Below are 57,671 nucleotides of genomic sequence, written 5' to 3'. Positions count from 1 at the left end.
TTCGTGATCACCGGGGCGCTCACCGCGATCGGCGCGGTGAGCCCGGCCGCCGTGGCGATCGTCGCGCCGATCGCCCTGAGCTTCGCCGCCCGGTACGGAATCAGCCCGCTCCTGATGGGCGCCATGGTGGTGCACGGAGCGCAGGGCGGCGGTTTCTCGCCCATCAGCATCTACGGCTCCATCGTCAACGGCATCGTGGAGCGCGAGGACCTGCCGGGCAACGAGGTCGCCCTCTTCCTCGCCTCGCTGATCGCCAACGTCATCATCGCCGGGATCGTGTTCGTCCTGTTCGGCGGACTGAAGCTGGGCGGCCGCGATGCGGGCGAGGGGTCCGAGCCGGCCGATCAGGAGGACGCTTCGCGGCTCGATCCGGCCAAGATCGCCACGCTCGCCGCGCTGGTCGCCCTCGTCGTCGCCGTGCTCGGCTTCGACCTCGACGCCGGTCTGAGCGCCATCACGCTGGCCGTGATCCTGAGCGCGTTCTGGCCCGAGTCCAGCCGCAAGGCCGTCGGCGAGATCGCCTGGTCGACCGTGCTCCTGATCTGCGGTGTGCTGACCTACGTCGGCGTCCTGGAGGAGATGGGCACCATCAAGTGGGCCGGTGAGGGCGTCTCCGACATCGGCGTCCCGCTCCTTGCCGCCGTGCTGCTCTGCTACATCGGGGCGATCATCTCCGCGTTCGCCTCCTCCGTCGGCATCATGGGCGCGCTGATTCCGCTCGCCGTGCCGTTCCTGGCCCAGGGCGAGATCGGCGCGGTCGGCATGATCGCGGCGCTGGCCGTCTCCGCCACCGTCGTGGACGTCAGCCCCTTCTCGACCAACGGCGCGCTGGTGCTCGCCGCCGCCCCCGACGTCGACCGGGAGCGCTTCTTCCGCCAGTTGATGGTGTACGGCGGGATCGTGGTGGCCGTGGTGCCCGCGGCGGTGTGGCTCGTCCTGGTGGTGCCAGGATTCGGGTAGGACGAACCAGCACGGGTCCCCGCCGGACCACTTCGCACCGACGCGACAACCTAGGAGATACGCAGCGTGAGCTCTCCCCACCCGCCCCTCTTCCCGGCCCTCGTCGCGGGCTCCGACCTCCCCGCCCTGCGCTTCGGCGAACGCTCGCTGACGTACGCCGAACTCGCCGCCGCGGCGGGGTCCCTGGCCGCCTCCATCGGCTCGGCGCGCCGGGTCGCGCTGTGGGCGACGCCGACGCTCGAAACCGCCGTCGGCGTGGTGGCCGCGCTGCTCGCCGGTGTGCCCGTCGTGCCGCTGAACCCGAAGATCGGTGAGCGCGAACTCGGGCACATCGTCGCCGACAGTGCCCCGTCGGTGGTCCTCGCGGCACCGGGCGACGAACTCCCCGCGCCCTTGCGGGCGCTGGACCGTACGGACATCACGATCACGCCTGCGGCGACACCCCCGCAGACGCCGGCCGAGCCCGGCCCCGAGTCCCCCGCCTTCGTCGTCTACACCTCCGGCACCACCGGCCCGCCCAAGGGCGCGGTGCTGCCCCGGCGGGCCCTCTCCGCCACCCTCGACGCCCTGGAGGACGCCTGGCAGTGGACGTCCGACGACGTGCTGGTGCACGGACTTCCGCTGTTCCATGTGCACGGCCTGATCCTCGGCATCCTGGGTCCGCTGCGCCGGGGCGGTTCGGTGCGGCATCTGGGCCGGTTCTCCGTCGAGGGGGTGCGGCGCGAACTGGCCGACGGGGCCACGATGCTGTTCGGCGTGCCCACCATGTACCACCGCATCGCGGAGGCGCTGCCCGCCGATCCGGCTCTCGCCAAAGCCCTGTCCGGCGCGCGGCTCCTGGTGTCGGGCTCCGCCGCGCTGCCCGTGCACGACCACGAGCGGATCGCGTCGGCGACGGGCCGCCGGGTGATCGAGCGGTACGGCATGACGGAGACCCTGATGAACACGAGCGTGCGGGCCGACGGCGAAGCGCGCGCCGGAACCGTCGGGGTGCCGTTGGGCGGTGTGGAGCTGCGCCTGGTGGACGAGTCGGGTGCCGAGACCTCGGACCGGCAGGAGGTCGGCGAGATCGAGGTGCGCGGCCCGAACCTGTTCACCGAGTATCTGAACCGGCCCGACGCCACCGCGGCTGCCTTCACCGCCGACGGCTGGTTCCGCACCGGCGACATGGCGGTGCGCGACGACGACGGCTATGTGCGCATCGTCGGCCGCAAGGCCACCGACCTGATCAAGAGCGGCGGCTACAAGATCGGCGCCGGCGAGATCGAGAACGCCCTGCTCGAATACCCGGGCGTACGCGAGGCCGCCGTCACCGGCGAACCGGACGACGACCTGGGCGAGCGCATCGTCGCCTGGATCGTGCCGTCGGACGCGGAACAGCTGCCGGGCGAGCGGGAGTTGGCGGACCATGTGGCCGCCCAGCTGGCCCCGCACAAGCGCCCGCGGGTCGTGCACTATCTGGCGGAGCTCCCGCGCAACGACATGGGCAAGATCATGAAGCGGTCCTTGCATGCCTGAGCTCCTGCCTGAGCCCCTGCCCGGCCGGTGGACCGCCCGCGCGGCCGTCGCCGCCGTGACCGATCAGGACACCTTCGACGAACTCCCTTATAGGGAAGCGGAGTTCTCCGAGAGGCGGCCGGACGGTCCGCTCGCCTGGCAGGGGTACGGGGACTCCCGCGCCCGCGCCGAGGAGCGCACCGGCGAGCGGGAGTCGGTGGTCTGCGGCACCGCGGCCGTCGGCGGCACCCGGGCGGTGATCGTCTCCTTCGAGTTCGGTTTCCTGGGCGGCTCCCTCGGCGAGCGCACCGGGGACCGCATCGAGGCCGCGCACCGTCACGCCAGGGATCGCGGGCTGCCCGTCGTCTCGCTGATCGCGACGGGCGGCAGCCGCATGCAGGAGGGCATGCGCGCGCTGGTCCAACTCCAGCGCGTGGCACGGCAGTCCGAGCTCACCGGCGCGGCGGGCCTGGCCCGGATCGCGGTCCTGCGGGATCCGGCCACGGGCGGCGGCTGGGCCACCCTGGGGGCGGGCGCCGACCTGACCCTGGCGCTGCCAGGCAGCCAGATCGGCTTCGCCGGTTCCCGGGTGCGCCCCGCGGACGCGGACCCCACGGCGTACACCGCTGAGGCCCAGCTGGCAGCGGGGGCCATCGACGAGATCGTACGGCCCGCAGAGCTGTGCGCGGCCCTGGCCCTGCGCCTCCGGCTGCTGTCCGCCCCGGATACGTCCACCGGCACGTCCGCCGCCGCTCCCCCGGCGCCCGCCGAACCCCCCGCCGCGCTCGGCCGCACGGATCTGCCCGCCACCGGCTGGGACGCCGTCAGCCGCGCCCGCGCTCCCGAACGCCCGCGCGCCACGGCCTACTTGGACGCCTACTTCACGGAGAGGGCGCCACTGAGCGGCGACCGGTCCGGGGGCACGGACCCGGGGATGCTCTGCGGGTTCGGGATGCACGAGGGGCGGTCGATTGCCTACGCGGCGCAGTGCGGGACGGCGACGATTCCCGCCGGGTACCGCACGGCGGCCCGGCTGGTCCGGCTCGCGGGGCGGCTCGGCATTCCCGTGCTCACGCTCGTCGACACTCCGGGGGCCGCGAACGGGGCCGAGGCCGAACGGGCGGGGGCGGGCGCGGCGATCGCCGATCTCTTCGCCGCCGTCGCCGGCTCACCGGTGCCGGTCACCTCGCTGGTCATCGGCGAGGGGGGTTCCGGCGGCGCGCTCGCCCTCGCGGCACCGGACAACCTCTGGGCGACGCCGGACAGCTATTTCTCGGTGATCGCTCCCGAGCACGCCGCCGCGATCCTCAAGCGGGGACAGGAGGAGATCCGGTCGACGGCGGAGCAGCTTCGCCTGCGTCCGCAGGATCTGGTCGAACTCGGCGTGGCGCGGGGCCTTGTGGGGCGGTGACCGGGCGGCGGGGTCCACGGGCAGTTCTTACCGACCGGTGACGAACCCGCGCCGGTGATCGTGAACGCGGCCCGGCGCCCCTAGCGTGAGCGGCATGCGCGTACTTGTCACCGGCGGCGCCGGGTTCATCGGATCGCACGTGGTCGAAGCCCTCACGGAGCGCGGGCACGAAGCGGTGGTGCTGGACGCACTGCTGCCGTCCGCCCATGCCGCGTCACCCCGGCCGCCCCGGCCGCCCGCCGGGCAGCGGTGGTCCGTCGGCGACGTCCGGGACCGGGACGCCGTGCGGGACGCGCTGCGCGGGGTGGACGCGGTCTGCCACCAGGCGTCGATGGTGGGGCTCGGCAAGGACTTCGCGGACGCTCCCGAGTACGTCGGCTGCAACGATCTGGGCACGGCCGTCCTGCTGGCCGCGATGGCCGAGTGCGGGGTACGGGATCTGGTGCTCGCCGGGTCGATGGTCGTGTACGGGGAGGGGCACTACGAGTGCGCCCGGCACGGGGTCGTACGGCCGGGGCCACGCGCGGCGGCCGATCTGGATGCCGGACGGTTCGAGCCCCGCTGCCCCGACTGCGGGGCCGAGTTGGCCCCCGGCCTGGTGGGTGAGGACGCGCCCGCCGATCCGCGCAACGTGTACGCGTCGACCAAGCTGGCGCAGGAGCATCTGGCCGCCGCGTGGGCGCGGGCGAGCAGCGGCCGCGCGGTGTCGCTGCGCTACCACAACGTGTACGGCCCCGGCATGCCCCGCGACACCCCGTACGCCGGTGTGGCCTCGTTCTTCCGCTCGTCCCTGGAGCGGGGCGAGGCACCCCGCGTGTTCGAGGACGGCCGCCAGCGGCGGGACTTCGTCCACGTACGGGATGTGGCGGCGGCCAATGCGATGGCGCTGGAGGCGGTGCGGGAGCGGGAGGCGGGGGCGTTCGCCGCGTACAACACCGGCAGCGGCGATCCGCACACCGTCGGGGAGATGGCCGGCGAACTGGCGCGGGCGTTCGGTGGCCCGGACCCGGAGGTGACGGGCGAGTACCGGCTCGGCGACGTACGGCACGTCACGGCGGACTCGGGGCGGCTGCGGGCCGAGCTGGGGTGGCGGGCCGAGGTGGGCTTCACGGAGGGAATGGCCGCGTTCGCGAAGGCGCCGCTGCGGGGGTAGGCCGGCCGGGGAGCGGCGGTTACGCCGGTGCCGTCGGCAGTGTGACCTCGAAGCGGCAGCCGCCTGCCACGTTGCGTACGGCCGCCCGGCCCTCGTGGGCCTCGACGATGCCGCGCACGATCGCCAGTCCGAGGCCCGCGCCCGCCGGGGGTGTACGGGACTGGCTGCCGCGCCAGCCGGTGTCGAAGACGCGGGCCAGGTCCTCCTCGGGGATGCCGCCGCAGCCGTCGGTCACGGAGAGGATCACGCCGTCCGGGGAGCGCTCCGCGGCCACCGCGACGGTTCCGTCGGCCGGCGTGCGGCGGATCGCGTTGATCAGGAGGTTGCCGAGGACACGGCTCATCTCCTTGCTGTCGACCTCCACCGGGACGGGCTCGACGCTGTCGCCGACGAGATGCACCCGGTGCTCGCGGGCGAGGGGATCGGCGCCCGCGAGCGCGTCGCCGACCAGGTCGTACACGGAGATCCGGGACGGCGAGAGGGCCAGCGCGCCCGCGTGGATGCGGGAGAGTTCGAAGAGGTCTCCGACCATGGCGTTGAGGCGTTCGACCTCGGTGCGGATCTGGCGGAGATAGCGCTCCGGTTCGGCGGCGACGCCGTCCTCCAGCGCCTCGGACATGGCGCGCAGGCCGGCCAGCGGGGTGCGCAGGTCGTGCGAGATCCAGGCGACCAGTTCGCGCCGGGAGCGTTCCAGGGCCCGCTCGCGCTCCCCGGACTCGGCGAGCTTGGCGCTGGTCGCCTCCAACTCCCTTGTCAGCGCCGCCAGTTCCGCGCTCACGGGCTCGGGCGGGGCCGCGAAGCTGCCGCCGTCACCGAAGGAGCGGGCGGCCAGGGTCAGGGCCTTGCTGCGGGCGACCACCCAGCGGCCGAGCAGCAGCGCGGTGGCGAGGGAGACCACGGCGGCCATCGCCACGACGATGGTGACCACGGTCAGGTCGTGCGGCGACAGGAACATCTCCCAGGCCACCGCGAGCGTCCCGGCCAGCATCGCGAGGACGGCGACGGCCGCCACGACGGTCATCGACACCGTGAGGGAACGGTGCCGCAGCAGGCGCAGCGTCAGGGCGCCGAGCAGCCCGGCGGCGGCCGCCCCCAGGAAGGCGAAAGCGGCGATGACGAGGATGTCCTGCACGGGAGGTCAGCCTTCTGCTCGGGGCGGTACGGGGTCGCCCGCGGGGTCGCCGGGATCGGTTGAGGCGTGCGCGTCGAGGCGGTACCCCACACCCCACACCGTCTGGATGAGCCGCGGCTTGGCCGGGTCGTCCTCGACCTTGCCGCGGAGCCTGCGGATGTGGACCGTGACCGTGGACAGGTCACCGAACTCCCAGCCCCACACCTCTCGCATCAGCCCTTCCCGCCCGAACGCCTGCCCCGGATGCCGGAGCAGGAAGGCGAGCAGGTCGAACTCCCTTACCGTCAGGGCGAGTTCGACGCCGTTCTTCGTCGCCCGGCGCGCCGCCGGGTCCACCCACAGGCCTGCGGCGGCCAGCGTGGGCAGGCCCTCGGGGGCATGTGCGGCGCGGCTGCGGCGCAGCACCGAATCCACCCTCAGGACCAGCTCGCGGGGGCTGAACGGCTTGGTGACGTAGTCGTCCGCCCCCACCTCAAGGCCCAGGATGCGGTCGTCCTCGTCGCCGCGGGCGGTGAGCATGATGACGGGCACCGGCCCCCTGGCACGCAGGCGGCGGCACACCTCCAGACCGTCCATGCCGGGCAGCATCAGGTCCAGGACGACGAGGTCGGGCCGGAACGCCCCGGCGCGCTCCAGCGCTCCGGGGCCGTCCCCGGCGCGGTCGACGGTGTAGCCGCCGCGTTCGAGGTAGCCCGCGACGACCTCGGCGACGGTCGGATCGTCGTCCACGACGAGCACCCGGAGCGGACCGGGCGCGGCGGGCGGGCGATCCTGCGGTGGTGACTGCATACGGCCAGCCTCCCATCTGCGGCGCGGAGTCCGGCGGGTCGCACCTGCTCCCGGCACCCGACGTCCCTGTTTCGTAAGAACCTGAAGTCCAATATGTCGGGTTTATCTTCCTAGGGTGAGTCACATGACCCCCTCTCCCTCCACAGAACCCGACGTACCCGAGCCATACTCCGCTCGCGCCGTGCGGGTCGACGTCGTCCTGCCCTGCCTCGACGAGGCCGCGGCCCTGCCCTGGGTCCTGGAACGCATTCCCGAAGGCTGGCGGGCCGTCGTCGTCGACAACGGCTCCACCGACGGTTCGCCCGACATCGCCCGCGCGCTGGGCGCCACAGTCGTGCGGGAGTCGCAGCGGGGCTTCGGGGCGGCCTGCCACGCGGGCCTCACGGCGTCCGACGCGGACATCGTGTGCTTCTGCGACTGCGACGCCTCCCTCGATCCGGGGCTGCTGCGCGCCTTCGTACGCAGGGTGCAGGACGGGGAGGCCGATCTGGTCGTCGGGCGGAGGCGCCCGCAGGGACGCGGCGCCTGGCCGCCGCACGCGCGCGCGGGCAATCTGGCGCTCGCCCGGATGCTGCGGCGGCGCACCGGCGTGCGCCTGCACGACATCGGCCCGATGCGGGCGGCCCGGCGCGAGACCCTGCTCGGGCTCGGCCTGACCGACCGGCGCAGCGGCTACCCGCTGCAGATGGTCGTGCGGGCGGCTGACTCCGGCTGGCGGATCGAGGAGCGTGACGTGCCGTACCTGCCGCGCGCCGGGAAGTCGAAGGTCACGGGGACGTGGCGCGGGACGTGGCACGCGGTGCGCGACATGCGGGCCGTGCTCGCGGAGCCGCCCCGGCCGGCCCTCACCGGCCGCGCGCGCCAGGCGTCGGGCGGTGCCGCGTGACGGCGTACGGAACGACCGTCCCCGCCACCGCCGGGCACCGCCTGCCCGAACGCGCCACCACCCTCCCCGACCTGCCCCGCACCCCGGGGGCCACCCGCACGACGGCCCCACTCACCCCCACGCCACAGACCACAGGCGGTGCCGCATGACCACATCAACCATCCTCGTCATCGCCAAGGAGCCGCTGCCGGGGCGGGTGAAGACCCGGCTGACTCCGCCCTACTCCCCCGAGGAAGCCGCCGGCCTCGCCGCGGCCTCGCTCGCCGACACCCTCCGCACCGTGCTGGCCGCCCCCGCCTCCCGCAGGGTTCTGGTGCTCGAAGGGCGGCCGGGCCCCTGGCTGCCTTCCGGCATCGAGGTGGTCCCGCAGTCCGGGGGCGGCCTGGACGAGCGGCTCGCGGCGGCGTTCGGCGCCTGTACGGGGCCGGCCCTCCTGGTCGGCATGGACACCCCCCAGATCACCCCCGCCCTGCTCGCCCCCGCCCTCGGCCCCGACGCCTGGCAGGACTGCGACGCCTGGTTCGGCCCCGCCTTCGACGGCGGATTCTGGGCGCTCGGCCTGGCCGAGCCCGATCCGCGGCTGCTGCGCGGCGTCCCCATGTCACGTCCCGACACCGGCGCCCTGCAACGGGCCCGGCTCACCGGCGCCGGGCTGAGAGTGCGCGATCTGCCCTGGCTGCGTGATGTCGACACGGCCGACGACGCCGGTGAGGTCGCGGCAGCGGCGCCGCAAAGCCGGTTCGCCGCCGCGCTCACCCGGCTCGCGACAACGACCGGGCAGCCGGGACGGGGCGAGGGCCGATGAGCGCGGCTCCGCCCGACACCGGGCTCCGCGGGGCGGCCCCCGCGGCCGCTCCCTGGCACGCCGATCCGTACGTCAACGCCCTGCGCAACGGCCACGGCCCGCTGTTCCTGCGCCGCAGCGACGGCTGGCTGCTGCCCCTGGAAGTCGAACGCTGGTGCGCGAGCGCCGACGCGGCGGACCTCTCCGCGTTGCGCCGCTGCGAGGGCAGTGTCCTCGACATCGGCTGCGGTCCGGGCCGCCTGGTGACCGGGGCCGCGGCCCTCGGCCACCGTGTCCTGGGGATCGACGTCAGCAAGGCCGCGGTCGACCACACGGTACGGCTCGGCGGGACCGCGCTGCTGCGGTCCGTCTTCGACGCGCTCCCCGGCGAGGGACGCTGGGGCACGGCCCTGCTCATGGACGGCAACGTGGGCATCGGCGGCGACCCGTCGGCCCTGCTCGCCCGGGTCACCCAACTCCTCGCGCCCGAAGGCCTGTTGATTGCCGAGACGGCGCCGATGGACGTCGACGAACGGGTGGAGGTGCACGTCGACGACGGGCGCGGGGCACCGGGCAAGCCGTTCCCCTGGGCCCGTCTCGGCACCCCCGCCCTGCTGCGCTATGCCCGTCCGCCCGGCTGGAGCCGGGTCGATCAGTGGGCCACCGGGGGGCGTTGCTTCCTGGCGCTGCGCCGCGCGCTCCGCACCTGAAGCACCCGGCACAGAGCGGCTCCCGCGAACAGCACGCCCGTGACGATCAGCCACCGGGTGAGGAAGACTCCGGCCGGGAGCGCGGTGGAGGACTCGTACCCCGCCGCTTGCCCGGTGACGAGCGGGAACCACACCAGCAACAGCAGCCCGGACAGGAAGGCCGGAACCCGTACGAAGTTGATCCACTCCCTGCGCCCCAGCCGCCCCGCGGCGGTCCGCAGGGCCCGGTCGACCAGTGCGTACGCGGGCACGAGCAGCAGGTCGTGCACCAGCGCCGCGCCGGCGAACCAGACGGCGATCATCAGCGGGTCGCCGTCCAGGAGGCGTACCCCGGCATACGCGGCGAGCGCGAACGAGGCCAGCAGCACGAGGAGTTGCAGCGGCCCTTCGCCGTACCACCGCCGGAGTCGGTCCACGGGCCGGGTTCCTCGCGCGAGAGCGCTCATCACAGCTCCCCGAAGGTCAGACGGGACACCCATTTGGTGTTGAGCACGCCGGGCGCGGCCGGCACGATGATCCGCGCCGGAAAGCCGTGGTCCGGCGTCAGGTCCTCCCCGTTGACGTGCAGGGCGAGGAGGGAACGCGGGTCGCGGACCTGGTTGTCGCGCAACGCGGCCTTGCGGAAGGCCCCGTGCCGCTGCAGGGACTCCACGAGCACACCCGGAGGGTCCTCGTCGAACCCGGCGACGGCCGCGAGGTCACGCAGGCGCACGCCGCGCCACCACTGGTCCGACGTCGACCAGCCCTCCACGCAGGCGATCGGCAACGCGGCACTGTACTGGCGGAGCTGGAGCAGATCGCTGCGCGAGAGCTTGACCTCTCCGCGTGGTCCGGCAACGACGAGACGCCACAGCTCGCCGGTGTCCTGTCGCTCGATGCCCACCTTGGCGGCCGTCTTGTTGACCTGGAAGCCGCCCGGCCCGCTTCCCGGATCGCCGCCGCCGTGCGGCGCGAACAACGCGATGCGGCGCAGGGGCCCGTCCACGGTCTGCCCGGCCGTCGTCACGAACAGCAGGGCGGAGCCCGCGCCGACCATGCCCAGCGCCCCCCGCCGCGTCATGCTCGGCTCGGCGGGCCCGGCCGCCACCAGGCCCGCGCCGTCGTCCGGTTCGGGACGCGGGTCCCGCAGCCGTTCGCGCCATCCCTGCTCCCGCAGCACGCGCACGACCTGCGGCACGCGCAGCACCACGTGGGCCGCGAACGCGCCGAAGAACACCCAGGCGCCGTAGAAGTGCAGCGGGTAGAACGACCCGGGGAAGAGGTACTCCAACTGAACGTTGAGGACTCCGGTGACGAACTCGAACAGCGCCCCGCCGACGAGGAGGAGCAGCGAAACCCGTTCGAGGGCGTGCCCCGCCGACCGCGCCGGAGGCAGCGTGAAGAGCTTCGGGATCACCGACCACAGCTTCGCGAGCAGTACCGGGATGAGGGTGATGCCGACCGTGACGTGCAGGCCCTGGTTGAGGCGGTAGAGCCAGTGCGGGTCGGTCGGCCAGTCGAACAGGTAGAAGCCGAGGAGGCCCTTGTCCGGTGTCTTGTCGTTGACGGGCGACAGGTTCGGGTTGTACGCCGCGTAGGACAGCAGGCCGGTCACGAACAGGAGCGTGATGCCGACCAGCAGGACGACGCCGAGAACCGAGGTGAGCCACGGTCCGCGCAGCGGACTGCGCCAGAAACCCGGGGCGGCAGGGGAGGTCACACGTGGTGTGCGGGGCATGGACCGACCGTATGCCGGACCCTGCCGCCGAACGGGCCCCCGACTCATGACGAAACGCTGACGTCACCCCCCGGAGTCCGATCACCGGCTCCTCCTGCGCCTAACGTGCAGACGTGAGCACCACAGAACACACCGGACGCCGCCGTGACCTGGCCGCTGCCGGACTTGCGGCGCTGCTCGTCACCGCGGCCGTCGTCGTCGGCTCCTCCGTCGAGGACAGGGACGGCACCCTGCATCTCAACTGGCCGCCGCTGTACGCCCGCTGGGACCCGCACGTCGGCCCCGGCACCCCCGCCGCGCTCGCGGTCGCCGCCGCGGTGATCGCGTACGCGCCCGCTCTGGCCGCCCGGCTCTCGTGGCGGTCCCTCCTCCTCGGCGCGTGGACCGCTTCCCTGGCCTGGATCTGGTCGCTCGCGCTGGTCGACGGCTGGCACCGCGGCGTGGCGAAGCGGCTCACCACCAAGTACGAGTACCTCCAGGTCATCGACCGCTTCCAGGACATCCCCGCGACGCTGCGGGACTTCACCCGGCACATCCTGATCGACTCCCCCGCCCCCTGGCCCGCCCATACGGCGGGTCATCCGCCCGGCGCCACCCTCACGTTCGTCCTCCTCGACCGCGTCGGCCTCGGCGGCGGCGCCTGGGCCGGGGCCTTCTGCATCACCGCGGGCAGCACCGCCGTGGTGGCCGTCCTGATCACCGTGCGGACACTCGCCGACGAGGCGACCGCTCGCCGGGCGGCGCCCTTCCTCGTCCTGACTCCGGCCGCGATCTGGGTCGGTGCTTCCGCGGACGGCTACTTCGCCGCCGTCACGGCGTGGATGATCGCCCTGCTCGCGGGGGCGGCGACGCGTACGGTCCGCTCCCCCGCCGCGGCGGCCGTCGGCTCGGGCCTGCTGTTCGGCCTGGTCTGCTACCTCTCGTACGGCCTGACTCTGTTCGCCGTCGTCGTGGCCGCCATCCTGCTGGTCACCCGCAGCGCGCGCGTGCTCCCGCTCTTCCTCGCGGGTGCGGCCGTGGCCCCGCTGGTCTTCACCCTGGCGGGCTTCGACTGGTGGGAGGCGTACCGCCTGCTGGTCGAGCGCTACCACCAGGGGGCGGGCGGCATCAGACCGTACGGCTACTTCGTGTGGGCCAACCTCGCCTGCACGGTGCTGGTCATCGGCCCTGCGGCGGTGGCCGCCCTCCGCAGGGCGGCGGCATCCGCACCGGGTGCGGTTAGCCGCCTGCGCACCGGCCGGACCACACCCGCCGACCAGCTGACCGCGCTCGTCCTGGCCGTGCTCCTTGCACTGCTGGCCGCAGACCTGTCCGGCATGAGCAAGGCGGAGACGGAACGCATCTGGCTGCCGTTCACCACGTTCCTGTCTGCGGCGACGGCCCTCCTGCCCGGGGTGTCCCGACGCCACTGGCTCACCGCGCAGGCCGTACTCGCCCTGCTCCTGAACCATCTGCTGCTGACGGGCTGGTGAGTCATCGTGCCGAAGCTCATCGCCGGGCCAGGTGCGATCCTGCGGTCTCCGGAGCGGTCTCCGGGGTGTGGTGCCCGGTGAACGCCCACAGCAGCAGCCCGAGCAGGCTGAACGCGGCGCCCAGTGCGCATACGGCGCCCCAGCCCGCCGACTCGTAGAGCGTCGTCGCGGCGATGGCGCCGGTGGCGCTGCCGATCGAGTAGAAGACCATGTATCCGCCGATCAACCGGCTGCCCGCGTCCGGGTGGAGCGCGTAGATCAGGGTCTGGTTGGTGACATGGACCGCCTGTACGGCGAGATCGAGAAGGATCAGGCCGACGGCCAGGGCCCAGAGTGAGCTGCGGGTGAAGGCCAAGGGCAGCCATGAGACGGCGAGCAGCGCAAGGGCGGTGCCGGTGGTCCGCCGCGCGAGCCCGCGGTCGTTCAGGCGGCCCGCCACGCTCGCCGCCATCGCCCCGGCCACGCCGATCAGACCCAGCGCTCCGATCGCACTGTGGGACAGGAAGTACGGGGCCTCGCTGAGCGGCAGCGCGACGCTGCTCCACAGGGTGCTGAAGGCGGCGAAGACCAGCAGGCCGAACAACGCCCTTACGCGCAGCAGTCGTTCGCGCGCGAACAGGGTGATCGTGGAGCGCAGGAGCTGTCCGTAGCGCAGGGTGGTCGGCGCGGTGCCGCCGTGGCGCGGCAGCACGCGGTACAGGACCAGGGCGAGCAGTGCGGTGAGTGACGCCGATGCGAGGTAGACGGAGCGCCAGCCCGCCAGGTCGGCCATGAGACCGGATGCGGTACGGGCGAGCAGGATGCCGATGACCACGCCGCTGGTGACGAGGCCGACGACCCGTCCGCGTCCGGCGGGGCGGGCCAGTGATGCCGCGAACGCCACCAACGTCTGTGTGACGACCGCGAGGAGCCCCGTGGCGGCCATGCCCGCGAGCAGCAGCACCGCCGTGTGCGCGGTGGCCACCATTGCCAACGCCAGTACGAGAAGCAGCAGTTGGGACACGATGAGCTTTCTGCGGTCGGCCACGTCGCCGAGCGGCACGAGGAAGAAGAGACCGAGGCCGTAGCCGACGTGCGTGAGGGTGACCACGCTGCCGACGAGTGCCGGGCTCATGGCGAGGTCGTGCCCCATGGTCACCAGGAGGGGCTGGGAGAAGTAGACGTTGGCGACCGCGGCACCGCAGGCGACGGCGAAGAGCGTGACGATGCCGCGGGAGAGGACGAACGCGGGGCTCAGCCCGTCTCCGCCACCTTCGCCGCCCCCGCTGCCCCCGCCGCCTTTGTCGTCGCAGCCTTCGTCGCCGTTTGCACTGTTGCCGGGCATCGGCACTCCTCCCCCGATCTGGTTTCAACTTGCTACCACTGGGCGAGAGCGACGCTAACCCCTTTTGGTAGCATGTTGCAACCGTCGCGAGATTGAGGAACCCATGGTGACCAGAACGCGGTTCGACGACAGCGAATGTCCCGTCGCCCGGTCGGTGGACGCGATCGGCGACTGGTGGTCCCTGCTGATCGTGCGGGACGCCTTCGACGGAAGCCGGCGCTTCGGGGAGTTCCAGCGCAGTCTCGGCGTGGCCAAGAACATCCTCACCGCGCGGCTGCGCAGCCTCGTCGCCGGTGGTGTCCTCGAATCCGTGCCCGCCTCGGACGGCAGCGCCTACCGCGAGTACGTGCTGACACCGAAGGGCGAGGCGCTGTTCCCCGTCATCGTGGCGCTGCGGCAGTGGGGCGAGCAGAACTTCTTCGCCCCCGGCGAACCCCACTCGGAGCTGGTCGACCGCCGCCGGGGACAGCAGCTGCGCGCACTCGAAGTGCTGTCCGCGGACGGGCGGCGGCTCGACCCCGGGGACACCGAGGTCCACAAGGTCTCCGGCCCGTGAACTAGCCGCCGGTCGGCGTCGACCGGGCCGCTTCCGCGGGGCGAGGGACGTCCGGCACGGGCGGCACGGGTGGCTCGGGCAGGGTGCGGAACAGCAGCCAGCTCAGTACGGGCATCAGGATCAGGGGCGCCAGGGCGGTCCGCAGGGACGCCGCGTCGGCGATGCCGCCGATCAAGGGACTCACCAGGCCACCGATGCTGACGGTCAGGCCGAGTGTGATGCCGCTTGCGGTGCCGACGCGGGAGGGCAAGTAGTCCTGCCCGAGCGTCACTTGGAGCGAGAACGGGACGTACAGACCGGCCGATGTCAGCGCCACGAACACATACATCGCGGGGCCCGGCACGAAGACAACGCCCGCGACCGACCCGGCCGCGATCAGGTAGGCGCGGCGCGCGACGGTGACCCGGTCCCAGCGGTTGGCCAGCGTGCCGCCGAGCACGGAACCCACCGCACCACCGAGGTACAGCACGAAGAGCGCCGCGGTGCCCGCCGCCGTACTGCCGCCCATGCGCTCCTCGGCGAACAGCGAGAGGAAGGTGCTCAGGCCGACGAAGACGATCGACCGGCACACCACGGCCAGCGACAGTTTCACGAACGACGCCCTGTCGTCCTTGCCCGCCAACACCGGCGTACGGGCTCCGGCGGCCTTCTGCCGCTCCAGCGCACGCAGCACCGGCAGGCACAACACGGCCCCGACGAGCGCCGGAAGCACCAGCAGCGGCGTCAGGCGCAGTCCCCCGGCGGCGATGACCGCGGCGACCAGGAGCGGGGCCGCCGCGAAGCCGAGGTTGCCGCCGAGCGAGAACCAGCCCATCCCGCTGTGGCTGCCCCGGCTCGCGAGCCGGGCGACCCGCGCGGACTCGGGGTGATAGGCGGCGACGCCGAGTCCGGACACCGCCACGAACACGAGGGTCAGCGCGTAGGAGCCGCTCACCCCGCTCAGCGCGATGCCCAGGCCGCCCAGGAGCGTGCTGACGGGGAGCAGCCACGGCATCGCCCAGCGGTCGGTCAGGATGCCGAACACCGGTTGGGCCACGGACGACAGCAGGGAGGCGGCGAGCACGATGCCCGAGACCGCGGCATAGCTGTAGGCGCGCTCGGCGACGAAGAACGGCACCAGGGAGGCCACGGCGCCCTGGTACAGGTCGACGCAAGCGTGCCCGGCGGACAACAGGGTGATGGACGTATTCCTTCGCACCCCGTCATGGTCGGCTCCGGCGGCCGTGTCGCACTTCCGATAATCTGCCAGACAATGACGATCATCCGCCATATGCCGACCGCCCCGACCCGGACCCAGTCACTGGCGTCCGGCGCCGCGATCGACACCCACCGCCACGACGACCACCAGATCGTCTACGCCGGTCGCGGGGTCCTCGCCGTCACGACCAGCGCCGGTTCCTGGGTCGCCCCCGGCACCCGCGCCCTGTGGATCCCCGCCGGTACGGTGCACGCCCATCAGGCCCACGGCGAACTCGAACTGCACCTGGTGGGGCTGCCCGCGACCGAGAACCCGCTCGCCCTAAAGACGCCGACGGTGCTCGCGGTGGGCCCGCTGCTGCGCGAACTGATCGTCGCCTACACGCGCCCGCCGGACTACGACGGCGACGACGGCGAGGGCGGCGAGGGCGGCGAAAAGGGCGGCGAGGGCGGCGACGCGAAAGGCAACGAAAGCCCCGAACGGGCCCGCCTGCGCGCGGTGTTGCTCGACCAGCTGCGGGCCTCGCCCCAAGAACCCCTGCACCTGCCCACCCCGACCGCGCCCCTGCTGCGGACGCTGTGCGACATCCTGCGCGACGACCCGGCGGACAGCCGCACCCTCGCCGAACTGGGCCGCGAGGTGGGCGCGAGCGACCGCACCCTGTCCCGGCTGTTCCGCGGCGATCTCGGCATGACGTTCCCGCAGTGGCGCACCCAATTGCGGCTCCATCACGCGCTGGTCCTGCTGGCCGAGGACACACCCGTCACCGCCGTGGCGCATCTGTGCGGCTGGTCGTCGGCCAGCGCGTTCATCGACGTCTTCCGCCGCACGTTCGGCCACACGCCGGGCGCACATTCCAAGGGGTGAGCTTGCAAAATATATAGACCGGTCTATTCTCAGCTCATGGTCGAAACCAAGGGAGCCAGGACGAGCGCTCGGCTCGCGGAGTCGATGCTGGAGCTGATCCAGCGTCACGGGTACAGCGGTACGGGCCTCAACACGGTGGTGGAGCATGCGGGCGCCCCCAAGGGCTCCTTGTACTTCCACTTCCCCGGAGGCAAGGAGGAGTTGGGAGAGAGGGCCGTCGGACTCGCGGCGGCGCGATTCGGCTCCCTGGTCGCCGACGCGGCGCCGGGCACATCGACGCCGGACGAGCTGATCGGCCGCGTCATCGACGAGCTGGCCCGGATGCTCGACGAGAGCGACTTCCAACTGGGCTGCCCCGTCTCGGTGGTGACCCTGGAGATGGGCGCGCAGAGCGAACGGCTGCGGGACGCGTGCGCCGACGCCTTCGCATCGTGGATCGCACCGGTGACCGAGCTGCTCGCAGCCCACGGCCACCCTCGCGCCACCGCCCGGGCCCTGGCGACAGCCGTGGTCAGCATGGTGGAGGGAGCGGTGATCGTATCGCGCGCCCAGCGGTCCACCGAGCCGCTGTACTGCGCGGGCCGGGCACTCGCCGTACTGCTGAAGCAAGGCACGGAGGCCGCGGCATGAACCCGGAACCCGACATGGAGCACGACGAGTCCGACACCGCGGCCCGTCATGCGCTGGTCTTCGGCGCGAGCGGATTCATCGGACGCCACGTGGTGCTGGCGCTCGGCGGGACAGGAGCACGCGGGGATCGAGGGGACCGAGGTGACCGAGGTGACCGCGGCTTACGAGTGAGCACGGCGGCCCGGAGCGAGGAGTCCTACCTGCGGCTGGCCCGGTGGCTGGCCGAGCACGGGCATGACCGGCCCCCGACCGACCTCAGGGCCGATTTCACCGAAGTACCCCTGATCAATGGCGATTTCGACGACATCACGGAGATCTACAACTGCGCCGGCGCCTATCGGTTCGGGATGTCGGCGGACGAAGCCCGTCGCGCCAACGTCGACAGCGTGCGTGCGGTCATCGCGTTCGCGGCACGACTGCCGAACCTGCGCCGCCTGGTCCAGGTCTCCGGCTACCGGGTGGGCGGGCAGCCCCCTGCCGCCGTATGGAGCGAGGAGCAACGGCACCGCACGTACGCAGAGTTGGGCGCCTATGAGGCGTCCCGGGTCGAGGCGGACGCCGTGTTCCAGGCCGAGGCGGATCGCGCGGGTGTCCCCTGGACGATCGTCAACCCGCCCAGCGTGATCGGAGACAGCACCACCGGGGAGTCCGACCAGCACCTGGGACTGGCCGCCAACCTCAAAGACCTCTGGCAGGGCGCACTTCCGGCACTTCCGGGCAACGGAGAGACCTTCGTCCCCGTGGTGGCGGCCGACTACCTGGCCCGGTTCATGACGCTGCTGCCGACGGACGAGACCACCCGGCGCACGTCGTACTGGCCGCTGGCCGACGACACACCCGCGCTGCCCGACCTGCTCAAGCTCGTCGCGGAGCACTACGGCGCCAGAGCCCCACGGGCCCGGATCCCGGTACCCCTCCTCAAGCGACTGCCCCGCCGCCTCACCAAGGCCGACCCGGAAACCCTGACGTTCCTGTCGACCGACCGCTACCCCACCGACTCGGCCCATGCCTTCGCGGCCCGGCACGGGTTGGCGATGCCGGACACCGTCACGACGATCCGCCGCTGGGCCGATCACCTGGCGGCGCACCGCTTCGGTGACGCACCCCCGGGCAAGCGGCGGTTCACCGCACCGGCCGGAGTACGGACCTTCGAGCTCGGCGAGGCGGGCGCCCGCACGGTGGTACTGCCCGGTCTGCCCCTCAACGCGGACACGTGGTCCCCGGTCGTCGCCTCGCTCGGCGATGCCCGCGCCGTGGACCTGCCCGGCCTCGGGATGAGCGCGGGCGACCACGGCGACTGGCCGGCCTGGCTGAGCGCCCTGGTCACCGAGTGCGGCGCCCGTCACCTGGTGGGACACTCCATCGGCGCGGCAGCAGCGGTCGAGGCCGCAACCGCGCACCCCGATACGGTGGATCAACTCACGCTCGTCGCACCGTTCTTCCTCCAGGCGCCCCCGCCCCGCATCACCACGTGGACACCTCTGACGCGCGCGTACCTGCGCCGGACCACTCCCGACGCACTGTCCCGACGCCTGACCGACACCACGGACCACGCGGCCGCGCTCCGACCGGCGGTCGCGGACCTCCGCCGCGGCCCCGCCGCGGCAACCACCGCCCGCCTCCTGGCCATCGCGGCAGACCCGCGATGGCGCGAGACCCTCGTTGCCGGCCTCCGGCGCTACCCGAGGCGCGTCCACATCGTCATCGGCTCCCGGGACCCACTCACCCCCGAAGCCCGAACACTCCTGAGCACTCTCCCGCAGGCCACCGTGACGGTCCTCGCGAAAGCGGGCCACCACCCCCACCTGACACACCCCGAAGCCGTCGCCCGGGCCCTCACCGATCGGACGCCGGTTCCAGAGGAAAGTGGCACAGAGCCGAATGGGCGTCGGACGCGCCCGCTACTGCCCGGGTGACGTCGAGGAGCGGGGCCGCCGACATCAGCGCCGAGGTGCAGGGGTGTCGGGGGCGGTCGAAGACCTCCTCGGTGAGGAGTCCGCGGACGCGATTCTCCCGCGCCTTCGGGCTTGCCCCGCAGGGCGAACGGGTCGGTGCCGTCGCATCTCACCGTGCCCGCGTCGAGGGCCGCGTCACCGTACCGACGGCTCCGGGTCTGGGAGTCGAACTGGACCGGGACGCACCTTCGCCGCGCGCGGCGGAAATCGCCGAGAACATCAACCGCCTGGAGCCGGGCCGGCCACTCGCCAACGTGGTGCGGCCAGGCACCACTGCGGCGGCCTGACGGCTGCGTTCACAGCTCACCGCGCACCAGTTTCCGCGGACTGACTCCGCGCGCCACCGACCCAAATCAGGTGATCTATCAGCTCGACTATCGACACGTGGCGGGAGGGTCACGCTACGCTGGAAACTGGCTGGTCGAAGTGTTGATCGCTGGCGTTGATCGTTGACGTTGATCGCTGATTCGCATTTCGGCTCATGGGGGCGAGGCGTTCGGGGGGACCGTTGTCCAATGCTCAGTGGGAACCACGACACCACTCCATCGTGACGATTGACGTCGAAGGATTCGGATCCCCCACGCGAACAGACCCGATTCGCGCAGGGTTACGCCGCAGCCTCAACGACCTCGTCGCAGCGGCCATCAGGGCAGTTCCCGATGTGGAAGCATTAGTGGCCGAAGGGGACACGGGAGACGGCAAGTGGTTATTGTTCAGATCCGACTTGCGAAAGACGGCGCTGCTTCAGTCGTTCACCCCCGCCCTTGAGACCGGAATCCGTCATCACAACCGCAGCGCGAGCGTCGCGGCGACACTGAGACTCAGAGTGGGCGTCCACCACGGAGAAGTCACGGTGGAGGACAATGGCTACTCGGGCGAGCAACTGAACCACGCTTTCCGGATCATCGACAACGCCGTGATCAAAAATGTGCTCGTGGGTACGCAAAGCGATGTCGTGGTCGCGATCTCAGACGACTTCTTCCAGAAAGTCGTCAAGCCCGGGTACGGCTCTCTGGAGCCCGAGAACTACTCACCCGTCCTGGTGGAGGAAAAAGAGACCTCCACAGTGGTGTGGGTGGATTCGGCCCACCAGGAGAAGTTACGCGGCGCGGTGGTGGCTTCCGGCCTGCGAAGGTCCGGTGCCATACCGAGCCAACCGGAAGTAATAACCCTGCACGACCTGCCACCATCCACCCTGTACACGGCCATCACAGATGTGCACAACGCGGCCCTCTACCGTCGCCGCTTCCCCGACGCACCGGTCGAACAGCACGTGGAGACCGCACTGCTGCTGGCCGACAAGGTCGTGCTCCACTGCGCCGACGCCTACCGCTCACGCCAAGTATCTGACCTCCTGCACGAGTACGAGGCCTGCATCGCGGCCGGCGATCTCATGTTTCTCCTCGGAGAGAACACACAGAATCCCCGTACGCACTTTCGCGGTTACATCGATCACAAGATCCAGCAGTACGGGAAGTCGGATCTGGGACACCGCGACGCGGCCTCGCTGGTGAACGTCGACTCCGACGCTGCCGCACGCACGGAAGAGTTACTGGCGTTGAGCCCCTACGCACTGATCAGAGGGTTCTCGGGCGCCGACTGTTTCATCAGCGTGGTCAAGCAGGACTTCCACCCCGCCGAGCCGATCATCATAGGCGAGCACTTCTCCGCCAGCCTCGTCAATCAACTCAACCTCACCATACGCCAGTTGCTCGACCTGACCTACCAGACACGTGATGGAGCACTCTCGCGTGTAGTGGCGGATTCGGCAACGGTGGGCGGGTTACAGGCCGAGGTGAATCGCCTCGCCAGCCACAACTCCTGCTCCCGTCAGATCCTGATGGAGGCCATCCGCAAAGCGACCGGTCTCACCGAGAAGGATCCGCTCCAGGAAGCATTCGAAGAGCGCGTCAGCATTCTCCATCTCTCCGGGACGACCGGCGGTCTCGCGCACACAGAGGTGACGAACCGGCGGGACCGTCCCAGCCCCTACTACTACGCCCGACTGCTGGAGCACCTGAGCGTGCTCTCAGAGGTACCGCACCCTCCCCGCTTCGGCCCGCAGCTGGTCATGGAGTTGCGTTCTCTGCCGATCTGGCGGTTCTTCGCCGCGTATCACATTCGGCTGGTCAATCACCTCAGGCACCAGATAGAGAACGAACCTTGGGCAGGAGAGTGGGAAACCGGGTTCACCTGGACAAGGCGCATGCCCGAGTTCGAAACCGTCAGAGCCGCGGTTCGTCGCCACTGGGACACGGGAGGCCACCAATGATCACGCATGACCGATTTGCAGACGCATGGATTTTCTGGTTACGGGAAATAATGCAGGCAGGCAACGACGTGACGGACGACGGCGAACGCCTGCGTGAAATCCTGAACGTCAGCATCTCGGCACACACATGCCGACGCGAAGATTTCATCGCGTCAGGCGCCGACGAAGACCGACTCAACCTCATGCTGGCAAAGTATCGCTCATCGGCGCCGGTGCGACCATATACCAGAAGCTACGGCGACTTATTCACCGATCACATGGCGGTTAATCAGGTCGACTGGCTTGTGAAGCGACTCCGTGCAAAGCCGGAGACCAAGTCGGCTACGATCGGATTTCACATACCGGGCGAGGACTGGCTCAGCTGCATCTCGCTCATCGACTGCAAGATACGGAATAATGCGATGCACCTCAACATCGCATACCGCAGCCAGAACGTACTGGCCAGCCAGCCTGGCAATGCATGTGCGCTGAGGGGCCTGCAGGAGGAAATCGCCGCAGCGGTCGGAGTGCGCGTCGGTGCGCTTACCGTACATATCTTCTCGGCTCACATCTACGAGCGGGACTGGGATTCCGCGCGCGACATCCTGAGCCGTAACGGCGTTACTGCGGGCGAGGTGACTCGATGACGAAGCGGAGGAGCAGGGTGAGGAAAGTCGAGGCTCGTCGGGGCCGCGAACTTGCTGAGGAGTGGGACAATCTGGCGGCGGACAGGGACGCGATGATCGGAAAGCGTCTTGATCTCAGCTATCACCACATCTTGCTGCCCGCCCTGTATGAGTTGAGCGCCCAGGCACTGGCGACCGACGCGCACATCCTGGACGTCGGATGCGGCACAGGGACCATGGCCACCGAACTGGCCGAGAAACACCCGGGATGCGACATCACGGCGATCGACCCCAGTCCGCGGAGCATTGAAATCGCGAAGCAGGAACGCGGCGAGTTCGCGAACGTCATGTTCCGATGCGCCTCCGTGGAGGATTACGCGAAGGGCCCCGTCGCCGAATCCTCCTCCGACCTGATCATCGCGAACATGCTCCTCCAGAACGTGGCATCACTGTCGGATGTGCTGGATGCCTGCGTACGCGTGATGAAACCAGGCGCAGCGCTGGTCTTCGCCGTAGCTCATCCCTGCTTCTGGCCCCGCTACTGGAAGTACGAGAAAGAGCCCTGGTTCCGCTACGACACGGAGACGTGGATCGAGGCGCCTTTCCGCACCTCCCTGTCACCGGGCGGCACACTGACGACCACGCACACACATCGCCCCCTGAGCGCCTACCTCAACGCCTTCGCAGCGACAGGGCTCTCCCTGGAAGAAATGGTCGAGCCCTACCCTGACCAAGGGATCGAAGGCGAGTACCCCATCGCATGGGAATTCCCCCGATTTCTGCTCGGGCGTTATCGGAAGGGCGGCACATGTGGAAGCTAGGCCGCCCGATCGTCCTGTCGTCTGCGTCTTGGGTGACATAGCGGTCGACGTACGCCTGTCCTTACCGGCCTTACCACGTCACGGCGAAGACGCCTTCGCCTCCGACAGCGGCACGGGCGTAGGAGGTTGCGGGGCCAACGTCAGCATTTGCCTGGCGCGGTTGGGCATCACACCACGCATCTTCGCCGGCGTCGGTGACGACCTGTGGGGACAAGAGGCGCTCGCCCTGCTGTCCGCGCTGGGGGCAGATGTCAGCGTGGTGACTGTCGTTCCCGGGCGCGGCACTCACCTCACCGTCATCGTCGTCACTCCGGACGGGGAACGTACGATGCTGGGCCACCGGGCAGCGAGCAGCCATCTCGGGCCTGATGTGCTGGCGGACGGACTCGCCCCTGCCGTTCCTGCCGGACTTGTGGTGTCCGGTTACGCCCTTGCGGACGACCCTCAACGCGCAACGGCTCTGCGGGCCCTGGACCTTGCGGCCCGCGACGGTGTGCCGGTGACCCTCGACCTGCCGGGCCGGCTGTCGTCGGCGATGTGCGACATCACCAGGGATGTGCTGCCCCAAGTCGGCCTGCTCATCGTGGCCGAGGACGATGTGTGTCCGCTCGGCGGCAGACGCGATCCCGAGGCAGCGCTGGCGTTCCTCGCCGATCAAGTGGCCGACGTGGTCGTCACCCAAGGCGCCGACGGGTGCCGCTACTTGGGCACAGATGGATTCCATCGCGCGAGCTTCCCTCCGGTGCGCGCTCACGACAGCACTGGCGCAGGGGACGCGTTCGCCGCGGGATTGGTGGCCGCTCGGCTCGCCGGCCTCGGCATGGGCGAAGCGCTGGAGGTCAGCAGCGCGTTCGGTGCCGCCGCGACCGTGCGGCCGGGCGCCGGGCGCGCGCTCCCCGGCCCCGCGGACGCACTCGCCCTGCTCCTCGACGGCGGGAACACGGTCTCTGCCGCCGCCTCATCCTGGCTGAGCCGACTCCGCCACTGAGCGGCGCCCGCGGCCCCCGCCCCTGCCCCACGGGGGTCCAAGACCAGTCCCGATTACTCAGCGAAGGCGGCCGGCGTGAGCGACCAGGATCCGAATGCAGCGGATGCTTCCGCCCGGGCAACCGAGACGGCCTGGAAGATCCACGCAGCCATAGGCGAGTGGACGGCACGGGTCGACGCCAAGGCGTCTTTCGCCCTGACGCTCCAGTCGGCCGCCATCGCGGGAATTCTGGCTCTGTCCTCCGACGGCCACCCCTTGGCCGACCTGCACGGTGGGGGTGCGCTCACACTGCTGTGGTGCGGGATCGTGCTCGTCATGGTGGGCGCCGTCTTCGCCATGCTGGTCGTGGTCCCGCGCCTTCGCGCCCCGAAAATGCTGACCGAGGCACCCGACAATTTCATCTACTTCGGCCACTTGATGCACCGGGAACCCGGCGAACTGGCGCTCGCCCTGCAACAGAAAGATCCCCTGCCGGTACTCACCCACCAGCTCATCATGATGAGCAGGATCGCCTGGGTGAAACACCGCCACGTGCAGTGGTCGTTCCTCTGCTTCCTCGCCGGCGTCCTCCTGGTCTTCCTCGCAGGCATCTCCCACTGACCTGCTCCGACCAGCCCACGACCTCCGTGCGCCAAACCCTGGAAAACGAAGTAGGGGCCATCCGAAGATGACCCCTACCTGCGACGTTTCCGTCGGGACGACAGGATTTGAACCTGCGACCCCTTGACCCCCAGTCAGGCGCGCGATTCCGGTTCGGAGTTCTGAAGCGCCATTGACGGTCGTACGACACCGTACGCGGAACTACGGCGACGCTGAGACACCTGAAGCGGCAAGTCCGCAGGATGCCGCTGAACTGCGCGGATGTATTTCTCGGCAGGGGCAGTGCTCCCGCTTCGCACTGCCACTCGAGAGCGCCCGGAGAACGGAAAGAGGCCGTTCGCAAACGGCCTCTCATCTCTGCGCCCACTTGACCTCGGCCGAGTGCTGTCAGGCGTCCTGCATCGGTGCCCAGAACTCTTCGAAGGACATGGTGCCGTCGCCGTCCGTGTCCAGCACGTCGATGAACCGCTGCGCCTGCTCGTCGGTGAGGTGCTCGCCGTTCAGCTCTGCGACGACCTGCCGGTACTCCTTGGCCGTGATCTGACCGTCGCCGTCGAGGTCGTACCGGTCGAAGACCTTGCGTGCGGCCGCTTGCATGTCCACCACGTGAGCTCGCCTTTCCTTGTGATGTTCGGAGCGCCCAGGCTAGCGGTCACGCCAGCCCTGGTAGTACGAGATGTTCGCACGCTACTGCGCGCCATCGGCGAGAAAAGCCCCGGGGGCCACCCGTGGCTTGGACGGTGAAGGGCGTGTTACTCAGACTCTGTCCAGTGTGGTGAGGCGGAGTAGTACCTCACCATGGGACAGGAGACGTGGAGTTGGATCGTTCCGGACAGACTGCGGGAGCCTGCCAAGCCGTTGGTCCCGCCGAGGGCGCGGCCGCAGGGCTGCGGAACTGCGCCTGCCGACTACGTCATCCATGCAGGTCAGGACGGCGCGGCAAGATGAGCACTTGTGCCGCTGCGTCTTGTCTATTTAACCGTCACCAACCTGTTCGCCGCGCTGCGGCTACCGCCGACGAGCGACCGCGACAAGGACGCGGAGATCCTCACTCTGCGCCACCAGCTCACCATCCGTAGGCGACAACTCGGCGCGGACCGGGTGAAACTCGCTCCGGAAGACCCGGCGTTCCCTGCCGCTCTGCCGGTGCCGCTGCCCCGCAAGGTCCTGCGCCGAGTTCGCCTACTCATCCGGCCCGACACCGTACTGCGCCGGCACCACGACCTGATCAAGCGGCGCCATGCCCGAACCTGCCGACCGAACAGACCAGGCCGGCCGCCCACGGTCCGCCTGATCCGCATGCTGATCCTGCGCCTGGTCCGTGAAAACCCCTCGTGGGGATACCGCAGAGCGCACTGCGAACTCACCACCCCCGGCATCCAGATCGCCGCCTCCACTGTCCGGGAAACCCTCACCTCCCAGGGCGTCGACCCGGCGCCCGACCGGGCCGCCACCACCCGGGCTGACTTCCTGCGCTCGCAGGCCGACGCACTCCTGGCCTGCGACTTCATCGAGACCGCCATCCTGACCGGCCGACGCCAGAACATCCTTGCGGTCATCGAACACGCCACCCGCCGCATCCGGATCCTTGGCACCACTACCCATCCCACCGCAGCCTGGGCCACCCGGGCCGCCCGCAACCCGGCCATGGACCTCATGGACGCACAAGCCACCATCGCCTGCCTGATCCGAGACCGGGACGCGAAGTACCCCGCCCCCTTCGACGAAACCCTGAACACGCCGGCATCCACGTCGTGCACACCGGAATACGAATACCGCGCATGAACGCGATCATGGAGCGCTGGGTCCAGACCTGCCGCCACGAACTACCGGGCCGCGCTCTCATCTGGAACGAACGTCACCTACGCCCCGCGCTCCGCAACAGATCCTCGGCATCAGACACCGGTGACAGGGACGCTGGCATCTCGGCCATCACCTCGGCAACGGTCTCCCGCGCGATCTGCAGCCGCCTCAAGATTTCCCGGACGCTGTCCAACCTGGCTGCCACCTCGGCCAGTTCTGCCGCAAGGCCATTCGCCTGGGCACGGGCGGCAACCTCCCGAGCCTCCAACTCCTCGAACAGCGAACCCCTCGGGCCCCCTCCTCCACCATCAAGGTAGAGACGGAACAGTCCGAGAGCATCAGAGACGGCATTACTCCCAGCTCAGGCATCCCTCGACAGGAACTGGGCTCATACAAGATTTTCGTAGCTGTTGATCGCCCAGAGGTCATTGTCGGGCAGGGGTTGGTGGCTGCGGCGTGAATGGGCGACCAGGATGACGCGCTTACGCAGGAGTTGGATGCCTGCCCGTCCTGCCATCTGGCGTTTGATCATCTTCAGGTCGGTGATTCTTCCCTCCGCGACGCCTGAGTTGTAGGGGAGCGTGACGGCGGCGTGCACTGCGTCGAGGTCGTCCAGCAGGCCGGCGGCGAAGCGGATCAGCGGGGCGAGGCCGCTGTCGCGGGCGCTCGCGATCCAGCGGTCCATCAGTGCGGCGCGCTTCTTGGCGAAGACGTTCCGGAAGGAACCCACCAGTGCGTGGAGTGTGCGTAGTTCCGGGCAGCGTGCCAGCAGGTGCTTGACGAAGACGCGCTGATCCTCGTTCAGACGCTCCGGGCGAGTGGCCATCAGCTGTGTGACCTCGAATGTGCTGCGGGCGGGTGCGGGTGGTGGCAGACCCGCGTCCAGGGCTTCGCGGTGAGAGGTGAGGTAGAGGCGGACGGTGGCCTCGCTGCCGCGGAAACCGCGTGCGGTGATCTCGCGGGCGAGGGCCGCTATGTTGCGTTCGCCCTCGGCCCAGCGCCGGTGCAGGTGCCCTTGGTAGGGGGCGAGGATGCTGTCGCCGCGGGGCCAAGTCGGGGCGACCTCCTGCCAGGTGGCGGCGCGGGCGTGCCGGCGGACAACGTTGCGGTCCACATCGAGGTGGCGCCCGATCGCGCGAAGCGCCATCCCTTCGGCGAGCAGGGCGTGGACGGCAGCGTGGAGGCGGCGGGTGCGGGCGGCCATGACTCCGCCAGGAGGCCGGGGCGCCGTCGTCCCGTTGTCGGGGTCGGGCAGGCAGTCGCGGTGCGCCGTGACCACCTCGTAGATCTTCCGTCCGAGGTTCTGCCAGAGATGAAACCGGTCGTTGACCTGCACGGCCCGCGGTGCACCGACGCTGATCGCACCGCGGTAAGCTGCCGAACCGTCGCGGCAAACCACCTCAATGCCCGGATGGGCAAGCAGCCAGGTGATGGTCGGGTCGGCCTCCCTGGTGTCCCAGGTGTCGACGGGCAGGCGGCTTTCCGCGTCGACCATGAGCGTGGCGTACCGACGAGCGCGCCGCAGCGCGAAATCGTCAATGGCGACCACCCGCAATCTCGGTGTCGGCGGATCGGCGGTCTTCATCAGACAGGTGAGCAGACTGGCCCAGCTCAGAACTTGGTGCAGGTGAAGCAGCAGCCGTGATCCGGCCTTCCCGGCCAGCGCAGTCGCGACCGCCACAATAGTCGCCTGCAGTCCGGGAGTTCGGCGCTGATACCGCACCGTCAACCCGTCGATCTGCTCCGCGAAGGTGGCCTTCGGACATGCAGGGTTCTCGCAGTACAGGCGGCGGACCGACAGCTCGATGCGCACCGGACGGCCACCGACTGCCTCGTCGGCAACGTGGCGCACGTACCGGCTGTGCTCCCAGTCAGAGATCCGACCGCAGCCAGTGCATGCAGCTGGTTCCGCCAGGGAACGCGCGGAGATCACGACCGCATCTTCGAGCTCCTCAACCGAACCAACCTCAACAGCGTTGAGCTGCGGCAACAGTGTCAACACGTCGACCCACACAGGCAGCATCCCGCTGGCACAGAGGGATGTCACGGCCCGGCCGAATCGATCAACGGCTACGAAAATCTTGTATGAGCCAGGAACTGCACCCATTGTCGATGACCTGCATAGAGCTGTGGACTGGCTCAGTGTGATCAAATAGGTTGATCTTTCGATCGACCGAAACCGTCGGCGCCCGACCAGCGCCAGATGACGGCTGTCATCGTTTACGGAGGGGAAACCGTGCAGAAGAACGCTGTCCGTCGCACGATGCGGATTGGGGCAATAGCCCTGCTTGCTACAACGGTTGTATGCGGCACCACCACCGGGGCCTTCGCGGCCGAGGCCGCAGAAGTGGCCGGAGGCCCTCATATCGTAAGCTCAGAAACATACGCCCAGGGTGGCGGCGCGGATCCGCGATCCATGGAACCCCTTGGAGAGGTTGCTCCCGCGCAGGGGGCCAGCGTCGAGAAGCTCGCTGGGCTTTTGTCGACGGCTACCGGGCTGGATCTCTTCCAAGCTCCCAGCGTGGAAGAGTACGAACAGGTCGGACAGACACTGACGTTCAGCCTCGGTGACAACAACTATGAGCACCCGCTCAACGTCACCCGCTTGTCAGTCAAGGAAGACGTTCCCGCAGGCGTCCTGTCGGCTTCCGGGGATGAGACTCACCTGACGGTGCTTTCCAGTGGAAGCCAGTTGCTGTCCGCCGAAGGCGAAGAGGGCATCACAGTAAGCACCCTGTCTAAGGCTGGCCAGTTGACGCAATGGGAGGCTCCCGCCACCACGTCGCAGGCCGCTTACACCAAGCAGGACCTGGTGCGTTGGGCCACGGCAATCGATGAACAGGGTGCCATGGCTTCCCATGCCCCAGCCTTCGCGGCCCGGGCCAAGCCCTCTTGTCAACTCACCCAGAGCAAGAAGCCGTTTATGCACGGCAGCAAGACCATACAGGCCGAGGCGGCGATGCTGTGCAACCAGAAGGGCAAGGGGAACTTCTCTGCGTCGTTGCGGCAGTATCACGGGCTCGGCCTCTGGAGGACCAAGTCCCACGCTGGCTACACGAATGAACAAGGCAAAACGTTTCCGGTGGTTTTGAGCTTCAAGTGCTCAAGGCTCACTACGAGTACGTGGACGTACCGTAGCAACATCGGTAACGCGACATTGCGAAACGGCAATGGCACCTGGGGTGACAAGAACGTGTTCTCCAAGAGTGCTGGATTGCACTGCGCGTAGCCGGTAGGCGATCGGCGCCATCCGCACATTCTGCGGATGCGGCTCAACCGCTGGCGCCGGTTACAGTTGCCGGAGCGTAGAGTTTCAGGCCAGGTGGGAAGGCGCAATGGCAGCCGCCGGGGGTGCCGGTATGAGCGCATACCAGAGGATGGAGACTGGGTGGCACACGAACGAAACCGCCCTGATTCGGCAGAACTTGTCACCGCGGGATGCGGTTGGTTGCTGATCGTGGCAATCATCGCCATGCCGGGGCTCATCTTGAACGACGGCCCTCTTACGACGTACTTGGTCGTCGTTGGCGGGGTGACTGGACTCCTCTGGGCCCGGAAGCGACTGCGTCGTTGACCCCTTCCGTAGCCAACAGCCTCAGCCATGCCGGAGAAATGCGGCCTGGCTGAGGCTTTCCTGTAACTGATGGCTGCAAAATGAAGTGGGTGCGGATCTCTTCGAGGGATAGCTGATGCTGATTGGCGTGTGGGCGGTGTCGTCGTACTTCTACCGTGGCGAGGTGGAGGCGGGCGCGATGGTGTCGTTGCCGGAGGAACTCCAGGCGCGGGAGGCCGCGGCTCGACAGCAAGTGGAAGAACTGCAGTCCGAGGTTGCGGAGTTGGTAGTCCGGCTGGATAAGGCCCAGGCTGATCTGTCGCGGTTGGAGATCACGCGGAAGACCGTGATGCAGGTGCTGGCCGAGTTGTCGGCTGCGGAGGGAATGCCGGAGGTGGAGGCGCACGATGCGCCGGAACCCAAGGAAATCCCGGCTGTGGTGCTCGTAAAGTCATCGCTGCAGGGGGGGAGCCTACCTGCCAGGCCCTACGCGGTGGCTGGGACGCTGCGCGTGTGATCATCTCGATGTTGTACCGGGCCACCTGGGCGCTGTTGTCCATACCCGCGGTCCTGCTGCGCCGGGACACGGCCAAGGACGCCGAACTGCTGGTGCTGCAGCACGAAACCTCGGTGTTGCGACGACAAGTCAGCGGTCCGGTCCACTACGAGCCCGCGGACCGGTTCTGGCTAGCCGCGCTGTCGTCGCTGATACCGCGCCCCTGCTGGAGCAGCGTCTTCGCGGTCACGCCGGGGACGCTACTGGCCTGGCACCGCAGGCTGATCGCCAAGGAGTGGGACTACTCCGACCGACGCCGACGCACCGGGCGTCCACCCACGGCGGCCCCGCTCAAGAAGCTGGTGTTGCGCCCGGCGCAGGAGAATCCGCGGTGGGGCCACCGGCAGATCCAGGGCGAGCTGGCCCGACCGGGGCACCCGATCGCGCCGTCCACGGTCTGGGAGATCCTGCACAAGGCCGGCATCGACCCCGCCCCGCGCCGCACCGGCCCGAGCTGGCGCGAGTTCCTCACCGCGCAGGCCGAGGGGATCATCGCGGCGGACTTCTTCCACGTCGACACGATCACCGGCAGCCAGCTGTACGCGCTGGCGTTCCTCGAACACGGCACCCGCAGCGATCCGCCGCGAGGCACTCGACCACGTTCTGCTCCTAAACGAGGCCCACGCCCGGCAGGTCCTGGCCGATTACCGGGACCACTACAACAGGCATCGGCCGCACCGATCCCGCGATCAACGTCCACCCGAGGCCCAGGAACAGCCAGCAGTCCTGGATGGTTTCGAGCCCCGCAAGCTCTTGCGCACCCGTATCCTCAGCGGAGCAGCCAACGAGTATAGACATACCGCTTGAACTGCAGCGATGACTTTTTGAGCCCCACAGGAGTCGGCCACCCTTGGGCAGGGCGTCGGGGTGCCGCACCACCACCGATCACGCACGAGCAGGCCATCTCGGAGTCTGCCCCGGTAGCTTCACGTCTCAGCAGCGAGGGCGCTTACACGAGTGGCAGGCGTGTGGCGCATAATGATTCCCATGAATGAGCGTGCTCCAGTGGACAAGCAGGGCCTACTTCGTTTCCTGAGGGATTGGTATGGTGACCCAACATCACCCGGCGCGCGCCCAAGTAGCCTCCATTCGGCACCCATGGAGCTTACTCAGTGGCATGAAATCTCGGCACAGTGGGACGGCGGGATTAATTCTCACAATTACCCCATTCCACTTTCAGAGCTCGAGGTGGAGAGTGGGAAGGTCCCGTTCTGGGTGGAAAATCAGGGGACTTGGCTTTGGGCTTTCGATCCAGATAGCCAAGATCATCTCGTCTACGAGCGGGAGCCGTCAGTTGATCCGAAACCCTGGACTTCCACTGGCGAGAGCCTTTCGGATTTCCTAATTCACGCCACTGTAATGGAGGCGATTCTGGGCGCCCCAACGAGAAAGATCGCAACGGGAGTAGATTTTGAATGGCTCCTCACCCGGGAAGATGCCAGCGTACTCCCCTTCCCTGCATGGAATTGGCCTGCCCGAGAATCGCGCATCCTTATCGGGGAGAATTGGCTGGCGCTGGCGCATCCCAGTGATGGTCACCAGGTAGGCTACGACATCACGCTCGCGGCGGTTGCACCAGAGCATTTGGCATGGGCGGAGGCGGCCCCAGGGATCAAATGGTACTCATACTCGAACTCCCAGGACTACACGACCGATGAACCTCTCCCATGGTGAGCGATTCACATCAACCAAATCGGCGGCCACCCCCACGAGGGATGGCCGCCGATTTGCATAGCTAGGTCAGTCGGAACGCCCAACGAACTTTTCAGTCTTTCGCGGAGAGATTACCCAGAGTTGGACGCCGTCGGGCAACATGTCGGGAAGGGTTTCCCCACATGTTCCGCACGCACCCGTCGGGTAGTCGATGTACAGTACGGCTTTTCTGACTCCAGGATTTGATCGCAAGAAGGCCGCAGCGTGCGTCTCCACGTGGGTTACATTAGCCTTTGTCCGACCCGGGAGATTTTTCAGAAGATCAGACTGACCACCGGGTCCACTGATCATCGGAAGTCTATCGCCTCCGACGTCCAGAATTCCCACTGTTCGCCGATCGAAGTCCTTGGGTAGCCCCTTCAGCGCGTCGCCCAGCGAGCCTTTTCCTGCAGCGCCCTTGCCTCCGCCAGCAGCAAGCCTCTTTGCCGCTCCGCCGATTCCACCGACATCAATAGTGCCGGTTTTTGGCGCGCATGCCATATCGTCTACCGGGCATGTATTTTTGGGAAACAGTCGCCTCTTAGTTTCTTCCCAATCTCCCTGGAGAAGCGAGACAAGAGGTCCGTCTGGCACTAGGCGGCTGAGGAAGTCCAGGAACCTTGGTCTTCCGGCATCGGGGTAGGGGCCGGGAACTGGGGCCGGGTTGGCACTAGGGGAGGGCTGCGGACCGCTGTAGCCGCCGCCACCGCCGCCGCCTCGATACCCTCCGCCACCGCCGCCACCGCCCGTGCTGGTTACGGTGCCCTTCTTCTTGTTGCCCTTGTGGTAGTCGCCGTGGCGGTCAATCCAGTCCTCGTCGGGCCTGCAGTAGTCGCCGGCGCACTCCTTCAGCCCTGTGGGATCGCTGAAGGTAAGAGGGTTGTTGCTGCTGTAGCTGTAGCCGTTGATCTGCTGGGGGTTCGTCAGATCCATGATCGGGTCGACGGAGATGAACCGGCCGGTGGCAGGATCGTATTCGCGGGCTCCCAGATGGGTGAGCCCTGTGGATTTGGTGTCGTCGGTGCCGCCGACGAAGCCCTTGGTGCCGGGCCAGGACTTCGGTGCTTCACCGCGCGGGCCGCCGAAGGGCAGCGTGCGGCGCTGGGTGATGGCCAGGTCGTTCGCCTTGATGGAAAGCTGACCGGTGCCCTGGTGGTCGGCGGTGGTGAAGGTGACGGCGCCGTTGTCTTCCTTGACGGCCTGGTGGCCGCCGCCGAGGGGGGTGTAGCGGGTGGCCTTGGCCTTCGCTGCTCCCTTGGGCAGGGTGACTTCGGAGTGGCCGAGGTAGAGGGTGTTTTCGGTCGGAGTACGCGCGATCAGGCGATTGCCCTCGGTGTCGTAGACGTACTCGGTGACCTTGTCCTTCTCACCCTCGACGGGTTCGGTGACCTTGGCGAGGTGACCTTCGGCGTCCCAGGCCAGCTTCTGGGTATCTCCGCGCACCGTGCGCGTGTTGGTGTTGCCGGTCTCGTCATACCCGTAGGAGTCCTGGGTGGCAGTTCCGCCGGGGAGGTGCGTGGTGACCGAGCTCAGGGTGTGCGGCTGCGGATCACCCGGCTTGGGGTATTCGTAGTCGCGCTGGGTGTTCTTGGTGCTGTCTCCGCTGGTGTCGTGGAGGGTTTCGGTGAGGCGGTTGCCCGCCTTGTCGTAGGTGTAGGAGTGCCAGTAGGGCGCGGGGCCGCCTGTCTTGTCACCGGCCGGAGCTGTGGCGCAGGTCTTGTCGCCCTGGGTCCACGCCTCGGTCATGCGCCGCAGATAGTCGTAGGTGAAGCACTGCGTGTCGGTGCCGGTGCGGGAGACGTCCGAGACCGACAGGATGTTGCCCACCTGGTCGTAGCCGTAGGTGTCGAGCTGGTCGACGCCGGGCTGGTCCTGGCGGTCAATGCGGGAGGTGGCCAGGCGCTGGGTGCCCCACTCGTAGGTGTTGGTGGCCCAGGTCTTCTTGCCTCCACCGGTGCTGCCCAGGGCGTACTGGAGCGGCTTGCCGGTCAGCGAGTAGCTGGTGTCGGCCTGGAAGCCGTCCCCCAGGACGGAGATGGGTCGCAGCGTCTCCTTCTGGTAGGTGGTGGTGTAGCTGCCTCCGGGCAGTGAGCCCGCGGCGGAGTAGCTCACGGTGCCCACCAGGCCGGAGGGCAGGTAGTCGGTGCCGGTCTGGTAGGTGCCGGCCAGGGCCCCTTCCTTTTCGGGGATCACTATGGCCGTCTTCATCGGCCGGTACAGCCGGTCGTAGCTGGTGACCTTCGAGGTGTAGGCGGCGCCGTCCACGTAGCGGGTTGACTCGGCGAGCTGTCCCTTGGCGCCGGCGATGGTGTCGTAGACCCATTTGGCGCGCAGTTCGCCCGCGACGTTGTCCTTGTGCAGTTCGGTCTTGCGTCCCAGGTTGTCGTAGACGCTGGCCAGGACGGTGCCGCGTGCGTCGGTGGTGGTGATCAGCTGGCCGCGGTCGTCGTACTTGCTCTTCGTTGTGCCCTTGTCCGGGTCAGTGGTCTCGATCTGGTGGCCCAGTTGGTCGTAGCTGTAGGACCATTTGTTGCCGGCCGGGTCGGTGACCTTTTCGAGCTCGCCTCGTGGGGTGAATCCGTACGAGGTGGTGTCGAAGGCCGCGCTCGGGCTGCGGGTGTGGTGCTGGCGCAGCTGGGTCGTCTTGCCCCGGGCGTCGGTGAGGGTGGTGGTGGCAGTGGCTCCCTCGGGTGGGATGACCGTGGTGCGGTCGCCCCCGTAGATCGTCTTGGTGATGCCGAGTACGGTGCCGCCGTCGCCGTTTCCGGCGATCTGCCGCTCCTCGACGGGGCGCTCCAAGCCGTCGTAGGCGGTGCGTGTCTGGGTCTCCACGCTGAGCGCGTCGGCGGGCTTGAACAGGCCCCGGTTAGGTGCGCCCTTTGTGTAGTAGGCCGCGAACGCCTTGGTTTTCAGGCCGCGTTCGTCGTAGAAGGTGTCGGTGAGGACGCGGCCGGCGTCGGGGCCGGGCATTTGGGTCTGTCGCTCGCGCAGGAACCCGTCGTAGAGCGTGTATGAAGCGACCTGCCCGCCCTCGTTGTTCACGCTCTGGGTGCGGACTGCAACCGGTTGGCCCTCGTCCACGAAGTAGGTGAACTGGTGGCTGGGTGTTTCGCTGGTCTTACGATCGGCCAGCCACACCTTCGCTGAGCGGCCAAGCGCGTCATACGTCATCTCGGTGCGTTTGGCGTTCGTGTCCACGACGGCCTTGGGCTGGCCGCGCAGCGGCTCAAGCTCGGTGACTGTGGTCTGAATCGATGCGGCGTCGGCGGCCTTGGCCGGCGGGGTGGTTGCGGTGACCTTGGTCGGGAAGCCGGTGGCCGGACTGTAAGCGGTGGTCGACTTGCGGCCGTCCGAACGGACGGCGCGGGTGGGGGCGTCGCTGCCCAAGGCGGTGACGTCGGCTGTCAGGTCCGTGGTGGTCAGCTGACGGCCGTAGCCGTCGAAGGTGGCACCGGATTCCAGGTAGGTGGCCGTCTTGCCGTCGTGCTTCTTGAGCGTGGCGGTTGCGGTGGCGTCACCCTTGCTGGGCGCTGCGCCGTAGGCACCGCCGTCGTAGGCGGTGCGGACGTCGGAGATGACCAGCTTGGTGCGGTCAAGAGTGGTGTCGGCGCACTCGGCGGCGACGGTCTCCACCCGCGCGGGCAAGGTGAGGATGTTGTCTTCGGTGTTGGTGGCGTAGGCGGTGCGGGTGCACTGGTTGTCGGCCGCCGTGCCGTTGTCGCCGAAATCGTCGACCTGCGTGACGCGGCCCGCGACTGTGTCGAAGTCTGTCGCGGTCGAGGTGATCCGCCAGTCGGTGCCGGCGCCGTCGTCGAGCGAGGTCCAGGTCTTGGAATGCCCGGTGCCGGTGAAGTTGGCTGTCACCGTGCCCCAGTCACGGGTCTTCTTCGCCGTTTCGTGGTGCCAGGGGCGGTTCAGCGTCTTTTCCAGAGCCTTGCCGCCCGGCCCGGAGTAGGTGACGGTCTTGTAGGCGAAGCCCGCAGCGGACTCGTGGTCGGTGATCGGGTCGCCTTCGCCGCTGCCCAGGCTGACTGAGACGCTCTTGGTGCCGCCGGAGGTGTCCTTGCGGTCGCCGTCCATGCCGCGCAGGAAGTAGGTGTCCTCCTGCGACTTGAGCGCGTCGCCGCCGCCCTGGCCTCCGCTCTTGACCCGGACGTGGGCGTAGCCGCGCCACTGGGACCAGGTTTTGAACTTCTTTTTGGTCAGGCCGTCGTCATCGTCGTAGTGCCATGCCGCATCACCCAGGTATTCATAGGCGGTCACCGAGTCGGCCGCACCGCCGGTACGGTCGGTGCTGGTCGTGGACGTGACGACGTACTTGTTGAACCAGTGGCGCTCTGGGTCGTCTGTACTAGAGCCGCCGATGTACTGCGGGAAGCAGCGCGTGGTGTTGGACTGCGGAGTGGGCAGCGCGTCCGCGTCGCAAGCCGGGGACGAGTAGTCGACGTCGACCTGGCCGCCGGACTCGTCGGCGACCGTGGACAGGCGCTCCTTGATGAACGGTGCGTAGCCGTCGCCGCTCTTGTCCAGCCGGTTGGCGAGCTGGGTGTAGGAGAAGGTGGTCTTCGGCAGCGTCACCGCGGGCGTGGCCGTGTGTCCGGTGCGTTGGATGGAGTCGAGCAGCAGCTGGTAGTCGATGTCCGCCATGCCCCACCGGTGGCCCAGCTTCCAGGAGTCGACGTCTTTGTAGGTGTCACCGTTGAGCACTTGGGTGGTGACGCCGGTCAGTCGCTTTCGGGTGAAGAAGGTCGGGGACAGCCTGCCCTCGTCACAGTCCTCCGCCTCGGTGCAGTTCAGGTCCCAGGGCGTGTCGTACCAGTAGAAGCCGTCCTTGCCGATGTCCGAGCAGGTGGTCTTGCTGTCAGGCAGGCAGCGCTCCGAGGTGGCGAAGTCGACCTTGGCAAGCGGCTTGGCACCGTACATGGCCGAGGACTTCAGGCCGTACTCGATGCGGCTGAGCGAACCGCCGCGGGTGTAGCGGGTGTTGTCCTTGGCCTTGAGGTTGCGGCCGTAGGAGTTCTTCTCCTGATCATAGTAGTACGCCATCGCGTTGCCCCGCGGATCGACGACGTAGTCGAGGTTCCAGCGCCAGGCCTGTTGGCACCAGGAATGGGCGAAGGTCGCTTTGTGGCAGGGCTCGTCGGCGTTGTTGCCAAAGACCGGGGCCGTCCAGGTCGAACCGGTAGTGGCCTTGCCGTCTGTCCACCCGGGCAGACGGTTGTAGCCGAAGTAGTAGCGCACGCCCTGCGGGTCGGTCAGACGCCAGTACTCGCCGTCGTCGTCGCCGTTGCCGCGGTCGGCCGATGCCCTCCGGACGAGGCGAGTGCCATCGTCCTGCTTGAGCTTGAACTCTTCGGTCTTGGGATCCTTGTCGGGGTCACCGGCTAGATGGACGAGTTCTCCACCTTTGCCGTTGAAGGTGAGAACGGCGTTGTCGTAGTCCCAGCACTGGTCGGCAGGCTTGTTGCCGTCGGCGTGCTCTACACCATCGTCAGCGCACGTCTTGTAGCGGCGCTCGATGTAGCCGGGCCACAGATCAAACCCGTCACCGACCCAGGAGGACTGGTTATTCGTTGATCCGGTTCGTCCATCGATGGAACTGGAGGAATACGACAGGCCCACGTCCGGCTTCAGGTCGCCGGGTACCTCTGGAACCGGCATGTCGTAGGACCACGAGAAGTCACCGGTGTTCAGATTCGTGTCCCAGGTCGCCGACGGGGACAACGAAGTGGCCTTGTAGTCGCCGCTCACGCTCTTCTCGTCCGCGACGGCGGCCAGCACGGTCGGCCCTGACGCTCGCAGGGCCACCGAGTTGGCGGTCAGGGTCTGCTTCTCTGTGTCGTTGACGGTCCGGACCGTCTCAACTGTGCGGCACTGCCGCTTCTCCGGGGTGGTCAGAGCGCAGGCCGGGAGCTGAACCAGGGTGAGGCGGGCGGCGTAGCCGCCACCGAATGCCTCGGCGAAACTGGAATAGTCGAGTGTCGTCTGAACTTTGCCGGGCTTGTCGCTCTTCTCATCGCCCGAGTTCAGGGTGAACAGGACGCCGTTCACTCCTGCCCGCTTGGCCGTCTTCCGGCTCAGCACGCGGGTTTCAACGCCGCCCTGTGCCGCCGACGTGGCTGCATCGGAACTACGGTCCGTACGCTTGGAGGCGGCCGCCTTCGGCGCCCCGACAACCAGCGGCAGCCCCTTGGCGGCGACCGGCTTCCGTGTTTCCGTGGCTGATGATTGCTGGATGTCCACCACGGCGGACGCCGCCTTCGGCCAGGCCACCTTCGGCGCCCTTTCAGGCGTCTTCGGGCCCCTGGCCACCGTTCGCGGCTTGACCTTGACGCCGTCCTTGCCCTTGATCGGGTTCTCTGCCGAGGGCAGGCCCGGTCTTCCGCCGCCGTCCGCCGTAGCCACCGGTGCGCTCACTGCCTGCAACAGGGTGCCCACCATAACGGCGGACAGCACCAGGGATGCCCTGCGCCGCAACGAGCCGAACCGGCCCGTTCTGGTTATGCCGTTCATCTTCAGATCTCAGTCCTTCAGGCGATAACACCAGGCCACGCAGGAGCGCAGCACGGCGTTGAAAGATTGGTAGGGAATACCTGTCGTCGCGGGTAGTGCCTGGGGAGGGTGACCCATCCCCAGGCACTACCCGCGGTTCAGCTGTCGCCAGGCACTTCGGTAGGGATGTCAAACCACGAGCCGGCCAGCTTCTCGATTTGCGCATCGTTCAGCGCGCCTTGGAAGGCCCACACGTCATCGACGGCGCCGGCGAAATACGTTCCCGCGGCGTCTCCCTTGGCCCTGCCCACCTGCAGAGCCATGGGAGCCTTGAAGGTCAGTGCGTTGTCGGCCCAGGCGATGAGGTCCTGGCAGGCCGCGTCGTCCGCGTCGCCGTTGCCGTCCGCATCCCCGCAGGCGACTTCCTGAAGGACACCGTTGACGTAGAGGCGGGCTTCCTTGGCGAAGCCGTCATAGACCACCGCGAGGTGGTTCCACTCACGTACGTCGTAGAACTCGGTGTTGCTCACCACGGTGACAGGCGAGTCGGCGCTGTCATTGGCAGGGAGTGTCAGTTCCCAGCGGCCCAGGCCTTCAGGGTCCTTGGGGTCAGGTTGGAAACGGACCGTGAAGCCGCTTCGCTTCAAACCTGTGCCGCTGACCAGGGCCACGCCATGATCCGGGATCGCTGCGGCCTGGGCCCAGGCGGTGACAGTGAAGCTGGCGCTCGTGTCGATAGGCGACAGCACGGTGCCCGCGTACGCGTCGGTTCCGTTCAGCTCCAGCCCGCTGTTGTCGATCATTCCCGAGCCGAGCTTTGCGCCCCCGCCCAGTTCCATCGGGCGTTTCACGGCCGAGAGGTCCGGTGTGGTGGAGCCGGTAGCGTTGGTCGCTTCGAAGTTCCAGCGGCCCTTGACCAGCGGGCGCTGCTTGAACATCTGCTGGACCTCCTCGGCCGAGACCGGCCGATCCAGCAGGCGCACGTCATCGATGCTGCCCGGGAAGTGATTCTTGACCTGGCCGCTGTAGCTGCCCGCTCCGAGGTACATGGACTGGTCGGCGTAGAAGGCTCCGGCCAGCGGGACTGAGCCGGCCTTGGCTCCGTTGACGTACAGCGTGAGGGTGTTGGCGACGGTGTCGTGCACGCCCACCAGCTGCGCCCACTCCCCCACGTAGGCACTGTCTTCCTCGGGCTGCATGGCGCGGATCGGCGTGGCATCGGCGGCATCAGCCGAGTACTGGTTGACCGCCCACCGGTTGTAGGTGGAGGAGTAGTACAGCTCGAAGCCAGGGCGTTCCTTGCCGGCCTGTGCGGTGATGATCGCCGCGCCGTCCGGCTTTTTGTCGAACTTGGCCCAGGCGGAGACGGTGAAGCTGCGCGAGGTGTTCAGGTGCGGCCCGTTGGTCTGGCCGATCTTCGCGTAGGCGTCAGTGCCGTTGAACGTGGCGGCCTTGCCCGCAATGCCGGGGACGCCGGTGGTGACGCCGCCGTTGTACTTGGCGGGCAGTACCCCGCCGTGTGCAGTGATCTCCTTGGACTCGGTGGCCTCGTCGAGGTCGAAGACGGCCAGTGCGGGACGGCCCGGGTCTCCGACCGTCTGCTGGGCGTGCAGCTTGTCGATCTCGTCCTGCGCCAGCGGCTTGTCGAACAGCTGCACATTGTCGACTGCCCCGGGGAAGAACGCCGAGGGCGCGCCGTTGTAGGAGGCGGCTCCCAGCTGCAGGCCTCGGCGGGCCTCCCACGGGCTGTCATAGGCGGTCTTGCCGACCAGCTTGCCGTCTACGAAGAGTTCCAACACATCCCGGACGGAATCGTAAGATCCGGCCAGGTGCGTCCACTTGTCCGGCGCGACACCGCCGGGCTGATCCGCCATCGCGCGGGCGATGCCCGCATCCGCGGTATCGGACTTGTACTGGTTGAATGCCCAGCGGTCGTAGGTCTTGGAGTAGTACAGCTCAAAGCCCGGCGAGTGGTTGCCCGGCTGGGTGGCGATGACCGCCGCTCCCTCTGGCATCTTGGACAGTTTCACCCACGCCGAGACCGCGAAGCCACCGCTGGTGTTGACCACGGGGATATCAGTGGAGGCATAGCCGTCGGTGCCGTTGAACGAGACGGCTGTCCCCTGCACACCGGCAGCGCCCGGGGTTACCCCGCCGTGCAGTTGCGCGGTACGTGCCGGTGTCGATCCCTTGGCCTCTTCGGCGCCTTCGGCCTCATCCAGCTGCCAGGTCGCCCGGTCAGGCTGTCCGGCCTTGACCCGGTACTGGTAGGTACGGATCTCGCTGCCGTTGCCTGCAGTGTCGAAGGCCTGGGCCGTGATGAAGTTCAGCCCCGGCTTGGCGGGCAGCACCTTCGCACTCTTCGCGGCGCCACCGGATGTGGTGATCTTGTTCTTGGAGCTGGGGTCGCTATTGATGCCGTACCGGTAGGACGTCACATCGCTGTCGGCGGCCTTCAGCTCGAACGACCCGTACTTGCCCACCCCGTCGTGCCAAGGATCGTCGGGATCTTCGGAATCGGAGGCCGGGTACTCGCCCGAGGACACCGCCGGCGCCTTGGGGACCTTCGTGTCGTAGACGAAGTAGCAGGCAGTCGGGTCGCCCGCGTATGACCACGGCGAGTACTGCGCCCCGTCATAGACGCGCGCGTACCAGTTGATCTGCTTGTTAGTCGGGATCTTCGATGACGGCAGGCTGACCTTGAATTCAGAGTCGGACTTCTTCGATGAGGTGCGGGCCGGACTCCAGCTGCCGCCGTCCCACTTGGCCTGGAACTGCACCGAGACGCTGTCGCCGTCGGGGTCCTTCACCTCGTTGGCTTCGATCTTCCCGAGGGTGCGGACGCGTGCGGCGTCGCCAGACCGCTTGCAGGTGCCGCCGTACTCCATCGTCAGCTGCGACATCTTGAGCTGAGCGGGCGGCCGGTTGTACTTCACCCGCAGGAATGCCTTGTCGGAGAACCGCTTCCAGCCGTAAGCGTCCGACTCGCTGTCGGCCCGCAGACCGAAGGTCATCGTCGCGTCCCGGGCGTTGGCGGCATCCTGCACAGCCGACTTCACCGAGAACTCGGCATCCTTGGCCGCGCAGCCGGAGTATCCGTAGGCGAACGACTTCGTCGACAGCTTCTTGTCCCAGAATCCCGAAGCGTTCTGCGAGTTCCATGTAGTTGAGGAGGAGATGCCCTTCGTCTGCCACAGCTCCACGCTGCGATCAGAGCATGAGGCGGACCAGGTGTTACGCACCACGAACTCGGCCGACAGGATCGACTTGCCCGCGAACTTGGAGACCGGGATGCGGTAGAAGAGGCGCTTGGTGTCATTCGGCTTGCAGTAGTACCAGTTGCAGTAACCCATACCCGCGTCGCGATCCCCGTTGAACTTCCACTGCGGCGAGGAATCCCAGTACTTCGATGCCATCGTCCAAGCAGTGGCGCGCGGTGAGGACCACTGCGGATCGATGAACACCGGATAGGTGGTGTCCTTGCCCTTCAGTACATCCGCATCCGGGGTCAGCACCAGCTCCTTGCCGCCGGCGGGGACATCCACCCCCACCGGTGCGAGCTTGCCGGACTCACCCGCCGCAGGCTCCTCGCCGCCCTGCGGCTGGGCCCCTCCGTCTCGCGAAGCGAGGGCACCGGACGGCGCGGATTTGGTCGTGGGTGCGCTGTCGGAGCCGGGGCTGGAGTCCCACATCATCGGCTTCGGCGCCTCGAACACCGCGCCTTTGGCACCCTTGTCGATGGCCTGGAGCCCGCCCTGCGCCGTCTCCTTCACCTCGACGCCATCGGCGGCCAGCTTCAGTCGCAACTCCGCCAGCTGCGAACTCTCAGCTGCCTTGGCCGACTTCACTACCAACAGCTGAGTGAATCCGTCTTCCTGCGCACCCATGCGCAGGTCTACATCCGGGAGTACATCGACATAGGTGGCCGTGGCCCCATCCAGTTCAGGCGAGGGCAGCTTGCCCGGCCACGACAGTGCCAGTTCACGGCCGGACTTCTCCATCCGGACCAGCGGTGCGTCACCGCCCCCGGAGAACTTCAGCCTTACCGTGGTCACTTTCGGCGCAATGCTGCCGTCAGCAGACTTCGCCAGGTCGGTGTCGACCGGCTTCCACTGATCCCCCACTCGGGCTCGGACCGGGCGCAGGTACTCCCTCGCCTCGAGGTTTCCATCGGCGGTCGCGTACACATCGCTGCTTGCGCTGCGCAACGAGGTGACCTCGACCGGCTTGCCAGTGCGCTTGGCTTCCGCCAAGGCGCCCTCAGCGCTGGCCTCTTCGGCACCTTCGGCAGCGGAACTCCCGCCTGCGGATGTAGTCGCCGCACGTGTGGCCGGCGGGGCTCCTGCAGCAGCCGCTGGGGCCAAACCCGCCACGAGCGCCACGCCAACCAGACCGGCTAGCGCCCCGACCCCACCGCGTGAATGCACACGCCGCCACATATCCCACCCCGGACCATCACAAAAATGAAGATTGCCTGAACAGTGCAACCAAGTGGCGACTGTATGTAGTCGGCAAGTGAAGTTCCAGAAGGATCACTTAGGACATCCACGCCAAAGCGACTGAGTCTGATGTGGCGTTCATCACGGTTGTGCCGAGCAAGGAAACAACTCGATAACACTCTCTATCGACATGCCTCAGCGTAAGAAATTGATCGGCAACTGAAAACGCGTCAGGAGCAGCACTTGCGCAGAGGAGGCGCGGCCCGCCACTCCTGCGAGCGCCAGCACCTGCCAGGCCAAGGCAGCACCGTCGATCCAGCACAAGAGACCTGCGCGACCCCGTCGATACACGCTCAAGCCGTGACGCCAGCAGTTCACTGCACCCGCAACCAGTGCGCCGCCACTTGCTGAGTACCGCCGTAAGGGCCCGTACCGGCGGAAGGCCACAGACGACATGCGCGCGAACGCATCGCACAGCCCCCTCGGCCGGCCTCTCTACGGCTCGTAACGCGCCGTTGCCCCTGGGCGCCCCGCAGCTGCGAAGGATCACCCCCGCTTTCATGCGAGGTACGGGAGCCGTTCACAGCTTCACCCAGGACATTGCGCGTTCTGGCCTCCCTCTAGGGCTAGTTCACTCGGCCAACATCGCGCCAGAAATGCGCGCATCAGGTGAATCCACCTGCGCGTTCTGGAACCATTTGCCCGGTGACGTGGGTTTAGTACCGAAGATTTGTCCCCCGATATCCAGTGTGTTCTCAGCGGCCGAGGGCCACTCATTCGCTGCCGCAAGGCCGACTGTTAACCTCCTGGGGCTTGTGCCGGTAGTTGGCTTTCGGGGGTTTGTGCGTGACGCTCATAATGGCGGCCGCAGCGATATACGGGGTTCTGCAATTGGCGTTGCTGGCCTCGCCGGTGCGGTCTTTGAAAATTTCCACCGTGCTGGTGACGGTCGCGGTCGGCGTGTACGGCAGCGGCGTCATGGCGACGCTCATCGAGTACGTGTACGCGCGCGCCGCCGTCTCGCATCCGGGCCAGTCGCTGACCGAAGCGATGGGGCACGGCTCGTACACCCTCGTCCCGGTCGTCGAGGAGCTCGCGCAGATCGCGCCGCTGGTACTGGCCGGGCTGAACCTGAAGATCCGCTCGCAGCTGGGCTACGCCGACTTCGTCATCCTTGGTGCGGCAACCGGCGCCGGGCTCGGCCTCCTGGAGGTCCTGCTCTCGCACCTGCTGGACGCCCAGCGGGCCTTTCCGCTGCCCGGCGGCGGGGGCTGGATGCTGTCGGGCGGGATCGGCAGCATCGGCAAGGGCTCCCCTTACATTCCCGACTGGTCAACCGTGCTGAGCACCTGGCTGCCCAACTCGCTGGGCACCTTGGACTTCAGCTTCACCGAGACGAGCCTGGGCATCAACCTGCACCTGGTCTGGGGAGCCATCGACGGGCTGGGAGCGGCTCTGCTGCTGCGGGCCCGCGGCTGGCGCAAGCTCCTGGGCCTGCTGCCCCTGGCGTACGCGATCGGGCACCACGCGCTCTTCAACTACACCGGCGGCGGAGGAAGCGGCGCAGGGTGGGCCAAGGCCCTGTTCAAGTTCCCCGACGCCGTCCTGGACTGGGCACCCCTGATCTGCCTGGCGCTGGCCACGGCCCTGGACCACGCCGCAATCCGCCGGGGCCGGCACGCCATGCCCGCCATCCTGCTGGACGCCGAACGCATCGAGGGCCGCACCGGCCTTGCCGCGCTGGGCGGCTTCGCGGCTTGGCGCGTGCCCTGGAGCCTGCTGATCGCGCTGCGCTTCGCCCGCATGCGCCGCTCCCTCTGCTACGCCGCAGGGCGCGTCCCGCCCGAGCGCCTGCAGAACCTGCACGCCGCGGTGTCCGCCACCGCGGCGTGCATGAACGCATCCAACCACCCAGACGCCTGGGAAAAGACCCGGGTGCGCAGCCTGCTCAAGTCGGCACGCCACCTGCGGCCCTGGCGGCGTCGCTGGCCGATGCTGGTCATCCCACTAGTCCTGATGGCGCCATCCCTGCTTTTCCTCGGCGTGGGCTCATTCACGTCCACGAAGGATCTCCAGAAGTGGTTCACCACCGGCAACGGCCCACGGATCCTGCTGTGGTTCGGCATTGCGGCCCTGGCCTGGACGCTGCTGCAGCTGGTCCTCCTGCTGCGCGCTTGGCGTAAGGCGAGGCAGCAGCCGCTCGCTGAGATCGTCGCGCTGATACGCCTGCGCGTGTGGGCGGCGGCCGGGGCGCTTGTGACCGGCAGCCTCCTGCTGTTTGTCCACTACCGTCAGGGCGAGCCGCTGGACGGCGATGCCACCGGTCCGGCGGCGATGCTCCTGGCATTCCTCGAGGACCTTGACCTGTATTTGGGGATCGCCTTCACCATCCTCGCGCTCTTCGGTCTCCTCATGCTCTTCCCGCCCGCTGGGCTGGCCCTGGCCGGTGGCGGAGTGGCCGTGGGCGCGGCAGGATCCTTGGGAGTCGCCGAGGTCAGCGCCCTCGGCGTGGCGGGTATCGCCCTCATGGCGAACGGAAGTCAGGGTGGCAGCAATGACGCCATGCCGTCGTCGTCGGGCCGCGGGAAGGGCGGCGGCTCCACGACGACAGGTCGGGGTTCTATAGATGAGTCGGAGAAGCCGTTTTCACCGAAGGAAAGAAGAATCGCCGAGGAACTGGAGGGGGAGGGTAAACATGTCAAGGCGGTCAAGGAATCGACAGTAGACGGCGAGAAGCGGGCAGACTCGCTGGTTGACGGAGTTCCGACTGAATTCAAATCTCTGTCTCCAGAGGCCACCCCAAACGCGATCAAGAACAATCTAAACACCGCCAAGAAGCAGGCGCGTGATGCGATCATCGATACGCGTAACAGCACGGTCAGCGAGGATCAGGCGAGGGAGGTTCTCGGGAAGTGGCTGCGTAACAACCCTCCCGGGCGCATGAACTCCATCAGGATCATCGGCAACAACTACAACATCACCTGGCCCTAGGAACCTTCACATGAGCGAGCATCACTACGTCTTCGTCCATCCGAGCTCTCCACATGAGCAGCTGGTCGCCGATCTCTCCTGGGCCTGCGGTGTCCAGCTGCGTGCGCTCGACAGCAACCCTGACGTGGACTACAGCGCAAACCTCGGGTATGCGGCCGTCGAGCTTGAGCTGAAACATGAGTATGAGGAAGACCAAGGGATGCTGTTCGAGCGGTACAACTCGGTCTTCGCGGTCAGGGACTTCGATTCGGACATCGGACGGCAGGAAGCCACTGCCCGGCAGATCTACGAAAGACTGGCCTCCTTGAGGCGCTACTTCCTTCTTCTCACGCTGGACGTGCAGGAGTTCCTTGATGCGGCGACGCCGGAACAAGGCGTAGGACAAGGACGACAGGCCGCCCCCTGAACCGTTGCTTGCGGATGTGGGGGGCATCGACGGTGTCCGGCCATCACGTGCTCTTCGCGCCCTGTCTCCGTGGCAAAGGAATCATGCCTACAGCCACTACGTACGGACAGCCAACCGTGGCCTGCCGCAACCGACGTCAGGGTGACGCACTCACTCGGGTGCAGTCCGTTCGCACTAGTATCCCGGTCCATGGCCGATCGCCCCTTAAGCACTTCCCCGCTCTCCCCCGCACAGACGCTGGCCACCCGCGTACGCACTCTTCGCGAGGAGCGCGGATTGACGCCCGAGCGCCTGGCGAAAGAGGCCGGTATCCAGCCCGCGACGCTGTCGCGCCTCGAGGGCGGGGGTGCGATCCAGCCAGGTTTCTTCACTGTTGGCGCACTGGCCGAGGTACTCGGGGTCTCGCTCGATGAGCTGTTCCGACAGGCACAAGGGCCAGAAGCCGGTCTGTGGTCGGCCGGTTATGAGGGGCGGGACATCAATTCGTTCGTCGCCTCCCTGCTAGACGCGCAGATCAGCATGGTCGCCGACGTCCGCCTGACCCCCATCAGCCGCAAGCCCGGATTCAGCAAGACCCGGCTCGGGCACGCCCTCGACGAGGCGGGCATCACCTACACCCACCTGCGTGCTCTGGGGAATCCGAAGGACAACCGGGCCCCATTCTGGGAAGGGCGCATCAGCGAGGGCAGAGCGCGCTTCCGCAGCCTTCTACGCTCCGAAGCAGCCAGGGCGGACCTCAATCAACTTGCGGAACACGCAGGCCAGGTCCGAGTTGCGGTGCTGTGTTTCGAGAAGGACGAAGAGCGCTGTCACCGCCACGTCGTGCTGGAGACCCTGCGCAAGCGCGCGTCACTACCCGTCAGCCCCTTGGCCTGACTTCACCTCCCCTGCACGACGGCGCCCTTGCACGTTGCATCCGCCTCACTTCCAATCTGGTCCAGACGCTACGGACCGGGGGGTGGGGCATGGCAGGAGCGTGGGAGCGTGCGCGCATACTGATCACGGTCAAGACGTATCCGGAACTGTCCACGAAGTACCGTGAGACCAGTTGCGTCGCTGGCATACGCCTCGACCGTGCCGCCCCCGAGCATGTCCGCCTTTTCCCGGTGCCCTTCCGGCTCCTGAAGCAGGAGAGCCAGTTCGCCAAGTACGCGATCATCGAGGTCGACGTACGCCGCCACCACCAGGACGGCCGGCCCGAGAGCCTGCGCCCGAACCCGGACACCCTCAAGGTCATCGACAGAATCGGCACGAGCGACGGCTGGCGCGAGCGCTACTCGATCCTCCGCCCGCTGATCGCTCCGTCGCTGTGCGCCATCAAACGAGACCAGGAGGAACACGGCACCTCCCTCGGCCTCTTCCGTCCAGCGGCGGACACCGTCGGCTTCCGCCTCGAGCCCGCCGAACCCTGGCCCGTCTCCAAGGCCGCCCTGACCGACCAGATGGACCTCCTCGATCAAGACCTGCGCCAACTGGATTGGGTGCCACTGGAGTTCCGCTACCACTTCCGCTGCGAAGACTCCGACTGCGCTGGCCACGACATGGCGCTCCGGGACTGGGAGGCCGGCGAGTCCTACCGCAAGTACCTGCGCCAGTACGGGCAGCAGGACGTGGAGGAAAAGCTGCGGGAGCGCTGGTTCACTCGGATGTTCACGCCGGACCACGTCGTCCACTGCTACGTCGGGAACCTGGCCAAACGCCCAAGGACGTTCATGCTGCTCGGCCTGTTCTATCCGCGCCGGGACATCGTCGAGAACTACCAGGAAGAACTATTCTCCCTGTAGACGGGCCGCCCAGCACGTCTCATCCGGACGAACATTCTCTCCCAACTACCTGAACGCCCGCGACAGGCATCGTCTTCGGGGTAGCACGCCTGGGGGAACCACGGGAGGACCGCATGCGCGAAGGCCTCAATGAGCGGCAGCTAGACGTTCTCAACTGGATGGGCCAGGGGCGCCCCGAGGGAGCTTGGCCGGACAGCACGAACAAGGTAAGTGCTTAGGCTCTGCAAAGCCGAGGGTGGTGGCCGCTCCCCACGCGTAAGCCCACCTCTTGAGACTGACCACATCCATCTACGGCCGAGCCTTGCGCATCATTCAGGCCGTCGTCACCGCTACTGATTCACATGGCCATGAGGCGGCTCTCGGCCCCACTCCAGCCGCTTCCCCATCCCGCCACCGCCGGAAGGCAGCACCGCATTTCACCATCACTGCTCAAGTCGAACGTATCGACGTCCTCATCCTGCAGGAACGCGACCACAGCAAACACGTCCCGCCGACGACGAACGCGCCAACACCGAAAAGCACACATGGATGCGTATCCCCGTTTCGGCTACACCCCAGCCAGTCCTGCTGTGCTTCATCCTCCGAGGAGACATCCCGCACCACGGCAGCGAATGGCTGACCTCCCCAGCCGCCCCCTGCTGGAAGACCAATGAGACGAAAGCGCGCAAGAAGTCGTTTTTCGCGGTGAAGCCGCAAAAAACGCAACCGTCGCGCAGACGAGCAAGTCGAGACGGCACGGCAGCACCGGGAAAGAGCCCTGCACCCTGCCCACGCCGCATACACCCACGCCCCAGGCAGGGCATCACACGCGCCCCCAACAATCCCGTACCGCTCTGTACAGACGCCTATATCCACTGGCGTCCGGCCAAGGGGACTCGCAGGAGCAGACACACCCGAGCCGATACCCCTACCGACGTGCACAGCATCTCGCTATCGCGTTCAACCTCTGGATGACGTGTGCACCGAGAACTGGAGTCGATGAAGTCATGGGGTCGGCGAAAACCGTCATGGGGTCGAGTGGGAGCACGGCCCCATGTCGAGTATTCGGGCCAGGGGGCGAACGGCGCGACCCCTTGCCTCGAACGTCAGACCGGCCAGCGGAGATGCTCCCTGGGAGCGACCGGATCGGGTGACCAGCCGTCGACCCCCGGTTGACGTCGCTCCCAGGCTCCCGCTCCCTGGGAGCGCTGGGAGCCGCTTCCCGCTCCCAGAATTGCTCCCAAAAACGAAGTAGGGGCCATCCGAAGATGACCCCTACCTGCGACGTTTCCGTCGGGACGACAGGATTTGAACCTGCGACCCCTTGACCCCCAGTCAAGTGCGCTACCAAGCTGCGCCACGTCCCGGTGCCCGTGTGACCTGGGGTTTCCCCTGGCCGAACGCGCACCGAAACAATACCGCACTCGGAGCCGTGATCGCTCACGCCTTTTGCGCCCTGTTGACCTCAAGCGGACTTGAGGTTGCACGCTCTGTGTCATGACGACGACAACGGAACGCGCGCACACCTACGGATACGCGGACCTGTCCCGCCTCATGGGGCGGATGACGGGGGACGAGAAGCACGGGCCCGCCGCGACGTCGACCCTCGACGCGCTCTGGGTTCTCTACGACCGGGTGCTCAGGGTCACACCCGAGCGGGTGGATGATCCCGGGCGCGACCGGTTCCTGCTCTCCAAAGGACACGGGCCCATGGCGTACTACGCCGTCCTCGCCGCCAAGGGCTTCTTTCCCGTCGACTGGCTGGAAGGGTTCGGGGGGTACGACTCCCCGCTGGGGCACCACCCGGACCGGGTGCTCGTGCCGGGGGTCGAGATCGGGAGCGGGTCCCTCGGGCACGGGCTGCCGCTCGGTGTCGGGACGGCGCTCGGGCTCGGTGCGCGCGGGATCTCCGACGCCCAGGTGTGGGTGCTAGTGGGGGACGCCGAGCTGGACGAAGGCAGCAATCACGAGGCCATCGCCTTCGCCGGGCCCTCCGGCCTCGAACAGCTGCACACCGTCGTGATCGACAACGCCTCCGCCCGGCACACCAGGCCCGGCGGCATCGCGTCGCGCTTCGAGGCGGCGGGGTGGTCCGCCGAGACCGTCGACGGGCGTGATCACGACGCGCTGTACGCGGCCTTCACCGCGCCGCATCCGGGGCGGCCCCGGGTGGTCGTGGCCCAGGTCGAGCCCAAGAAGTCGTAGGCGCCGGCCTGAACGGCATCCGCCCCTTCTCTTTTGGATCTCTTGTCGGAGGTTTTCTGTCATGGACACCATGCGTGATCGTTTCGGTCCTGTCGTCTCGCGGCTGCTCGACGAGGATCCGCGCGTCGCCGTCGTTCTCGCCGAGATCGGCGCGGACGCGTTCGCCCGGGCTCAGCGCAAGCACCCGGACCGGGTGATCAATGTCGGGATCCGGGAGCAGCTGCTCGTGGGGACCGGTGCCGGGCTCGCCCTCGCGGGGCTGCGGCCCGTCATGCACACCTTCGCCAGCTTTCTGGTGGAGCGGCCCTTCGAGCAGGTGAAGCTGGACTTCGGGCATCAGGGCGTGGGGGGCGTTCTCGTGAGCGCCGCGGGCTCCTTCGACTGGCCCGCCGGTGGCTTTACGCACATGTCTCCGGGCGATGTGGCCCTGCTCGACACGCTGGACGGCTGGACCGTGCATGTGCCGGGGCACCCGGACGAGGCCGAGACGCTGCTGCGGCACGCGGTCGCCGCGGGCGACGACAAGGTGTACGTCCGCCTCTCGGTGCAGTCGAACGGCCGGGGGCTGCCGGTCGACGGAGCGCGCTTCCACACCGTGCGCGAGGGGCGGGCCGGGGTCGTGGTCGCCGTCGGGCCGATGCTGGACAACGTGCTCGCCGCGACCGAGGGGCTCGATCTCACCGTGCTGTACGCGACCACAGTGCGGCCCTTCGATGGAGAGGCGCTGCGGCGCGCGACGGGGGCAGGGGCGGCGGCCGATGTCGTGCTGGTCGAGCCCTATCTCGCCGGAACCTCCACCGCCGCCGCGAACGACGCGCTCGCCGATGTCCCGCACCGCGTGCTCGGACTCGGCGTCGGCCGTGCCGAGCTGCGCCGCTACGGGCAGATCGACGAGCACATGGCCGCGCACGGGCTCGACGCCCGGTCACTGCGGGAGCGGATCACCGGGTTTCTGGAGGCGCGGATCACCGGGTCTCCGGGGGTCACCGGGGCTCCGGAGGCGCGGCACAGGCTTCCGTACAGCCCCGTATAGCTCCGTCGCGGCCGGTCGCGGGCAGGCTCTCCGGCCGCCGTGCCGTCGCCGCTTCGGTCGCGGGTCCACCGCCCGAGACCGGCGCTCTCCCGTCCACCCGGACCAGCCCGCGTATCGCCGGTACGGAGAGCAGGGCCAGGCAGACGGCGAGCGTCGTCACGGCGCCCGTGAGCAGTACCTCTTCCGCGCCGAAGGCGCTCGCGGCGGGGCCCGCGAGTGCCTGGCCGACCGGCAGCAGGGCGATCGATCCCGCGACGTCGTAGGCGTGTATGCGGTTGAGGACGTCGGGCGGCACCTGCGTCTGGACGCTCGTGGCCCACATGACGCCCCAGAAGGAGAGCCCGGCACCCGCGATCGCGGCGCCGACCGCCATGAGCGGCACGCCGAGCTGGGCGCCGACGGCCGCCGGGAACGCGCAGTAGCCGATCAGGGCCATGGATCCCGCGCGGAGCATGCGGCGGGGGCGCAGGCGCAGCGCGACCAGGCCGCCCAGTACGGTGCCGGCGCCCAGGGCGGAGTTCACCAGGCCGTATGCGCCCGAGCCGTGCTCCTGGACCACGAGCGTGGCGACGAGTGGTGTCAGCGGGCCCGTGGTCGTGATCATCAGGACGCAGAAGATGGCGATGACGCCCCAGAGCCAGGTGCGGGACCTGAACTCCCGCCACCCCTGCACCAGATCGGCCCGGAAGCCGTTGCTGTGCGGGAGCGAGCCGGGCCGTGCGGGCGGCAGTCTGAGCAGGACCAGGCACAGGGCACTCAGTCCGTACGTTCCCGCGTGCGCGGCGAAGACGGCGCCGGGTGAGGCGAAGGCCACGAGGACGCCCGCGACGGCCGGTCCCGCGAGGGCCGCGGCCGACTCGGCCACGCGTATCGCGCCGTTGGCCTTCTGGACGTCGGTGGCAAGGCGCGGGACCGTGCTGGCGACGCCCGGCTGGAAGAGGGCGCCCGCCGCGCCGTTGACCGCGCCGATCACGCAGATCTGCCAGAGGACGACATGTCCCGAGAAGAAGAGGACCGCCGCGATCGACTGCGTGCCGAGCCGGACCACGTCCGCGCCGATCATGAGGAGGCGGGTGCTGAACCGGTCCGCGAAGACCCCGCCGAAGATCACCAGGCCCGCGAAGCAGACCGTCGTGGCGGCCATCGCCAGCCCGACCGCGCCCGCGCCGTGCCCGTGCTGCAACAGCCCCGCGGCGAGCGCGACCGGCAACATGGTGTCACCGAGCTTGGCCACGGTCCGCGCCCCGAAGAAGAACCCGAAGTCCCGCGACCAGATACTCCTACGACCACTCGCCGCGAGCGGGCCTCCGCGGTCCGCACCGATCGGTCCTCCACGGTCCGCACCGAGCGGCCCTCCGTGGTCCGCAGCATGCGGGTCCTTGCTGCGGCCCATGGTCGGCAGGCTCTTGCGGCCCTCGGCCAGTGGACCCTTGCGGTCCGCAGTCACCGGGCCTGTGCGGCCCACGGACAACGGGTCCTCGCGGTCCGGGGCAAGCAGGCCCTCGCCGTCCGCGGCCAACGGCCCCTCGCCGTCCCGGGCAAGCAGGCCCTCGCCATCCTCGCTCAGCGGCGCCCGGCGATCCCCGGCCGGCAGGCCGTCCCGCTCCGCCGCCGGCGACACACCCCCGGGACCAGGTTCACGTCCGGCCCCCGTACGTCTCGCCCGGCGCTCCCCGCGGCTCCGCGCGTGCCCGTTCTCGTCGATTCCGTCCGCTGACGGCACCCCTGTCCCCTCCCCCGGCGGCTGCGCAGGGCCCGTCGTCCCGCGAGTCCGTGCGCTCCGCCCCTGCCTGTGATCCCACCCCTGCCTGGATCATGCCACGGCGCACTGACAGCGGCCGATCCGTTCAGCTCGCGGGCGGCAGTCCCAACTCGGGGTGGGCGTCCAGGAGTCGGGTGGGCGCGGCCTGGCGCCAGGAGTCGGCGAGGATGTCCTTCAGTTCGGCCGTGTCGAGGGCCGAGAGCCGGGCGCGCACCCAGGCGAACATCGCCTCGTGGTCGGCGATCCAGAACTTGTCCGGCTCCGCGAGGACCAGCTCGTCACGCTCCTCCTTGGGGCACCGCACGGCGATGGACGTCTCGTCCTCGGGGAGCGTGGCGAACATCTTTCCGGCCACCCGGAAGGTGGGCATGCTCCAGGCGATCTTCTCCGTCGTATCCGGCAGGGCCAGTGCGATACGGCGTACATCGTCACCCGTGACCTGGGCCTTGGCGTGAGCTCGAGACATGCCCCGAACGGTAGCCAACGCCACTGACAGCGGCACCCCGGACGCCTCGCTCTGCACGGACCGCCCCGGACCTCCCTCACAGCACCCGCTTGTCCAGCCAGTTCCGCAGGTCCTCCTGGACCTCGTCCCGATTGGTCTCGTTCAGGATCTCGTGGCGCGCCCCCTCGTACCCCCTCCAGGTGAGGTCGTCCATGCCCAGGTACCGGTAGTCCTCCAGGAGTTCGTGGACCAGCGTCATGCCCTGGTTGCAGGGGTCCTCGGTGCCGACGGCGATGTGCACGGGAAGGTCCGCCGGTACCCGGGCGAGGTTCCGCGGGTCGTTCATCTTGCGTACCGCGCGCACCCAGTCCAGGCAGAGCCCGGCGGAGAACGGGAATCCGCAGCGCTCGTCGACGACGTACTCGTCGACCTCCGCCTCGTCGCGCGAGAGCCACTCGAATCCGGTGCGGTGCGGGTACGCGTCGTTGAAGGCGGCGAAGAGTTCGGGGAGGTAGGAGGAGATTCCCTCGCGGCCGTTCTCGGCGATCTCGCGCTCCAGGCGGGCGATGGACTCCTCGATTCCGACCCCGGGCAGGGAACGGAAGGTTCCGGAGAGGATCAGACCCGCCAGGCCGTCGGGGTACTCCTGGGCGTAGTCCCTGGCCAGGTGCGAGCCCATGCTGTGGCCGAGCAGGAAGAGCGGGGTTCCGGGGTGCAGGGTGCGTACCTGATCGCCGATCGCCTTGAGGTCGTCGACCATGGCGCGCCAGCTGTCGAAGGAGGACTCGGCCGCGGACGCGTCGGCGGAGGTGCCCGTCACCCCGTACCCGCCGGTCGCCTGCGCCGTGGCGCCGTGGCCCCGGTGGTCGGAGGCGATCACTCCATAGCCGTGCTCGGTCAGGTGGCGCGCGAACCTGTCGTAGCGCAGGGCATGTTCACCCGCGCCGTGCGCGATCTGCACGAACGCGCGCGGCCGGCCGCCGCCGGGCAGCCAGGTGTACGTGGCGACGGGAACGCCGTCCACCGCGTTCACGAGTCCGGCGGTGTACGCGGCGGGTTCGGGCGTCGAGGCGTGGTCAGACATTCGGGAAACTCCCCTGTACGACTTCTCTGCGGCTTCCATAGGGCTTCCATAGGGCTTCCGCACGGATTCCATACGGCCTCCGTACGGCTACCCTCCCTGGCCCTGAATCCCTCCCCCGCACACGCGACCTCATACCGGCGGTTCTCCCGGTAGCTCGCGGTGACTCCCCTCTCACGCCAGGCGCTTCCGACCCATTGACCCCTCGTCAGAGCGGAACCTACGCTGAGCAACGCGCGGGAGAAAGCGCTTTCTAGCTAGCTCTTGGTATCCCCCTCTCCGCGCACCGCGCAACTCGCACTCACCGCACACCCGGCTACCGGCAGCCGTCCACCCGCCCAGCCCAGGGAGCGCCATGAGTTCCACGAGTCCCACCGCGCCCAGACGCGGCCCCGTCCGGCCGAGGCCCGGACCCACCACGCCGAGCCCCTGGCTCGCGATCGTCGCCCTGCTCGCCCTCGTCATCGGCCTTGCCCTCACCGCGCCGTCCCGCGCGGCGGCGCAGGTGGAGCCGGAAGCCGACCCGTACCGCGTCCTGGTCTTCTCCAAGACCACGAACTCCCAGCACGACTCGATCCCCGCGGGCATCGAGGCCATCAAGAAGCTCGGCAGCGAGAACGGCTTCGAGGTGGAGGCCACGGACGACGCGGCCGCCTTCTCCGACGCCAATCTCGCCCGCTTCCAGGCCATCATCTTCAACAACACCAACTCGACCCCCGAGACAGGTGATCTGCTCGACGCCGAGCAGCGCGCGGCCTTCCAGAAGTACGTCCGCGCGGGCGGCGGCTGGGTCGGCCTGCACTCCGCCTCGGCCAGCGAGCGCGACTGGACCTGGTACGAGGGTCTCGTCGGCGCGATCTTCGACAAGCACCCCGAGGTGCAGACCGGACGGATCAAGGTGCTCGACCACGCGCACCCCTCCACCAAGGGGCTTCCGGAGCTCTGGGAGCGCACGGAGGAGTGGTACAACTGGCGCACCAATCCGACGGGGAAGGTGCACACGCTCGCGCAGGTCAAGGTGCGCGACGGCGTCAGCGGACTCGACGAGGGCGTCGACCAGCCGTGGTCCTGGTGCCAGAACTATGACGGCGGCCGCTCCTGGTACACCGCGGGCGGACACGACAAGTCGGCCTTCCAGGAGGAGGGCTTCCTCAAGCACATCCTCGGCGGCATCGAGTGGGCCGCGGGCAACAAGCCCGGCGACTGCACCGCCACCAAGACCGGCGCCTTCCAGCGCACGCCGCTGGCCACCAATGACCTGGCCGACCCCTTCGAGCTTGCCGTGGCCCCCGACCGCAGGGTGTTCTTCATCCAGCGCACCGGCAAGCTCAAGATCATCGACCAGGAGTCGCTGAAGGTCTCCACGGCGCTCGACTTCGAGTACACCCCGGAGATGACGAGCCAGTCGGACGGACTGCTCGGCCTCGCGCTCGACCCGAGATTCCAGGACAACCACTGGGTCTATCTCCTGAATTCCGACAAGACCGAGAAACGCATCAATCTCTCCCGTTTCACCGAAGCGGGCGGAAAGGTCGATCCGGCGACGGAGAAGCGGCTCCTGACCATTCCCACGCTGCGCGGCGAGGGCCGGGCCAACTCGCACATGGCCGGGTCCATCGCCTTCGACAAGAAGGGCGACCTCTACATCGCGACGGGTGACAACACCGACCCGTTCGCGTCGGACGGATTCGCCCCGATCGACGAGCGCGAAGGCCGCCGGGCCTGGGACGCGCAGGGCACCGCGGGCAATACGAACGACCTGCGCGGCAAGATCCTGCGCGTCACGCCCAAGGACGACGGGACCTATTCCGTACCGGAGGGCAATCTCTTCGCGCCGGGGACGGACAAGACCCGGTCCGAGATCTACGCGATGGGCATGCGCAACCCCTTCCGCATCACCACGGATCCGCTGAGCGGCGCCGTGCTGATGGGCGACTACGGGCCCGACGCGAGGGCGGCCGTCGCCGACCGCGGCCCCGAGGGGACGGTCGAGTTCAACCGCATCACCAAGGCGGGCAATTACGGCTGGCCCTACTGCGTAGGCAACAACATCCCGTTCAACGACTACGACTTCGCGACGAAGAAGTCGGGCGCGAAATTCGACTGCGCGAAGATCGTGAACGATTCGCCGAACAACACGGGACTGCGCGAGTTGCCGCCGGCACAGCCCGCCGACGTCTGGTACGCCTACTCCGCCTCCAAGGAGTTCCCGGAACTCGGCACGGGCGGCGGTGCCCCGATGAGCGGTCCGGTCTACGACTACGACGCCTCCAACACGTACAAGACGAAGTTCCCCGAGTACTTCGAGGGGAAGTGGTTCAACTACGAGCTGACGCGGCAGTGGTTCAAGGTCTTCTCGATGCAGGAGAAGGACCAGACGTTCACCGATCCGCGCTTCGGCCCCGCGAAGGCGGGCGATCTGAATTCGATCAACTCCATTTTCCCCGACATGAAGTGGAACCAGCCTTTCGACGCCGACTTCGGACCTGACGGCGCGATGTACGTCATCGACTTCGGGCTCGGCAGCGGCACGGGCCGCGGCGGCAGCAACGAGGGCGCGGGCATCTACCGCATCGACTACGTCGCGGACGGACACCTGCCGGACGCCCGCGTCAAGGCCACTCCGGACAACGGCGGCACACCCCTGAAGGTCTCGTTCTCCAGCGAGGGTTCGGGGCTGCCGGACGGCAAACCCGTGACGTACGCCTGGGACTTCGACGGCAACGGCACGACCGACTCGACCGAGGCCAACCCCACGCACACCTACACCAAGAAGGGCGTGTTCAGCGCGCGCCTGAAGGTGACGGGCCCGGACCAGCTGAGCGGTCTTGCCGTACAGGAGATCACCGTCGGAAACACGCGGCCCGTGGTGACGATCCAACAGCCGCCCAACGGGGGCACGTTCAGCTTCGGTGACACCATTCCGTTCAAGATCAAGGTGACGGACAAGGAGGACGGGAAGATCGACTGCAAGCGGGTCGTCGTCCAGTCCCAGCTCGGGCACGACGCCCATCTGCACCCGCTTGACAACTACACCGGCTGCGCGGGCGAGATCGTGACGGACGCCGGGGACAGTCACGGGCCGGGCCAGAACCTGTACTACGGGATCACGGCCCAGTACGA

42 protein-coding genes, 1 tRNA gene and 2 pseudogenes (2 of these 45 running past the window's edge) are annotated in these 57,671 nt (G+C 68.3%); 31 read left to right on the top strand and 14 right to left on the bottom strand.

Translation table 11 applies throughout. From position 1 onward, the window contains the following. The 4 genes from ABZ906_RS04790 to ABZ906_RS04775 all read left to right on the top strand — a co-directional run. A protein-coding gene (locus ABZ906_RS04790; protein ID WP_361377339.1) for an SLC13 family permease crosses the window boundary here: on the top strand, positions 1–960 show its 3' portion. 294 nt of this gene lie to the left of the window's left edge; only the last 960 of its 1,254 coding nucleotides appear in the window; the start codon falls outside the window, past its left edge; it ends in the stop codon at positions 958–960. Between the two features lie 66 nt (positions 961–1,026). Further along, positions 1,027–2,478: an acyl-CoA synthetase gene (locus ABZ906_RS04785; protein ID WP_361377336.1), complete on the top strand. Its 1,452-nt coding sequence runs from the start codon at positions 1,027–1,029 to the stop codon at positions 2,476–2,478. Continuing rightward, on the top strand, positions 2,471–3,868 hold the full coding sequence (locus ABZ906_RS04780; RefSeq protein ID WP_361377333.1) for a carboxyl transferase domain-containing protein: 1,398 nt from the start codon (positions 2,471–2,473) through the stop codon (positions 3,866–3,868). Before ABZ906_RS04785 ends, ABZ906_RS04780 begins: the two co-directional genes overlap by 8 nt. 94 nt (positions 3,869–3,962) lie before the next feature. Further along, the gene (locus ABZ906_RS04775; protein ID WP_361377330.1) at positions 3,963–5,021 is read left to right on the top strand and encodes an NAD-dependent epimerase/dehydratase family protein; all 1,059 of its coding nucleotides are present in this window, start codon (positions 3,963–3,965) and stop codon (positions 5,019–5,021) included. Between the two features lie 19 nt (positions 5,022–5,040). Here the strand turns inward: ABZ906_RS04775 and ABZ906_RS04770 are convergent, their stop codons facing one another. Further along, a complete protein-coding gene (locus tag ABZ906_RS04770) occupies positions 5,041–6,153 on the bottom strand; it encodes a HAMP domain-containing sensor histidine kinase (protein ID WP_361377326.1) in 1,113 nt (370 codons plus the stop codon). A 6-nt stretch (positions 6,154–6,159) separates the two neighbouring features. Next, positions 6,160–6,942 (bottom strand): response regulator transcription factor, encoded by a 783-nt coding sequence (locus tag ABZ906_RS04765; protein ID WP_361377323.1) that lies wholly within the window; start codon positions 6,940–6,942, stop codon positions 6,160–6,162. 124 nt (positions 6,943–7,066) lie between these two features. Here ABZ906_RS04765 and ABZ906_RS04760 point away from each other — a divergent pair, with 124 nt between their 5' ends. The 3 genes from ABZ906_RS04760 to ABZ906_RS04750 all read left to right on the top strand — a co-directional run bounded on the left by ABZ906_RS04760 (position 7,067) and on the right by ABZ906_RS04750 (position 9,322). Then, on the top strand, positions 7,067–7,828 hold the full coding sequence (locus ABZ906_RS04760) for a glycosyltransferase family 2 protein (protein WP_361377320.1): 762 nt from the start codon (positions 7,067–7,069) through the stop codon (positions 7,826–7,828). A 145-nt stretch (positions 7,829–7,973) separates the two neighbouring features. Continuing rightward, entirely contained in the window at positions 7,974–8,633 is a 660-nt protein-coding gene (locus ABZ906_RS04755) for a DUF2064 domain-containing protein (protein ID WP_361377317.1), read from the top strand. After that, complete coding sequence (locus tag ABZ906_RS04750; protein ID WP_361377314.1) at positions 8,630–9,322, top strand: methyltransferase domain-containing protein; 693 nt, start codon at positions 8,630–8,632, stop codon at positions 9,320–9,322. The genes ABZ906_RS04755 and ABZ906_RS04750 overlap by 4 nt, the downstream gene beginning before the upstream one ends. On the opposite strand, the gene ABZ906_RS04745 is transcribed toward ABZ906_RS04750, so the two are convergent. Beyond that, positions 9,265–9,768 carry a hypothetical protein gene (locus tag ABZ906_RS04745; protein WP_361377311.1) on the bottom strand — a complete coding sequence of 168 codons (504 nt, stop codon included), beginning with the start codon at positions 9,766–9,768 and terminating at the stop codon, positions 9,265–9,267. The genes ABZ906_RS04750 and ABZ906_RS04745 overlap by 58 nt on opposite strands. Further along, a complete protein-coding gene (locus ABZ906_RS04740; RefSeq protein WP_361377308.1) occupies positions 9,768–11,039 on the bottom strand; it encodes a molybdopterin-dependent oxidoreductase in 1,272 nt (423 codons plus the stop codon). Before ABZ906_RS04740 ends, ABZ906_RS04745 begins: the two co-directional genes overlap by 1 nt. 113 nt (positions 11,040–11,152) lie before the next feature. Between ABZ906_RS04740 and ABZ906_RS04735 the strand changes: the two genes are divergently transcribed. Further along, a complete protein-coding gene (locus ABZ906_RS04735) occupies positions 11,153–12,511 on the top strand; it encodes a hypothetical protein (RefSeq protein WP_361377305.1) in 1,359 nt (452 codons plus the stop codon). A gap of 16 nt (positions 12,512–12,527) precedes the next feature. Here the strand turns inward: ABZ906_RS04735 and ABZ906_RS04730 are convergent, their stop codons facing one another. After that, the gene (locus ABZ906_RS04730; protein WP_361377302.1) at positions 12,528–13,835 is read right to left on the bottom strand and encodes an MFS transporter; all 1,308 of its coding nucleotides are present in this window, start codon (positions 13,833–13,835) and stop codon (positions 12,528–12,530) included. 103 nt (positions 13,836–13,938) lie between these two features. On the opposite strand from ABZ906_RS04730, the gene ABZ906_RS04725 reads away from it, so the two are divergent. Then, positions 13,939–14,391, top strand: coding sequence for a helix-turn-helix domain-containing protein (locus tag ABZ906_RS04725; RefSeq protein ID WP_361185566.1), 453 nt, complete (start codon positions 13,939–13,941; stop codon positions 14,389–14,391). 1 nt (position 14,392) lies between these two features. Here ABZ906_RS04725 and ABZ906_RS04720 read toward each other — a convergent pair whose 3' ends face one another. Then, the gene (locus ABZ906_RS04720) at positions 14,393–15,589 is read right to left on the bottom strand and encodes an MFS transporter (RefSeq protein WP_361377299.1); all 1,197 of its coding nucleotides are present in this window, start codon (positions 15,587–15,589) and stop codon (positions 14,393–14,395) included. Between the two features lie 54 nt (positions 15,590–15,643). Here ABZ906_RS04720 and ABZ906_RS04715 point away from each other — a divergent pair, with 54 nt between their 5' ends. From ABZ906_RS04715 to ABZ906_RS04675, 9 genes are all read left to right on the top strand, one after another. Further along, positions 15,644–16,456: a helix-turn-helix transcriptional regulator gene (locus ABZ906_RS04715; protein WP_361377296.1), complete on the top strand. Its 813-nt coding sequence runs from the start codon at positions 15,644–15,646 to the stop codon at positions 16,454–16,456. A gap of 36 nt (positions 16,457–16,492) precedes the next feature. After that, a complete protein-coding gene (locus tag ABZ906_RS04710; RefSeq protein ID WP_361377293.1) occupies positions 16,493–17,086 on the top strand; it encodes a TetR/AcrR family transcriptional regulator in 594 nt (197 codons plus the stop codon). Next, positions 17,083–19,002 (top strand): alpha/beta fold hydrolase, encoded by a 1,920-nt coding sequence (locus ABZ906_RS04705; protein ID WP_361377290.1) that lies wholly within the window; start codon positions 17,083–17,085, stop codon positions 19,000–19,002. The genes ABZ906_RS04710 and ABZ906_RS04705 overlap by 4 nt, the downstream gene beginning before the upstream one ends. Continuing rightward, the gene (locus ABZ906_RS04700) at positions 18,999–19,328 is read left to right on the top strand and encodes a hypothetical protein (protein ID WP_361377287.1); all 330 of its coding nucleotides are present in this window, start codon (positions 18,999–19,001) and stop codon (positions 19,326–19,328) included. The genes ABZ906_RS04705 and ABZ906_RS04700 overlap by 4 nt, the downstream gene beginning before the upstream one ends. A gap of 260 nt (positions 19,329–19,588) precedes the next feature. Further along, on the top strand, positions 19,589–21,313 hold the full coding sequence (locus ABZ906_RS04695; protein ID WP_361377284.1) for a hypothetical protein: 1,725 nt from the start codon (positions 19,589–19,591) through the stop codon (positions 21,311–21,313). Continuing rightward, the gene (locus ABZ906_RS04690) at positions 21,310–21,939 is read left to right on the top strand and encodes a thymidylate synthase (RefSeq protein ID WP_361377281.1); all 630 of its coding nucleotides are present in this window, start codon (positions 21,310–21,312) and stop codon (positions 21,937–21,939) included. Before ABZ906_RS04695 ends, ABZ906_RS04690 begins: the two co-directional genes overlap by 4 nt. Positions 21,940–21,956: 17 nt before the next feature. Then, the gene (locus ABZ906_RS04685) at positions 21,957–22,739 is read left to right on the top strand and encodes a class I SAM-dependent methyltransferase (RefSeq protein WP_361185552.1); all 783 of its coding nucleotides are present in this window, start codon (positions 21,957–21,959) and stop codon (positions 22,737–22,739) included. Next, positions 22,729–23,727 carry a carbohydrate kinase family protein gene (locus ABZ906_RS04680; RefSeq protein ID WP_361377278.1) on the top strand — a complete coding sequence of 333 codons (999 nt, stop codon included), beginning with the start codon at positions 22,729–22,731 and terminating at the stop codon, positions 23,725–23,727. Before ABZ906_RS04685 ends, ABZ906_RS04680 begins: the two co-directional genes overlap by 11 nt. 75 nt (positions 23,728–23,802) lie before the next feature. Next, positions 23,803–24,327 carry a Pycsar system effector family protein gene (locus tag ABZ906_RS04675; protein ID WP_361377275.1) on the top strand — a complete coding sequence of 175 codons (525 nt, stop codon included), beginning with the start codon at positions 23,803–23,805 and terminating at the stop codon, positions 24,325–24,327. A 387-nt stretch (positions 24,328–24,714) separates the two neighbouring features. Here the strand turns inward: ABZ906_RS04675 and ABZ906_RS04670 are convergent, their stop codons facing one another. Beyond that, positions 24,715–24,933 carry an EF-hand domain-containing protein gene (locus ABZ906_RS04670; protein WP_249586417.1) on the bottom strand — a complete coding sequence of 73 codons (219 nt, stop codon included), beginning with the start codon at positions 24,931–24,933 and terminating at the stop codon, positions 24,715–24,717. A gap of 192 nt (positions 24,934–25,125) precedes the next feature. On the opposite strand from ABZ906_RS04670, the pseudogene ABZ906_RS04665 reads away from it, so the two are divergent. Both ABZ906_RS04665 and ABZ906_RS04660 read left to right on the top strand, forming a co-directional pair. Further along, positions 25,126–25,224 (top strand): annotated as a pseudogene (locus tag ABZ906_RS04665) (IS5/IS1182 family transposase); the annotation flags it as partial. A 57-nt stretch (positions 25,225–25,281) separates the two neighbouring features. Then, positions 25,282–26,112, top strand: coding sequence for a helix-turn-helix domain-containing protein (locus ABZ906_RS04660; RefSeq protein WP_361377272.1), 831 nt, complete (start codon positions 25,282–25,284; stop codon positions 26,110–26,112). 406 nt (positions 26,113–26,518) lie between these two features. Here ABZ906_RS04660 and ABZ906_RS04655 read toward each other — a convergent pair whose 3' ends face one another. After that, the gene (locus ABZ906_RS04655; protein WP_361377269.1) at positions 26,519–28,144 is read right to left on the bottom strand and encodes an ISL3 family transposase; all 1,626 of its coding nucleotides are present in this window, start codon (positions 28,142–28,144) and stop codon (positions 26,519–26,521) included. A 222-nt stretch (positions 28,145–28,366) separates the two neighbouring features. On the opposite strand from ABZ906_RS04655, the gene ABZ906_RS04650 reads away from it, so the two are divergent. The 4 genes and pseudogenes from ABZ906_RS04650 to ABZ906_RS04635 all read left to right on the top strand — a co-directional run bounded on the left by ABZ906_RS04650 (position 28,367) and on the right by ABZ906_RS04635 (position 31,913). Continuing rightward, positions 28,367–29,359 (top strand): hypothetical protein, encoded by a 993-nt coding sequence (locus ABZ906_RS04650; protein ID WP_361377267.1) that lies wholly within the window; start codon positions 28,367–28,369, stop codon positions 29,357–29,359. Between the two features lie 460 nt (positions 29,360–29,819). Further along, positions 29,820–30,200, top strand: coding sequence for a hypothetical protein (locus ABZ906_RS04645; protein WP_361377264.1), 381 nt, complete (start codon positions 29,820–29,822; stop codon positions 30,198–30,200). After that, positions 30,197–31,046, top strand: a pseudogene (locus tag ABZ906_RS04640) (integrase core domain-containing protein). Before ABZ906_RS04645 ends, ABZ906_RS04640 begins: the two are co-directional and overlap by 4 nt. 291 nt (positions 31,047–31,337) lie before the next feature. After that, on the top strand, positions 31,338–31,913 hold the full coding sequence (locus ABZ906_RS04635) for a hypothetical protein (protein WP_361377261.1): 576 nt from the start codon (positions 31,338–31,340) through the stop codon (positions 31,911–31,913). 66 nt (positions 31,914–31,979) lie between these two features. On the opposite strand, the gene ABZ906_RS04630 is transcribed toward ABZ906_RS04635, so the two are convergent. Both ABZ906_RS04630 and ABZ906_RS04625 read right to left on the bottom strand, forming a co-directional pair. Then, positions 31,980–38,444 (bottom strand): RHS repeat-associated core domain-containing protein, encoded by a 6,465-nt coding sequence (locus ABZ906_RS04630; RefSeq protein ID WP_361377258.1) that lies wholly within the window; start codon positions 38,442–38,444, stop codon positions 31,980–31,982. A gap of 137 nt (positions 38,445–38,581) precedes the next feature. Then, positions 38,582–42,862, bottom strand: a complete 4,281-nt coding sequence (locus tag ABZ906_RS04625) for a LamG-like jellyroll fold domain-containing protein (protein ID WP_361377255.1) — start codon at positions 42,860–42,862, stop codon at positions 38,582–38,584. Between the two features lie 846 nt (positions 42,863–43,708). Between ABZ906_RS04625 and ABZ906_RS04620 the strand changes: the two genes are divergently transcribed. The 4 genes from ABZ906_RS04620 to ABZ906_RS04605 all read left to right on the top strand — a co-directional run bounded on the left by ABZ906_RS04620 (position 43,709) and on the right by ABZ906_RS04605 (position 48,043). Beyond that, the gene (locus tag ABZ906_RS04620) at positions 43,709–45,853 is read left to right on the top strand and encodes a hypothetical protein (RefSeq protein WP_361377252.1); all 2,145 of its coding nucleotides are present in this window, start codon (positions 43,709–43,711) and stop codon (positions 45,851–45,853) included. Between the two features lie 10 nt (positions 45,854–45,863). Further along, on the top strand, positions 45,864–46,259 hold the full coding sequence (locus ABZ906_RS04615; RefSeq protein WP_361377249.1) for a hypothetical protein: 396 nt from the start codon (positions 45,864–45,866) through the stop codon (positions 46,257–46,259). Between the two features lie 189 nt (positions 46,260–46,448). After that, on the top strand, positions 46,449–47,135 hold the full coding sequence (locus ABZ906_RS04610) for a DUF488 family protein (RefSeq protein ID WP_361377246.1): 687 nt from the start codon (positions 46,449–46,451) through the stop codon (positions 47,133–47,135). Positions 47,136–47,224: 89 nt separating this feature from the next. Then, a complete protein-coding gene (locus tag ABZ906_RS04605; protein ID WP_361377243.1) occupies positions 47,225–48,043 on the top strand; it encodes a hypothetical protein in 819 nt (272 codons plus the stop codon). Positions 48,044–49,315: 1,272 nt separating this feature from the next. Here the strand turns inward: ABZ906_RS04605 and ABZ906_RS04600 are convergent. Next, positions 49,316–49,389: transfer RNA gene (locus tag ABZ906_RS04600), tRNA-Pro, on the bottom strand. Positions 49,390–49,519: 130 nt separating this feature from the next. On the opposite strand from ABZ906_RS04600, the gene ABZ906_RS04595 reads away from it, so the two are divergent. Together ABZ906_RS04595 and ABZ906_RS04590 are read left to right on the top strand one after the other, a co-directional pair. Next, a complete protein-coding gene (locus ABZ906_RS04595) occupies positions 49,520–50,227 on the top strand; it encodes a transketolase (protein WP_361377240.1) in 708 nt (235 codons plus the stop codon). A gap of 61 nt (positions 50,228–50,288) precedes the next feature. After that, positions 50,289–51,260, top strand: coding sequence for a transketolase (locus ABZ906_RS04590; RefSeq protein WP_361377237.1), 972 nt, complete (start codon positions 50,289–50,291; stop codon positions 51,258–51,260). On the opposite strand, the gene ABZ906_RS04585 is transcribed toward ABZ906_RS04590, so the two are convergent. The 3 genes from ABZ906_RS04585 to ABZ906_RS04575 form a co-directional block, all read right to left on the bottom strand. Then, on the bottom strand, positions 51,211–52,881 hold the full coding sequence (locus ABZ906_RS04585; RefSeq protein ID WP_361377234.1) for an MFS transporter: 1,671 nt from the start codon (positions 52,879–52,881) through the stop codon (positions 51,211–51,213). The genes ABZ906_RS04590 and ABZ906_RS04585 overlap by 50 nt on opposite strands. Positions 52,882–53,107: 226 nt before the next feature. Beyond that, positions 53,108–53,488: an MmcQ/YjbR family DNA-binding protein gene (locus tag ABZ906_RS04580; protein WP_361377231.1), complete on the bottom strand. Its 381-nt coding sequence runs from the start codon at positions 53,486–53,488 to the stop codon at positions 53,108–53,110. A 76-nt stretch (positions 53,489–53,564) separates the two neighbouring features. Continuing rightward, the gene (locus ABZ906_RS04575) at positions 53,565–54,551 is read right to left on the bottom strand and encodes an alpha/beta hydrolase (protein ID WP_361377228.1); all 987 of its coding nucleotides are present in this window, start codon (positions 54,549–54,551) and stop codon (positions 53,565–53,567) included. Positions 54,552–54,903: 352 nt separating this feature from the next. On the opposite strand from ABZ906_RS04575, the gene ABZ906_RS04570 reads away from it, so the two are divergent. Then, positions 54,904–57,671, top strand: the 5' portion of a protein-coding gene (locus ABZ906_RS04570) for a ThuA domain-containing protein (RefSeq protein ID WP_361377226.1). The gene runs 751 nt beyond the window's last position; only the first 2,768 of its 3,519 coding nucleotides appear in the window; the start codon lies at positions 54,904–54,906; its stop codon lies beyond the right edge, outside the window.

The sequence above is a fragment of the Streptomyces sp. NPDC046925 genome, from assembly GCF_040644915.1.
Lineage (GTDB): Bacteria > Actinomycetota > Actinomycetes > Streptomycetales > Streptomycetaceae > Streptomyces.
The sequence above is the reverse complement of the archived record's forward strand: the minus strand, read 5'-3'. Positions and strand labels throughout refer to the sequence as shown.

Excerpts from the sequence above, each read along its gene's own strand:
- ABZ906_RS04780 (WP_361377333.1), top strand. The coding sequence starts at position 2,471 with ATGCCTGAGCTCCTGCCTGAGCCCCTGCCCGGCCGGTGGACCGCCCGC.
- ABZ906_RS04775 (WP_361377330.1), top strand. The coding sequence starts at position 3,963 with ATGCGCGTACTTGTCACCGGCGGCGCCGGGTTCATCGGATCGCACGTG.
- ABZ906_RS04765 (WP_361377323.1), bottom strand. The coding sequence starts at position 6,942 with ATGCAGTCACCACCGCAGGATCGCCCGCCCGCCGCGCCCGGTCCGCTC.
- ABZ906_RS04760 (WP_361377320.1), top strand. The coding sequence starts at position 7,067 with ATGACCCCCTCTCCCTCCACAGAACCCGACGTACCCGAGCCATACTCC.
- ABZ906_RS04755 (WP_361377317.1), top strand. The coding sequence starts at position 7,974 with ATGACCACATCAACCATCCTCGTCATCGCCAAGGAGCCGCTGCCGGGG.
- ABZ906_RS04750 (WP_361377314.1), top strand. The coding sequence starts at position 8,630 with ATGAGCGCGGCTCCGCCCGACACCGGGCTCCGCGGGGCGGCCCCCGCG.
- ABZ906_RS04745 (WP_361377311.1), bottom strand. The coding sequence starts at position 9,768 with ATGAGCGCTCTCGCGCGAGGAACCCGGCCCGTGGACCGACTCCGGCGG.
- ABZ906_RS04740 (WP_361377308.1), bottom strand. The coding sequence starts at position 11,039 with ATGCCCCGCACACCACGTGTGACCTCCCCTGCCGCCCCGGGTTTCTGG.
- ABZ906_RS04730 (WP_361377302.1), bottom strand. The coding sequence starts at position 13,835 with ATGCCCGGCAACAGTGCAAACGGCGACGAAGGCTGCGACGACAAAGGC.
- ABZ906_RS04725 (WP_361185566.1), top strand. The coding sequence starts at position 13,939 with ATGGTGACCAGAACGCGGTTCGACGACAGCGAATGTCCCGTCGCCCGG.
- ABZ906_RS04715 (WP_361377296.1), top strand. The coding sequence starts at position 15,644 with ATGACGATCATCCGCCATATGCCGACCGCCCCGACCCGGACCCAGTCA.
- ABZ906_RS04710 (WP_361377293.1), top strand. The coding sequence starts at position 16,493 with ATGGTCGAAACCAAGGGAGCCAGGACGAGCGCTCGGCTCGCGGAGTCG.
- ABZ906_RS04705 (WP_361377290.1), top strand. The coding sequence starts at position 17,083 with ATGAACCCGGAACCCGACATGGAGCACGACGAGTCCGACACCGCGGCC.
- ABZ906_RS04690 (WP_361377281.1), top strand. The coding sequence starts at position 21,310 with ATGATCACGCATGACCGATTTGCAGACGCATGGATTTTCTGGTTACGG.
- ABZ906_RS04645 (WP_361377264.1), top strand. The coding sequence starts at position 29,820 with ATGCTGATTGGCGTGTGGGCGGTGTCGTCGTACTTCTACCGTGGCGAG.
- ABZ906_RS04635 (WP_361377261.1), top strand. The coding sequence starts at position 31,338 with ATGGAGCTTACTCAGTGGCATGAAATCTCGGCACAGTGGGACGGCGGG.
- ABZ906_RS04630 (WP_361377258.1), bottom strand. The coding sequence starts at position 38,444 with ATGAACGGCATAACCAGAACGGGCCGGTTCGGCTCGTTGCGGCGCAGG.
- ABZ906_RS04625 (WP_361377255.1), bottom strand. The coding sequence starts at position 42,862 with ATGTGGCGGCGTGTGCATTCACGCGGTGGGGTCGGGGCGCTAGCCGGT.
- ABZ906_RS04615 (WP_361377249.1), top strand. The coding sequence starts at position 45,864 with ATGAGCGAGCATCACTACGTCTTCGTCCATCCGAGCTCTCCACATGAG.
- ABZ906_RS04610 (WP_361377246.1), top strand. The coding sequence starts at position 46,449 with ATGGCCGATCGCCCCTTAAGCACTTCCCCGCTCTCCCCCGCACAGACG.
- ABZ906_RS04605 (WP_361377243.1), top strand. The coding sequence starts at position 47,225 with ATGGCAGGAGCGTGGGAGCGTGCGCGCATACTGATCACGGTCAAGACG.
- ABZ906_RS04595 (WP_361377240.1), top strand. The coding sequence starts at position 49,520 with ATGACGACGACAACGGAACGCGCGCACACCTACGGATACGCGGACCTG.
- ABZ906_RS04590 (WP_361377237.1), top strand. The coding sequence starts at position 50,289 with ATGGACACCATGCGTGATCGTTTCGGTCCTGTCGTCTCGCGGCTGCTC.
- ABZ906_RS04580 (WP_361377231.1), bottom strand. The coding sequence starts at position 53,488 with ATGTCTCGAGCTCACGCCAAGGCCCAGGTCACGGGTGACGATGTACGC.
- ABZ906_RS04575 (WP_361377228.1), bottom strand. The coding sequence starts at position 54,551 with ATGTCTGACCACGCCTCGACGCCCGAACCCGCCGCGTACACCGCCGGA.